The sequence below is a fragment of the Staphylococcus sp. FSL W8-1207 genome (genome assembly GCF_038003745.1).
Classification (GTDB): Bacteria; Bacillota; Bacilli; order Staphylococcales; family Staphylococcaceae; genus Staphylococcus; species Staphylococcus equorum.
In genome coordinates this window covers 634,385-692,055 of sequence record NZ_JBBOPU010000001.1, presented here as the reverse complement: position 1 = coordinate 692,055, position 57,671 = coordinate 634,385, and the positions used below count along the sequence as shown (strand labels likewise).

Annotated in this window: 52 protein-coding genes, 29 tRNA genes and 3 rRNA genes (2 of these 84 running past the window's edge); 11 read left to right on the top strand and 73 right to left on the bottom strand. The window is 33.7% G+C overall.

The features are described 5' to 3' along the window. Positions 1 to 664, top strand: the 3' portion of a protein-coding gene (gene prsA / locus NSR03_RS03540) for a peptidylprolyl isomerase PrsA (RefSeq protein ID WP_069820917.1). Its footprint begins 329 nt before the window's first position; 664 of the gene's 993 nt are visible here — the last part of the coding sequence; its start codon lies off the left edge, out of view; it ends in the stop codon at positions 662 to 664. Positions 665 to 812: 148 nt separating this feature from the next. On the opposite strand, the gene yhaM is transcribed toward prsA, so the two are convergent. The 6 genes from yhaM to xdrA all read right to left on the bottom strand — a co-directional run bounded on the left by yhaM (position 813) and on the right by xdrA (position 8,423). Beyond that, positions 813 to 1,754: a 3'-5' exoribonuclease YhaM gene (yhaM, locus tag NSR03_RS03535; protein WP_002507250.1), complete on the bottom strand. Its 942-nt coding sequence runs from the start codon at positions 1,752 to 1,754 to the stop codon at positions 813 to 815. Next, positions 1,754 to 4,687, bottom strand: coding sequence for an ATP-binding protein (locus tag NSR03_RS03530; RefSeq protein WP_002507249.1), 2,934 nt, complete (start codon positions 4,685 to 4,687; stop codon positions 1,754 to 1,756). Before NSR03_RS03530 ends, yhaM begins: the two co-directional genes overlap by 1 nt. 1 nt (position 4,688) lies before the next feature. Further along, a complete protein-coding gene (locus NSR03_RS03525) occupies positions 4,689 to 5,873 on the bottom strand; it encodes a metallophosphoesterase family protein (RefSeq protein WP_002512515.1) in 1,185 nt (394 codons plus the stop codon). Between the two features lie 220 nt (positions 5,874 to 6,093). Next, positions 6,094 to 6,438, bottom strand: a complete 345-nt coding sequence (locus tag NSR03_RS03520) for a YlbF/YmcA family competence regulator (protein ID WP_002507247.1) — start codon at positions 6,436 to 6,438, stop codon at positions 6,094 to 6,096. 68 nt (positions 6,439 to 6,506) lie between these two features. Further along, entirely contained in the window at positions 6,507 to 7,637 is a 1,131-nt protein-coding gene (locus tag NSR03_RS03515; RefSeq protein ID WP_002507246.1) for a DUF445 domain-containing protein, read from the bottom strand. Between the two features lie 321 nt (positions 7,638 to 7,958). Beyond that, positions 7,959 to 8,423: an XRE family transcriptional regulator XdrA gene (gene xdrA / locus NSR03_RS03510; RefSeq protein ID WP_002507245.1), complete on the bottom strand. Its 465-nt coding sequence runs from the start codon at positions 8,421 to 8,423 to the stop codon at positions 7,959 to 7,961. A gap of 430 nt (positions 8,424 to 8,853) precedes the next feature. On the opposite strand from xdrA, the gene purU reads away from it, so the two are divergent. After that, complete coding sequence (gene purU / locus NSR03_RS03505; RefSeq protein ID WP_002507244.1) at positions 8,854 to 9,705, top strand: formyltetrahydrofolate deformylase; 852 nt, start codon at positions 8,854 to 8,856, stop codon at positions 9,703 to 9,705. Positions 9,706 to 9,882: 177 nt separating this feature from the next. Here the strand turns inward: purU and NSR03_RS03500 are convergent, their stop codons facing one another. Beyond that, positions 9,883 to 10,242: a hypothetical protein gene (locus NSR03_RS03500; protein ID WP_002507243.1), complete on the bottom strand. Its 360-nt coding sequence runs from the start codon at positions 10,240 to 10,242 to the stop codon at positions 9,883 to 9,885. A gap of 233 nt (positions 10,243 to 10,475) precedes the next feature. Here NSR03_RS03500 and NSR03_RS03495 point away from each other — a divergent pair, with 233 nt between their 5' ends. Then, positions 10,476 to 10,790 carry a hypothetical protein gene (locus tag NSR03_RS03495; protein WP_002507242.1) on the top strand — a complete coding sequence of 105 codons (315 nt, stop codon included), beginning with the start codon at positions 10,476 to 10,478 and terminating at the stop codon, positions 10,788 to 10,790. 146 nt (positions 10,791 to 10,936) lie between these two features. Here NSR03_RS03495 and NSR03_RS03490 read toward each other — a convergent pair whose 3' ends face one another. The 3 genes from NSR03_RS03490 to NSR03_RS03480 form a co-directional block, all read right to left on the bottom strand. Beyond that, positions 10,937 to 12,220 carry a dicarboxylate/amino acid:cation symporter gene (locus tag NSR03_RS03490; protein WP_002507241.1) on the bottom strand — a complete coding sequence of 428 codons (1,284 nt, stop codon included), beginning with the start codon at positions 12,218 to 12,220 and terminating at the stop codon, positions 10,937 to 10,939. A 121-nt stretch (positions 12,221 to 12,341) separates the two neighbouring features. Then, positions 12,342 to 12,965 (bottom strand): response regulator, encoded by a 624-nt coding sequence (locus NSR03_RS03485; protein WP_069820918.1) that lies wholly within the window; start codon positions 12,963 to 12,965, stop codon positions 12,342 to 12,344. Positions 12,966 to 12,987: 22 nt separating this feature from the next. Continuing rightward, the gene (locus NSR03_RS03480; protein WP_002507239.1) at positions 12,988 to 14,097 is read right to left on the bottom strand and encodes a GAF domain-containing sensor histidine kinase; all 1,110 of its coding nucleotides are present in this window, start codon (positions 14,095 to 14,097) and stop codon (positions 12,988 to 12,990) included. 196 nt (positions 14,098 to 14,293) lie between these two features. Here NSR03_RS03480 and NSR03_RS03475 point away from each other — a divergent pair, with 196 nt between their 5' ends. Then, positions 14,294 to 15,121 (top strand): RluA family pseudouridine synthase, encoded by an 828-nt coding sequence (locus tag NSR03_RS03475; RefSeq protein WP_002507238.1) that lies wholly within the window; start codon positions 14,294 to 14,296, stop codon positions 15,119 to 15,121. Between the two features lie 71 nt (positions 15,122 to 15,192). Here NSR03_RS03475 and fumC read toward each other — a convergent pair whose 3' ends face one another. The 44 genes from fumC to NSR03_RS03255 all read right to left on the bottom strand — a co-directional run bounded on the left by fumC (position 15,193) and on the right by NSR03_RS03255 (position 34,180). Beyond that, complete coding sequence (fumC, locus tag NSR03_RS03470; RefSeq protein ID WP_002507237.1) at positions 15,193 to 16,578, bottom strand: class II fumarate hydratase; 1,386 nt, start codon at positions 16,576 to 16,578, stop codon at positions 15,193 to 15,195. Between the two features lie 227 nt (positions 16,579 to 16,805). After that, positions 16,806 to 17,222: a hypothetical protein gene (locus NSR03_RS03465; protein ID WP_002507236.1), complete on the bottom strand. Its 417-nt coding sequence runs from the start codon at positions 17,220 to 17,222 to the stop codon at positions 16,806 to 16,808. 207 nt (positions 17,223 to 17,429) lie between these two features. After that, positions 17,430 to 17,615, bottom strand: a complete 186-nt coding sequence (locus tag NSR03_RS03460) for an SAS053 family DNA gyrase inhibitor (protein ID WP_069820919.1) — start codon at positions 17,613 to 17,615, stop codon at positions 17,430 to 17,432. Positions 17,616 to 17,638: 23 nt separating this feature from the next. After that, a complete protein-coding gene (locus NSR03_RS03455) occupies positions 17,639 to 18,238 on the bottom strand; it encodes a 6-phosphogluconolactonase (RefSeq protein WP_002507234.1) in 600 nt (199 codons plus the stop codon). 184 nt (positions 18,239 to 18,422) lie between these two features. Continuing rightward, entirely contained in the window at positions 18,423 to 18,893 is a 471-nt protein-coding gene (trmL, locus tag NSR03_RS03450) for a tRNA (uridine(34)/cytosine(34)/5-carboxymethylaminomethyluridine(34)-2'-O)-methyltransferase TrmL (protein ID WP_002507233.1), read from the bottom strand. Position 18,894: 1 nt separating this feature from the next. Next, positions 18,895 to 20,025 carry a tRNA epoxyqueuosine(34) reductase QueG gene (queG, locus tag NSR03_RS03445; RefSeq protein ID WP_002512517.1) on the bottom strand — a complete coding sequence of 377 codons (1,131 nt, stop codon included), beginning with the start codon at positions 20,023 to 20,025 and terminating at the stop codon, positions 18,895 to 18,897. A 180-nt stretch (positions 20,026 to 20,205) separates the two neighbouring features. After that, a complete protein-coding gene (locus NSR03_RS03440; RefSeq protein WP_002507231.1) occupies positions 20,206 to 20,928 on the bottom strand; it encodes an amino acid ABC transporter ATP-binding protein in 723 nt (240 codons plus the stop codon). Further along, a complete protein-coding gene (locus NSR03_RS03435) occupies positions 20,921 to 22,384 on the bottom strand; it encodes an ABC transporter substrate-binding protein/permease (protein ID WP_002507230.1) in 1,464 nt (487 codons plus the stop codon). The genes NSR03_RS03440 and NSR03_RS03435 overlap by 8 nt, the downstream gene beginning before the upstream one ends. Before the next feature lie 168 nt (positions 22,385 to 22,552). Beyond that, positions 22,553 to 23,635: a PTS transporter subunit IIC gene (locus NSR03_RS03430; RefSeq protein ID WP_069820920.1), complete on the bottom strand. Its 1,083-nt coding sequence runs from the start codon at positions 23,633 to 23,635 to the stop codon at positions 22,553 to 22,555. Between the two features lie 223 nt (positions 23,636 to 23,858). Beyond that, positions 23,859 to 23,944, bottom strand: a tRNA-Leu gene (locus tag NSR03_RS03425). 41 nt (positions 23,945 to 23,985) lie between these two features. Beyond that, a tRNA-Gly gene (locus tag NSR03_RS03420) sits at positions 23,986 to 24,060 on the bottom strand. A 19-nt stretch (positions 24,061 to 24,079) separates the two neighbouring features. Further along, positions 24,080 to 24,154: transfer RNA gene (locus tag NSR03_RS03415), tRNA-Gly, on the bottom strand. A gap of 18 nt (positions 24,155 to 24,172) precedes the next feature. Next, a tRNA-Gly gene (locus NSR03_RS03410) sits at positions 24,173 to 24,247 on the bottom strand. 18 nt (positions 24,248 to 24,265) lie between these two features. After that, positions 24,266 to 24,340, bottom strand: a tRNA-Gly gene (locus tag NSR03_RS03405). Positions 24,341 to 24,347: 7 nt separating this feature from the next. Continuing rightward, positions 24,348 to 24,421 (bottom strand) — tRNA-Cys (locus NSR03_RS03400). An 8-nt stretch (positions 24,422 to 24,429) separates the two neighbouring features. Then, positions 24,430 to 24,501 (bottom strand) — tRNA-Gln (locus NSR03_RS03395). Between the two features lie 11 nt (positions 24,502 to 24,512). Further along, positions 24,513 to 24,585: transfer RNA gene (locus NSR03_RS03390), tRNA-His, on the bottom strand. 2 nt (positions 24,586 to 24,587) lie between these two features. Beyond that, a tRNA-Trp gene (locus NSR03_RS03385) sits at positions 24,588 to 24,661 on the bottom strand. A gap of 17 nt (positions 24,662 to 24,678) precedes the next feature. Continuing rightward, positions 24,679 to 24,762: transfer RNA gene (locus NSR03_RS03380), tRNA-Tyr, on the bottom strand. Between the two features lie 7 nt (positions 24,763 to 24,769). Beyond that, positions 24,770 to 24,845, bottom strand: a tRNA-Thr gene (locus NSR03_RS03375). 11 nt (positions 24,846 to 24,856) lie between these two features. Then, a tRNA-Phe gene (locus tag NSR03_RS03370) sits at positions 24,857 to 24,929 on the bottom strand. A gap of 10 nt (positions 24,930 to 24,939) precedes the next feature. Continuing rightward, positions 24,940 to 25,015, bottom strand: a tRNA-Asp gene (locus tag NSR03_RS03365). A 12-nt stretch (positions 25,016 to 25,027) separates the two neighbouring features. Then, a tRNA-Met gene (locus NSR03_RS03360) sits at positions 25,028 to 25,099 on the bottom strand. 13 nt (positions 25,100 to 25,112) lie between these two features. Next, positions 25,113 to 25,205: transfer RNA gene (locus NSR03_RS03355), tRNA-Ser, on the bottom strand. Between the two features lie 42 nt (positions 25,206 to 25,247). After that, positions 25,248 to 25,340, bottom strand: a tRNA-Ser gene (locus tag NSR03_RS03350). Positions 25,341 to 25,352: 12 nt separating this feature from the next. Beyond that, positions 25,353 to 25,426: transfer RNA gene (locus tag NSR03_RS03345), tRNA-Ile, on the bottom strand. A gap of 27 nt (positions 25,427 to 25,453) precedes the next feature. Next, a tRNA-Met gene (locus NSR03_RS03340) sits at positions 25,454 to 25,527 on the bottom strand. Between the two features lie 28 nt (positions 25,528 to 25,555). Next, positions 25,556 to 25,631: transfer RNA gene (locus tag NSR03_RS03335), tRNA-Ala, on the bottom strand. 17 nt (positions 25,632 to 25,648) lie between these two features. Continuing rightward, positions 25,649 to 25,722: transfer RNA gene (locus NSR03_RS03330), tRNA-Pro, on the bottom strand. An 8-nt stretch (positions 25,723 to 25,730) separates the two neighbouring features. After that, positions 25,731 to 25,804: transfer RNA gene (locus tag NSR03_RS03325), tRNA-Arg, on the bottom strand. Between the two features lie 23 nt (positions 25,805 to 25,827). Then, positions 25,828 to 25,913, bottom strand: a tRNA-Leu gene (locus tag NSR03_RS03320). Positions 25,914 to 25,920: 7 nt separating this feature from the next. Further along, positions 25,921 to 25,995: transfer RNA gene (locus tag NSR03_RS03315), tRNA-Gly, on the bottom strand. Between the two features lie 3 nt (positions 25,996 to 25,998). Then, positions 25,999 to 26,080: transfer RNA gene (locus tag NSR03_RS03310), tRNA-Leu, on the bottom strand. A 13-nt stretch (positions 26,081 to 26,093) separates the two neighbouring features. Beyond that, positions 26,094 to 26,169, bottom strand: a tRNA-Lys gene (locus NSR03_RS03305). 6 nt (positions 26,170 to 26,175) lie between these two features. After that, a tRNA-Thr gene (locus NSR03_RS03300) sits at positions 26,176 to 26,251 on the bottom strand. Between the two features lie 13 nt (positions 26,252 to 26,264). Beyond that, positions 26,265 to 26,340, bottom strand: a tRNA-Val gene (locus tag NSR03_RS03295). Positions 26,341 to 26,350: 10 nt separating this feature from the next. Further along, positions 26,351 to 26,465, bottom strand: a 5S ribosomal RNA gene (gene rrf / locus NSR03_RS03290). Between the two features lie 81 nt (positions 26,466 to 26,546). Then, positions 26,547 to 29,470 (bottom strand): 23S ribosomal RNA (locus NSR03_RS03285). A gap of 197 nt (positions 29,471 to 29,667) precedes the next feature. Further along, positions 29,668 to 29,743: transfer RNA gene (locus tag NSR03_RS03280), tRNA-Ala, on the bottom strand. Between the two features lie 22 nt (positions 29,744 to 29,765). After that, positions 29,766 to 29,842: transfer RNA gene (locus NSR03_RS03275), tRNA-Ile, on the bottom strand. 104 nt (positions 29,843 to 29,946) lie between these two features. Beyond that, positions 29,947 to 31,499 (bottom strand): 16S ribosomal RNA (locus tag NSR03_RS03270). Together the 16S, 23S and 5S rRNA genes with 29 tRNA genes alongside form the textbook arrangement of a ribosomal RNA operon. Before the next feature lie 714 nt (positions 31,500 to 32,213). Further along, complete coding sequence (gene perR / locus NSR03_RS03265; protein ID WP_002512518.1) at positions 32,214 to 32,672, bottom strand: peroxide-responsive transcriptional repressor PerR; 459 nt, start codon at positions 32,670 to 32,672, stop codon at positions 32,214 to 32,216. 95 nt (positions 32,673 to 32,767) lie between these two features. Further along, entirely contained in the window at positions 32,768 to 33,718 is a 951-nt protein-coding gene (locus tag NSR03_RS03260; RefSeq protein WP_002507227.1) for a phosphoglycerate dehydrogenase, read from the bottom strand. Positions 33,719 to 33,724: 6 nt separating this feature from the next. Next, positions 33,725 to 34,180: a peroxiredoxin gene (locus NSR03_RS03255; RefSeq protein WP_002507226.1), complete on the bottom strand. Its 456-nt coding sequence runs from the start codon at positions 34,178 to 34,180 to the stop codon at positions 33,725 to 33,727. Positions 34,181 to 34,262: 82 nt separating this feature from the next. On the opposite strand from NSR03_RS03255, the gene NSR03_RS03250 reads away from it, so the two are divergent. Continuing rightward, positions 34,263 to 35,552: a glutamate-1-semialdehyde 2,1-aminomutase gene (locus NSR03_RS03250; RefSeq protein WP_002507225.1), complete on the top strand. Its 1,290-nt coding sequence runs from the start codon at positions 34,263 to 34,265 to the stop codon at positions 35,550 to 35,552. Positions 35,553 to 35,627: 75 nt separating this feature from the next. Beyond that, on the top strand, positions 35,628 to 36,722 hold the full coding sequence (locus tag NSR03_RS03245) for an FUSC family protein (protein WP_002512520.1): 1,095 nt from the start codon (positions 35,628 to 35,630) through the stop codon (positions 36,720 to 36,722). 115 nt (positions 36,723 to 36,837) lie between these two features. On the opposite strand, the gene NSR03_RS03240 is transcribed toward NSR03_RS03245, so the two are convergent. From NSR03_RS03240 to mutY, 3 genes are all read right to left on the bottom strand, one after another. Continuing rightward, positions 36,838 to 38,574: an ABC transporter ATP-binding protein gene (locus NSR03_RS03240; protein ID WP_002507223.1), complete on the bottom strand. Its 1,737-nt coding sequence runs from the start codon at positions 38,572 to 38,574 to the stop codon at positions 36,838 to 36,840. 208 nt (positions 38,575 to 38,782) lie between these two features. Further along, positions 38,783 to 39,325, bottom strand: a complete 543-nt coding sequence (ntdP, locus tag NSR03_RS03235; protein ID WP_002507222.1) for a nucleoside tri-diphosphate phosphatase — start codon at positions 39,323 to 39,325, stop codon at positions 38,783 to 38,785. 67 nt (positions 39,326 to 39,392) lie between these two features. Then, positions 39,393 to 40,439: an A/G-specific adenine glycosylase gene (mutY, locus tag NSR03_RS03230; protein WP_002507221.1), complete on the bottom strand. Its 1,047-nt coding sequence runs from the start codon at positions 40,437 to 40,439 to the stop codon at positions 39,393 to 39,395. A 127-nt stretch (positions 40,440 to 40,566) separates the two neighbouring features. On the opposite strand from mutY, the gene NSR03_RS03225 reads away from it, so the two are divergent. Continuing rightward, positions 40,567 to 41,544: a metal-dependent hydrolase gene (locus tag NSR03_RS03225; protein WP_021339813.1), complete on the top strand. Its 978-nt coding sequence runs from the start codon at positions 40,567 to 40,569 to the stop codon at positions 41,542 to 41,544. Positions 41,545 to 41,658: 114 nt separating this feature from the next. On the opposite strand, the gene NSR03_RS03220 is transcribed toward NSR03_RS03225, so the two are convergent. From NSR03_RS03220 to NSR03_RS03175, 10 genes are all read right to left on the bottom strand, one after another. Beyond that, complete coding sequence (locus NSR03_RS03220) at positions 41,659 to 42,468, bottom strand: sugar ABC transporter permease (RefSeq protein WP_285322302.1); 810 nt, start codon at positions 42,466 to 42,468, stop codon at positions 41,659 to 41,661. A gap of 42 nt (positions 42,469 to 42,510) precedes the next feature. Next, on the bottom strand, positions 42,511 to 44,043 hold the full coding sequence (locus NSR03_RS03215; RefSeq protein ID WP_069821042.1) for an ATP-binding cassette domain-containing protein: 1,533 nt from the start codon (positions 44,041 to 44,043) through the stop codon (positions 42,511 to 42,513). 15 nt (positions 44,044 to 44,058) lie between these two features. Further along, positions 44,059 to 44,373: a YfhH family protein gene (locus NSR03_RS03210; protein ID WP_002507217.1), complete on the bottom strand. Its 315-nt coding sequence runs from the start codon at positions 44,371 to 44,373 to the stop codon at positions 44,059 to 44,061. After that, positions 44,351 to 45,169, bottom strand: coding sequence for a recombination regulator RecX (recX, locus tag NSR03_RS03205; RefSeq protein WP_021339814.1), 819 nt, complete (start codon positions 45,167 to 45,169; stop codon positions 44,351 to 44,353). Before recX ends, NSR03_RS03210 begins: the two co-directional genes overlap by 23 nt. 360 nt (positions 45,170 to 45,529) lie before the next feature. Continuing rightward, positions 45,530 to 46,342 (bottom strand): monofunctional peptidoglycan glycosyltransferase SgtB, encoded by an 813-nt coding sequence (sgtB, locus tag NSR03_RS03200; protein ID WP_002511388.1) that lies wholly within the window; start codon positions 46,340 to 46,342, stop codon positions 45,530 to 45,532. 402 nt (positions 46,343 to 46,744) lie between these two features. Beyond that, complete coding sequence (locus tag NSR03_RS03195) at positions 46,745 to 47,263, bottom strand: type 1 glutamine amidotransferase domain-containing protein (protein ID WP_002507214.1); 519 nt, start codon at positions 47,261 to 47,263, stop codon at positions 46,745 to 46,747. Between the two features lie 100 nt (positions 47,264 to 47,363). Next, positions 47,364 to 47,534, bottom strand: coding sequence for an SE1561 family protein (locus NSR03_RS03190; RefSeq protein ID WP_002507213.1), 171 nt, complete (start codon positions 47,532 to 47,534; stop codon positions 47,364 to 47,366). 308 nt (positions 47,535 to 47,842) lie between these two features. Beyond that, entirely contained in the window at positions 47,843 to 48,364 is a 522-nt protein-coding gene (locus NSR03_RS03185) for an acyl-CoA thioesterase (protein WP_002511389.1), read from the bottom strand. A 94-nt stretch (positions 48,365 to 48,458) separates the two neighbouring features. Then, positions 48,459 to 49,697, bottom strand: coding sequence for an aminopeptidase (locus NSR03_RS03180; RefSeq protein ID WP_056935763.1), 1,239 nt, complete (start codon positions 49,695 to 49,697; stop codon positions 48,459 to 48,461). A 15-nt stretch (positions 49,698 to 49,712) separates the two neighbouring features. Beyond that, positions 49,713 to 49,895, bottom strand: a complete 183-nt coding sequence (locus NSR03_RS03175) for a DUF1128 family protein (RefSeq protein WP_226956897.1) — start codon at positions 49,893 to 49,895, stop codon at positions 49,713 to 49,715. A 155-nt stretch (positions 49,896 to 50,050) separates the two neighbouring features. On the opposite strand from NSR03_RS03175, the gene NSR03_RS03170 reads away from it, so the two are divergent. The 3 genes from NSR03_RS03170 (at position 50,051) to NSR03_RS03160 (ending at position 52,203) form a co-directional block, all read left to right on the top strand. After that, positions 50,051 to 50,515, top strand: a complete 465-nt coding sequence (locus tag NSR03_RS03170; RefSeq protein WP_002507209.1) for a low molecular weight protein-tyrosine-phosphatase — start codon at positions 50,051 to 50,053, stop codon at positions 50,513 to 50,515. 6 nt (positions 50,516 to 50,521) lie between these two features. After that, entirely contained in the window at positions 50,522 to 50,806 is a 285-nt protein-coding gene (locus NSR03_RS03165; protein ID WP_002507208.1) for a hypothetical protein, read from the top strand. Between the two features lie 230 nt (positions 50,807 to 51,036). Then, positions 51,037 to 52,203 (top strand): YihY/virulence factor BrkB family protein, encoded by a 1,167-nt coding sequence (locus NSR03_RS03160; RefSeq protein ID WP_069821043.1) that lies wholly within the window; start codon positions 51,037 to 51,039, stop codon positions 52,201 to 52,203. Positions 52,204 to 52,398: 195 nt separating this feature from the next. On the opposite strand, the gene vraR is transcribed toward NSR03_RS03160, so the two are convergent. The 5 genes from vraR to map all read right to left on the bottom strand — a co-directional run bounded on the left by vraR (position 52,399) and on the right by map (position 56,019). Continuing rightward, the gene (gene vraR, locus NSR03_RS03155; protein WP_002507206.1) at positions 52,399 to 53,028 is read right to left on the bottom strand and encodes a response regulator transcription factor VraR; all 630 of its coding nucleotides are present in this window, start codon (positions 53,026 to 53,028) and stop codon (positions 52,399 to 52,401) included. After that, complete coding sequence (vraS, locus tag NSR03_RS03150) at positions 53,018 to 54,061, bottom strand: sensor histidine kinase VraS (RefSeq protein ID WP_002511392.1); 1,044 nt, start codon at positions 54,059 to 54,061, stop codon at positions 53,018 to 53,020. Before vraS ends, vraR begins: the two co-directional genes overlap by 11 nt. Beyond that, positions 54,058 to 54,759: a cell wall-active antibiotics response protein VraT gene (gene vraT / locus NSR03_RS03145; protein WP_002507204.1), complete on the bottom strand. Its 702-nt coding sequence runs from the start codon at positions 54,757 to 54,759 to the stop codon at positions 54,058 to 54,060. The genes vraS and vraT overlap by 4 nt, the downstream gene beginning before the upstream one ends. Positions 54,760 to 54,775: 16 nt before the next feature. Further along, positions 54,776 to 55,162 (bottom strand): hypothetical protein, encoded by a 387-nt coding sequence (locus NSR03_RS03140; protein ID WP_002507203.1) that lies wholly within the window; start codon positions 55,160 to 55,162, stop codon positions 54,776 to 54,778. A gap of 104 nt (positions 55,163 to 55,266) precedes the next feature. Continuing rightward, the gene (gene map, locus NSR03_RS03135; RefSeq protein ID WP_002507202.1) at positions 55,267 to 56,019 is read right to left on the bottom strand and encodes a type I methionyl aminopeptidase; all 753 of its coding nucleotides are present in this window, start codon (positions 56,017 to 56,019) and stop codon (positions 55,267 to 55,269) included. A 180-nt stretch (positions 56,020 to 56,199) separates the two neighbouring features. On the opposite strand from map, the gene NSR03_RS03130 reads away from it, so the two are divergent. Further along, positions 56,200 to 57,186 (top strand): FUSC family protein, encoded by a 987-nt coding sequence (locus NSR03_RS03130; protein WP_002507201.1) that lies wholly within the window; start codon positions 56,200 to 56,202, stop codon positions 57,184 to 57,186. 98 nt (positions 57,187 to 57,284) lie between these two features. Here NSR03_RS03130 and NSR03_RS03125 read toward each other — a convergent pair whose 3' ends face one another. Then, a protein-coding gene (locus NSR03_RS03125) for a type 1 glutamine amidotransferase (RefSeq protein WP_002507200.1) crosses the window boundary here: on the bottom strand, positions 57,285 to 57,671 show its 3' portion. It continues 333 nt past the right edge of the window; only the last 387 of its 720 coding nucleotides appear in the window; its start codon lies beyond the right edge, outside the window; its stop codon occupies positions 57,285 to 57,287.

Here is a 57,671-nt window from a genome sequence, read left to right as displayed (position 1 = left end):
TGATTATAAAGAACAGAAGAAAACACAAGCTTATCAAAAAGAATTACTTAATGATAAAGTCGAAGTATCAGATAAAGAAATCAAAGAAAACACTAAAAAAGGTTCTCATATCTTAATTAAAGTGAAAGAAAACGAAGATGATAAAGAAGGTTTATCAGATAAAGATGCAAAAGCAAAAGCAGAAAAAATCAAAAAACAAGTCGATAAAGATCCAGACAAATTCGGAGAAATCGCAAAAGAAGAATCAGAAGATAAATCATCAGCTAAAAAAGACGGTAGCTTAGGCTATGTTATGAAAGGCCAAATGGAAGATGAATTTGAAAAAGCACTCTTTAAACTTAAAGAAGGAGAAATTTCAAAAGTAGTGAAAACAGATTATGGTTATCATATTATTAAGGCAAACAAAGAAGACGACTTTGATAAACAAAAAGATAAACTTAAATCTCAATTATTACAATCTAAAGTACAAAAAGAGCCTAAATTATTAACAGATGCATACAAAGAGTTATTAGATGAATATAATGTAGACTATAAAGATAGAGATATCAAAAAAGCTATTGAAGATTCAATCTTAGACCCAGAAAAAATAAAACAACAGCAACAACAACAACAGCAACAACAAGCTATGCAACAAGGTGGCGCTGGAATATCTACAGGACAATAATAGTCCATCACAGAGCCCCTGAAATAGCTAACACAAATTCAAAAAGGCTGATAGATCCCAAAAGAGATTCTATCAGCCTTTTTTATATTTTGTTTGAGGATGAGCTATTGATGCTCCAAACTACCCTCTTATATAAACAATAACGAGATTAGTCTAGTGACGTTGGATTATAAAACTGTCTGCCTTCTAGACCAAAAATACGTTCAGTAAATTGACCTTTATCCGTTTTCTTATATGCTTTTTCAAACATATTCATTTTTGCATCGATATTATCAATAAAGAATAATATTTCTGCTTCTTTCATATGCGGTAACTTAGGAGAACCATATTCCATCTTACCATGATGTGCTAAAATCATATGGCGCAATAAAAGTACTTCTTCTCCATCAAGATTCAACTCTCTTGCCGCTTCTGCAACTTCATCACTTGCTATGGAGATGTGACCAAGTAAATTACCTTCTACTGTGTACGATGTAGCAACTGGTCCGCTTAATTCTCTTACTTTGCCTAGATCATGTAAAATAATTGAGCTATATAATAAACTACGGTTAAGTAAAGGATAAATATCACATATAGATTTTGCAACACGCAACATCGTTAATACATGATAGCTTAAACCACTAGAGAAGTTATGGTGATGTGTACTTGCAGCTGGGAATGTGAAAAATGCTTCCTGATGCTTACGTATCAAATGACGAGTAATACGTTGTAATGTAGCATTTTCAATATCTAGCATATAATGTGAAACTTCTTCTTGAATTTCATCTGGTGTTAATGGTGCACCATCAACAAAATCTTGAGTTTTCATATTATCTTCTGGTTTTGCTAACTTTATTTTATTGATTTTCATCTGTTTTCTACCACGATAATTGATAACATCACCAGTAACATGGACGATTTGTTCCGGCTCTAATATTTTCATGTCTTCTTTTGAAACCGTCCATAATTTAGATTCTATATCTCCACTTTTATCTTGCAAATGTAGTGTCATATAATCTTTACCTTGAGCTGTCACACCTTGTATTGCTTTGTGAATTAGAAAAAAGTTATCTACAGAATCTCCAGGCTTTAAATTTTCTACGTTTCTCATTATTTACCGCCTTCCTCGAATTTATTCAAAGTAATGATTTGTTTTGAAGGCACACTTGTATCTTTCACACATGTAAAGAATAAAATTTGATAGTCTTTCGGCATTTGTCTTAAATAATTCATCATTATTTCTTTGCGTTGCTTATCAAAATGTACAAATGCATCATCAATAATAATAGGAAATGGATAGTATGGTTTTAACGTTTTGATTAAACTCAAACGTAATGAAATATAAAGTATTTCTTTAGTAGACTGACTAAGTTCTACTGGTTCATACATTTGACCATTTTGCTGTTTCACCATTAATTCATCGTTTGCATAAGTCACTTGTACGTAATGACCATTTGTTAAATGCGTAAATATATCAGTTGCTTCGCTTATCACTTCTGGTAAACGTTTATCTTTAATTTGTGCAATGTGACCTTCTACTAAAGATTGTAAGTAACTCAGACTTGCCCAATCTTTTGCTTCGTCATTTACTTTATTTTTAAGAATATGGAATCTATGTCTTAAATCAGCTAATGTCTTGTCTGTCTCCATATCAGTTATTTTTGCGTTTAAGTCACTAACTTCTGACTGCATTTCTAAATATTGATCATTATATTCGTCTACTTGTCGTGCTAAGACTTCATCTTCGTGCGTTAATTGCGCATAAGTCTTTTCACTTAACCTTGAACTTAAATCATAATTATAATTTTGATTCTCTAGGTATTTCGATAAATCGTTAAACCTAGTCATTTGTTGTTGGTAATTTTGATATTGTACATGGTGTTGGTAATAAGTTTCTTCATCAGAAGCATTAACATAGCCAAATAACTGTGTGATCACATTATTATTTTCATTTAATCGATTGCGTAGTTGCGATACTTCACTCTCAATTAATTTGATTTGCTCATCGTTTCTATTCCATTTTTCAAGATTAGTTGTTTCTTCTTTGAGCCACTGTCTAATGTCATGGAATAATGATAAATCATTAAAATAAGTAAATTGGTTATTTGTAATTTCTTTAGCATGCGCATAAAAGGCTTCTAATGACTCACGTAATTGACGAGCTTGTTCTTTAAGTTCATCGATGTGTTTATCATGGTCTTTAATCTTATTCATTGTGCCAATACTATCAATGATCAGTTCATCTGACATTTTATCAGATAAATGTAAATCTGATTTAACTTTGTGAATACTGTCTTGGGCTTCTTGGTACTGTTTTTGAGCTTGTTCTAAACTCGTTGCTAAATATTCAGCTTTTTTATCAAGTGCTTCTTTTGTCTTAACTGTACTATTCAACTGTTCTCGCACTCGGTACTGATCATCCAAATCAAAGTCGAGATCATAATTATCTTCTAAATGCGTAATTTGTCGTTGCAAATCATCTATTTCTTTTGAGAAAGTTTCACTATGACCTATTTCTTTAGATTTTACAAAGAAAACGCCTATGATAAATATGACTGACAATATCGCAAATACAACGCCAAAGAGTATGTTCGCAGATATGAATGAGAAAATCGTTAGTCCTATACTTATTACTGCTAAGATAATTAAGCTTATGCGTAATAGATTCTGTTTTTTCTCATTTTCTTGTTGATCTTTATCAAAAGCCTCTTTCATTTTTTGGTAAAGGTTATTCTTTTCTTGAAGCTCGAATACTTGTTTATTATATTGTTTTTTCTTTTCAAAATTTTCTTCAGGTACAATATCTGCTTCTAAAGCATCTATTTCCGTAGCATTGGTCTCTTGATCAATTTTATTCTCTTCGATATTACGTTCTAATTGTTGTACAAATGCAGTTTGTTCTTGTTTGTTTTTAATTTGATTACTTACAAAACTTTTCATTGCTTCTGAACTGTCAGCTTGATGATGCACATCATGCCAACCAATATTGGACTTCAGACCTGTCTTTTCGCGTTCTTTATCTTGGATGTCTTTTTCAATAGCTTTAAGTTCGTATTCTTTTTGTTTAATTTCATTCTCTTGTTGGTGTAAGTGATTGAAAGCATCTATATCACTTTGTTTCGGAACATTAATTTTTTCATTTTCTGATTTAAGATGTGCTAACTTTTCTTCTCTCAAGCCTAAATCTCTTTTAAGGTTTTGGGTTTGAATTTTTGCAGATTCATAGCGATCAATACCTTGTTCAGGGAAAAGTACTGGTTCAATATTAAGTTGAGATTCTAGCGTTTTCCACTCTTGTGTTTGTTCGTGCAAAGTGAGTTCTTTTTGTTTCTCGTTATGCATTTTTGATAACTGTGCTAGATTTTGCTTTATATTATCTAACCTGCGTTCTGATTTATCTTTATCATCTACAAGTCTTTTATAAGTAGTTAACTTCGACTCTTCTACTCTAATTTGACCCTCTAATTCTTTCAACTGTTCTAATTGCTGATTAATAATTGGATTACGTCCATTTTTCTTATATAACATTTCTTTTTTCTCATTTAAAATGCCACGCATACTAGTGAATTCTGTAGAACCTAATGCACCCGCTTGTAATAAATAATTTTGTAATTGAGTCTCATCCATATTTTTATGAATATCTTGTAGCCCAAGTACATCAAAAGAAAAAATACCTTGGTATGTACGTTTAGAAATAAAATTCAATTCTTTTTTCAACCAATTTTCATCTTTAATCGTGCCATTAGGTAAATAAACTTTCACATCACCCACTGCACTACCTTTTATACGCTCAACATCAACTAATGTACCATCGTCTTGAATTAAAGTTAATTTACCGCCATATTGATTACCTAATCGTGGTTCTAATCGAGGCTCATTTTCTTTCTTTGTTGGAAAACCAAATAGAATGGAGTGAATAAAAGCTTGTATCGTAGACTTTCCAGTTTCGTTTTCACCATATATTTCAGTGAAAGTCTCATCAAACTCGATTGTTCTTTGTATAAATCTGCCATAACCATATATCTCTAACGATTTAATTTTCATATTATTCCTCCCTCATATCTGACTTTAATAATTCTTCGGCATGTTCAATCAAACCACGTCGATCAAAATCACTATAATTTTCAAGATATTTAGAAGCTTTTGGATTTAAATACAAATCGTTCATAGCTTTATCATACACAGTGTTGTCATCGATTAATTCTGGCGAAAATTCTTTTACTAATGTATTTTGATCTTCATATTTATTATTGATTGTTAAATTTTCAATAAATACAAAGTTATGCTCATTTTCTTCATAATCACTAATCATTTCATGAACTTGTAATGCGTCTTGTTCAGGTATTGTTTGATCGGAATTAACAATAACCTTTAATTGATAAATCGATTTACCTTTTTTTCTCACTTGTGTTTTAAAAGTTTGAATTGCTTCAAAAAGACCTTGTTTAGATGTTTTATCTGTTTCAAGCGTTGCTTTTTCAAAACGAATAAATTGTGTAGGTACGAATTTAGCCTCAAGATTTAGATCGTCACCTTCTACTAACAAACAACCTTTTTCGCCTAATTCTTTAAAGTGTCGGCCTTGTATATTCCCTGGATAGTGAATTTGAGGCATATCACTTAATTGTTGACGCTCATGAATATGACCTAATGCCCAATAATGATACAGCTTATTGTTTAAATCTTCTAATCTGAATTCTGTATAACGGTCTTTAGTGCTAGATTTACTATATGTACCATGAAGTATGCCAATATGGATTCCCTTTTGTCCTTGGCTTGATGGATAAGCATCTAATTTATTTTCGTAACTTGCATCATTTTGATAACTAAACCCGTGAAGGTAGATTTCTTCACCATTTTTAGTAATTGTTTGATAAGTTTCTACATTTTCTGAGAACACTGAAACGTTATCTGGCCATTCTGTACCAATACTTGAAGATAATGGATCATGATTGCCGTGACAAATGTATACGAATATTTGTTCTTTAGATAAGCGCTCAAATTGCTCTTTCAAAAACACTTCTGCACGTAATGTCCGGTTCTGTTGGTCAAATAAATCACCAGAAACAATCATAAAATCTATTTCTTCATTCAATGCTAAATCTACTATTTTTTTAAAGCTTTCGTACGCACTTTTTTGCATATCTTCAAAAATCGACTGACTTAAATAGCTTCTTGACTTAAATGGGCTATCTAAATGTAAGTCAGCACAATGAATAAATTTCACCATACAGTACAGTTCTCCTTTATCTAAAGGTTTATTTAAGATGATACATGCAAGACAATCTATAAATGAATTGGTTACTTATTCAAATTTTAAGATGTGTGCATGCGAATACCTTGTATCTCTATATTTTACCACATTGTCTAAGATTCAGTCGATAAAACAAAAAAAGCTACAATACATAAAATGTATTGTAGCTGGAAATCAAAATTCTGATTAATTGATATTAGTCAGCGTAGATTTCGTCTAAAGGTTTAACAATGATTTGGTTGATTTCTTGGAATATTTGGCTCATGTTTTGTTCAGCAGCCATTAATTCTGAAATGTTTGAATCATTTTCGATTTTTTGAGCTTGTTCTTGTGCTTTTTGTAACTCTTCTTCACCGATTTCTTCACCTTGCATTTGTTTTTGTTGGAATTCTAATTGAGTTTCGCGGAATTCGTCAAATAATTCTTTTGACTCTTTATTTTCTTTAACATTTGCATAAGCTTTTTGAATAGCTTGGTATTCATCACTTTCTCTTAAAGCTTGTTCTAATTGATTTGCATGATCGTGTAAATTTACTGCCACTATGCTTCACTCCTTTTTTGTATATGTGTGAAAACCACATCGGTATTACAATAACATAATTTAATATGTTATACAAAAATTGCAATTATGCCTTGTAATAGCCCTATTATGCCCCCTAATAAAAAACCTAAAAGCATAATTAATTTCAGTTCTTTATTTGCGATATCAATAATTAATTTTTCTATATAAGCTAAATCAAATGTATTAATTTGTTCTTCAATCATTTGTCTTAAATTAATCTTTTTCATGATTGGAGATATATGTTTAGATATATTCTCTATAATAACATCTGTTAGTTTTTGAGAAACTTTGCTTTCTAAGAAATGAATAAAGCTTGGCATTAAAGTATTAAACGATTGTTTTGATACTTTATCTACATCTAAATAACCAACGGCTAATTCAGTTACAGAAGTTTTAAATGAATTGTACTGACTTTCACTAACAAGTTCATTTAAATTTTTAGCTTTCATAGTCTCATATTCATTATCAATGACCTGTTTTGCAATTGCCTTAGCTTTAGGATGTTTAGTTAAACGAATAAGTTCATGTTGAATACGATCAGCTATACTCTCTTTAGTCATAAACATTTGTAATAATCCAACTATTTTACCTTTCTCGTTGAAGAAAGTCTCCAACATAGATGCAATATCAGCCGCACCTTTTTCTGAATTGAGGTACACACTTGCTCTTTCAAATAATAAATCAGGAACTAAATCTATTTTACTATCAATGCTAGCTTCTATCTTTTCAGGAATAATCTGTTTGATAGGTGTAGTTTGATTATCTTGGTAAAATTCATCTAATTTATTTGAAATCATTAAGTCTAATTTTTCATTTGCTAACTGCGTAACATCTAAATCTAACTTATCAGCAAAATATTGCAATGTCATATGTTCTTGCTTTAATTTTCGAATTTGATTGAGTAATACTTCTTCAATTGCTTGTCTTGAAGATGGTGCATTTAATTTTGATTGGATTAAACTTTCCGTTAATAAGTGTTCTTCAACAACTTGACCAATCTTATCAGCGACTTCTTTTCTACGTTTTGGTATTAATCCAGGTGTAAAGGGCACACGTTTATTAAAAATATAATAGGTTTTAAATGGATGAAATAGCATTCTAACTGCTAAAATATTTGTTACTCCACCTATCAATGACCCAATCACCATCATAAATACAATTATTAAAAAAGTTTGCATAGATGATTTCTCCTTTGAATTCTATACTTTATTTCTGTTTTATTGAAAGACTATTTTAAATTACAATCATTTTTACATTGTATAATACTTACTATAAAAATGTGTAATAAAAATACCTTGTTTTTCAAATTTAGTTACTTAATTTATCTTAAATATCACAAGTAACTATAACAAAGTTACAAAACAACCAAATAAAAAAAAGACCTAAATCTTTGTTTAGGTCAAGTAGAGTAAAGTGACTAAATCATTCATATACAATTTAAAGTCCCATGTCACCCAATTATATAAATAATGATTCTCCTATCACAAAATGAATTAATATTATACGTGCATTAATTCTTCTTTTGATATTCTGCCGAAGTATGTTTCAGCTTCTCTTAATTTAGACGTTCCAAATATTGGTTGCGTTTCATTATTAAGCACACGATAGATATCACTTACTTTATTACTTTGTAAGATAAATCCGTTGCGGCTATCAATCGTATTCCAGTATATGTCACTTGTTGTTGAATGGTTAGGGTATGCACAATGATTACGAGAAATCGTTTGTACCATTTCTAAAGGATCACAACCAAAAGTACTATTTAAAACATCTGAATCTCTGAATAATGCACAAATTGACACACACGTAGTCCAGTTAGGTAATACTCTCTCTTTTTCTATTTGTACTAATGTCTTTTTTGAAAGACCAATAGTTTGGGCCATCGTATCTTGCGTATAACCTGCTTCAATACGTACCATTTTAAATTTTGTTTGAATTAAATCTGTGAATTGCTGTCTATCCATTACTTTAATCTACCTTTCATAAAAGAATATTTTATCCGGACACAAGAAATTGCAATAATACACGCTTCTTGAAACACAAATTACATCTTAATACAATTTTCAAGAAAATAAAAGAGTGAAATGAAATTTTCATCGTTTTTTATCATTGGCGCAATTATCAAAATAATCAATCTTATATCTTATAAATAAGTTACAAACAAAAACATTTTGATTGTAAGCGTATTATTTTTGTGAAAAGTGTCATTTTCCTAAATTACTTATTACTCTTTTAAGATAAAAACACTATTTATCATTATAGCCTACTTTACCTATTTACGCATAGAAAAAGATTAAAAAATTTTAAAAGTTATCAAATTGAGCTATAATCGTTTACTTTTTTCTGAATTTTCATTATACTCTGAGTTACTTTTCAAAATTAGAGGTGCTTAAAATGGAAGATAAATACATATTACTAGCTACATGTTCAGACAAAGTTGGAATTACATCATTAATCACAAATATCATTTCACAATATGATTCTAATATTTTACATTTAGATCATTTTACTGAATATGGTCATGCACAAGATGCGGATGGAAAATTATATTTAAGATTTGAATTTAATAAAGTACCCTTAGTAAAAGAAGCTTTAGAAAAAACACTAAGTGAAAATGATATCGAATTTAATTTATTCGATAATAGTCATAAAACTAAAATCGCATTATTTGTTTCAAAAGAAGACCATGCGTTTAATGAAGTTTTACTGAGAGTGAAACGTGGAGAAATACCTGCGGAAATTGTATGTGTTGTCAGTAATCACGAAAATAATAGACATTTTGCAGAAACGTTTAATATTCCTTTTTATTACGTACCTAGTAATAATGCAAAAGATTTAGTTGAAAAAGACATTTTAGATATTTGTGCTAAACACGAAATTGAACTCATTGTATTAGCAAAATATATGCAAATTCTAAGTGATCATTTCGTGAGCCAATACCCAAATCAAATCATCAATATTCATCATTCCTTCTTACCTTCATTTATTGGAGCAAATCCTTATAAACAAGCTTGGGAACGTGGGGTGAAACTTGTAGGAGCTACGAGTCACTATGTAACTTCTGACTTAGATGAAGGCCCTATCATTGATCAAGATGTGACGCGCATTACTCATCGTTATAATGTCCAGGACTTAAGAAAAATTGGTCGTCATGTTGAATCAAGTGTATTAGCACAAGCTGTGGAATACCATGTACAACACAAAGTAATTGTTACAAAAGGAAATAAAACAATCGTATTTAATTAATAGTACAAACAGTAATAGCAATATAAAACTAGAGAGTATCAATAAAATTAATAAACTAAAAAAGAGCCTATAAAGGCTCTTTTTTAGTTTAAATGATTTACTTCATCATGATTACTTATGTTCTAATCTCTTAAAATTTATATTTAGAGAGTTAATCCATTTTAAAACAAAAACTTGTTAAATTGAAGCTGCTTGCGTACTAGTAGTCTCTTTACTTAAAACTTCCATATCATATCCATCGTCAGTTTCTGTATATTTTATCTTAACTGTTTCTCCGTCTTTTTCTACTTCCGTAGGTAATTCTTTAGATTCTCCATCTTCATCAGTAAGCGTAACCGCCCCATCTTCAGCTTGAGTACCCTTGATACCCTCTTTTAATTTAAGATGTACTGTACTATCATCCTTCTTGCTCACTTCTACAGGATTATCTATACTTGCAGCACTTGCACTATTGAAGACACCTACTAACGAAATAATCAAAGCAGCAACCATTAAACTTACTAACCCCTTACTTTTCACAAAATTTAATGTATCCATATAGAAAATTCCTCCTTAATATGTTGTAATTTATTTTGATTACCTTGCAACATGGTTATAACACTAACAAAATATTCAGAATTTTTAAAGTTTTTATATAAATATATTCTAAAAAACTTTCTGTTTCGATTTGAATTTGTAATTTTAATTTATATTAAGTAAATTCCTTATTTGTTGCATACATTTAAAAATGATATACTAGAAAAAATTTCACTAAAGACGGAGGGTTTATTATGACATTAAAAGCTCACCATCCAGAGTTTTCGCTATACGCTGCTATGAAAGTTTTTACAGCTCAAGCAATTCCAGGTACTTTAACACTTCTAAATGATAAAATTTGCTTTAAAGCAAGTGGTGTACTGAAAGGAACAGAAATTAAAGATACTTTTCACTTTAAAGATATTAAAAATATTAAATTTGGTTTTTCATTTTCTCCATTCCGCATTGTTATAATAGATAACGATGGCGAATCGTGGATTTTCGATCAAGTGAATCGTAAAGATGCCAAACAATTTATAGAAATTTACAACTCCGTTAATAAAAATTAAAGTCTGAAGTCATTCTTACTTAGAAATCAAAGTATTTTGTTCTCATCTAAATTAATAACTATACATATTTTTAAATTGGCATTTAAAGAAGCCTCTCATTCAATTGTTTGAATGGGAGGCTTCTTTATTAAAATACCATTAACTAATTATGCTTGAGCTTTTTTAGCATCTTTTCTGTCTGCTTGATTTGAAATAATCATAGCACAAGCTGCATCACCTGTAATATTTACAGATGTTCTTGTCATATCTAACAATCTATCTATACCTAAAATAATACCGATTGCTGCTGGATCTAGTCCCACTGCATTTAATACCATTGCTAACATAATTAAACCAACACCTGGCACACCTGCAGTTCCAATTGATGCTACAACTGCAATCACTACTACAGTAATAATTTGACCAATTGAAAGATCCACGCCTGAAATTTGAGCAATAAAGATAGTTGCTACCCCTTGCATAATTGCTGTACCATCCATATTAATTGTCGCACCTAAAGGTTGAACAAAGGATGCAATTTCAGGTCTCACTCCCATTTTCTTCGTACATCTTAGTGATACTGGTAACGTTGCTGTTGAACTAGAAGCACTAAATCCAAGCGAAATCGCTGGAATAAATGCTTTGAAGAATTTCAATGGACTTGTTTTCCCTATAAATTTAACTGCCGATCCATAAACTACAAAGAAATGAATTGCGAGTGCTAACAATACGATAAAGAAGTACATACCTAATTGTTTAATAGCACCAAAACCTGCTCCTGTAAAGGCATGTGCAACTAAACCAAACGTACCAATTGGTGCAAAGACACTCATAATCATTGTCACGATGTACATGAGTACTTCGTTGGTTTGTTCAAAAAATTTATGTACCATTTGTGCTTTGGAACCAACCATAATAAGACCGACCCCAATAAAAATAGCAAATGTGATAATTTGAAGCATATTTTCATCAGTCATTGATTGTAATGGATTCTTTGGAAATAAATTAATTAAAGTTTGATCGAACGATTGACTGGCTGCAGCACTTTGTGAGCCCTCTTCTTTATCTAAAGTTTTTTGATAACTAGAAACATCTTCACTATTTAATAAATCAGATTTACCTTCTCCTGGATTAAATATCAATGCCAAAGACATAGCAATTGTAATTGCTAAAGCTGTAGTTGCTAAAAAGAATGTAATTGTTTTTAAACCTATACCACCAAGTAGTTTCGGGTCCCCAACCCCTACCACTCCTAAAACGATTGATACAAATACTACTGGCACTACTAACATAAATATTAAATTCAAGAAAATTTGTCCAATAACATTAAACACATATTTATCAACATTAATTACGAATGCAGATTGTGCAAACATATTAAAAATTGAACCAACGGCAATACCTAATATTAATGCTATGACAATCTTCATTGAAAGGTTTTTTGTTTTCATTGCATTATCCCCCCTATTGTTTATTACTCTGTATTATATAGTAATTTTATATAAATAAAAGCAAAATTTGAAAATAATTACAAAAAAATGAATCCGCTTCCAATACTGTAGATTCGCTATATTAAATGAGATTGTTTTGCATCGCATATATCGCTGCTTGTGTGCGATCAGTTACTTGAAGTTTGTTAAAAATATGGCTCACATGTGTTTTTATAGTTTTCTCAGAAACAAATAATGATTCTGCAATTTCTTTATTTGTTTTACCTTTAGTCATCTCTGCTAGCACTTCAGATTCACGCTTTGATAATTTATTAGTAAAATGTGGCTTTTTACTCACCGCTTCGATGACACTTTGCGCTTGAGGGTGTATCGTTTTCTCGCCTGAAAGTACTTTCTTAATTGTTTTTATTAATTGGTCTGGCTCTACATCTTTCATCTCGTATCCATCTGCACCCTTATCAATTGCGGAAATGACATGTTCATCGTCCACATAACTTGTAAGGACTAAAATTTTCACTTCTGGATACGACTTTTTCATCATTTCTGTGATTTCAATACCATTCATTTCTGGCATAACTAAATCTAATAATACAATATCAGGTAATTCATTTGTTTCTAAATATTCAAAGAAAGATTTACCGTCTGAAAACCCTCCTATAACATCTATATCATCAACAGTAGATAATAGGAATTCTAATCCTTGTCTTACGATATGATGATCATCCACGAGTATAATTCGATACATGTTAAACTTCCTTTCAAAAAAACTATAATGGAACTGCTATATGAATTGTAGTGCCTTTATTTTGAGTTGAATCTATTTCTAATTTACCATTAATCAATTTTGTACGTTGTCTCATATTACTTAAACCATGAGAGTCTGGTGGGTTGGATTTATTAATATTAAATCCTTTGCCCTGATCTACTATATCAATAGTTAAATAACTATCTTTTTGAATCAACGATAAATCTATTTGTTTGGTACCACCATGTTTTTTTGTATTATTCATTGCTTCTTGTATAATACGATAAATATTTTCTTCAATTATACTTGGCAGATTGATCAGACCATCTACTTTAACAGTTAATTCAAGTTGTAAAAGCGTGCTGTATTTTTTCAGTGCGTTAACTAAACCTTGTTCTAATCCAACTGGCTTTAATTGCCAAATCAAAGCTCGCATCTCGTTAACAGCTTGTTGACTTGTTTGTTCTATCACTTGAAAAGCCTTGCGTGATACTTCTTCATTGGTAATTCCTTCAGCTGCATGGGCTGTTAATTTTACAGAAAAAAGCATTTGATTCACTGAATCATGTAAATCCCTTGCTAAGCGATTTCGTTCACTTATGCGAGCTGCTTCTTTTTCTTGATCCGTTAGCCAAATACGTTTGATTGCAGAGCCAATTTGAAATGCTACAGACTCAAGCATTTCTAAATCTTCTTCACTATAATGCGTTGTATGTGGTGTAGCAACATTTAATAGTCCGAATTGTTCTTCCCCCGACCTTAGCGGTACAGTTGCATGATGCGTGACACCATCTGTTTCATCATGATATGCACGGTTTGCAAGGTTGATACGCGAACAATTAATGATATTAGAAGCTTTGGTCAATTTCTTATTTTGATAAGCTTGAACACACCAGCACGTGCCTTCACACATATATTTACAATTTTGTTTGGCTAATGCGCCTGGTAAATCTATATGAGATACAAGCTCATGTTGACCTGAATCATCAATAAAGAAAATCCAGCCTGTTGTAAACTCGCTTCCTTGAATTAAAGACTTCAATGCACCTTGCATCATACTATATGTTTCTGTTTCTACATTTAAAAATTCTGCAATTTCTTTTAATAAAGCAAGTCTAGTCGGTTTTTCCATTTAACCAGTCCATTCTTTTATACAATATTACTTTACATATATTATACAGACTCATAAACTAATTGAAAAATATAGTTACGATTAACCTACAAAATGATTTAATTAACAATAAAATAAATTTCATAGAATTACTATGTCTAATATTTTTAACACGTTGTTTATGGTATGATTATATATGATAATCAAGGAGGATACTATGAAATTTGAAATCCCTATTAAATATAATCAATTAACATTGAGAGAAATTTTTCAACAATTGCACTTACCTAAAAAAGACTTACATAATTTAAATATGTCTAAGTTAATTACAATTAATGATGAACCAGCAACATTAATGTCTAAAGTAAACACTGGTGACATAGCTTATATTCCTACACCAGAAGAAGTAAGCAATTATTTACCAAGTTATCGATACGCTCAGATTTATTACGAAGATGACGATATCGCTGTTGTTATGAAACCAAAAGGTGTTAAAACACACCCGAATGATTTAAAAGAGAGTAATACACTCATGAATCACGTTATCTATACAGTCAAGAGTGATTACGTTGAGCCAATACACCGCTTAGACCAAGAAACAGTTGGTTTATTGATTGTTGCTAAAAATCCATTAATGAAGAAAATTTTAGACCGTATGTTGGAAGAAAATGAAATTGATCGTATTTATAAAGCAAATGTGCACAGTTTATTACCTATCAAACCACAAACGATTGATATGCCAATTGGCAAAGATAAATTCCACTCAAATAAACGTAGAGTGTCACCTACTGGACAAACTGCAATTACACATATTATTAATTCTAAAATGATTAAAGAAGATGTAAGCGAAGTAGATTTAAAATTAGATACAGGTAGGACCCATCAAATTCGTGTTCACTTAGCTGAAATTGGCCATCCAGTAATTGGTGATCCATTATACGGTAATTCAACACTAAGACAACTTCAACTAAATAGTTATAAAATTGAATTTATCCACCCACTTACGCAAGAAACAATTTCAGTAAGTATGGACGATGAAATTTAAATCATATTAATATATTACAAAAAAAGCCAACGCCTTCTATTTAAAGAAGCGTTGGCTTTTTAAAGTATTTTTTATTTTGGTTCAACCATGTCTTCAGGTTTGATCCACTGTTCAAATTGTTCTTCGGTCACATGACCTGATTGTATCGCAGATTCTTTTAATGTAAGACCTTCACGGTGTGCTTTTTTAGCAATACTTGCAGCATTTTCATATCCAATATGTGGATTTAGAGCAGTCACTAGCATTAATGATTGGTTTAAATAATTATCTATATTTTCATGAATTGGCTCAATACCAACTGCACAATTTTCATTAAATGTTTGCATACCATCTGCTAATAAATAAATTGATTGTAATGTATTATGCAAAATGACAGGTTTGTATACGTTAAGCTCAAAATTACCTTGAGAACTTCCAATGCCTACTGCAGTATCGTTACCCATAACTTGTACTGCTACCATTGTTAACATTTCACATTGTGTCGGATTTACTTTTCCTGGCATAATAGATGAACCTGGTTCATTTTCAGGAATAGATAATTCAGCAAGCCCTGCACGCGGGCCTGATGCTAGCCATCTTATATCATTAGCAATTTTCATCAAGTCAGTTGCTAATGCTTTTAAAGTACCATGTAATTGAACCACTTCGTCGTGTGCTGTTAAAGCATGGAATTTATTTTCAGATGATACAAATGCATAACCTGTATTTTTTGAAATGAATTTAGCTACTTTATCGCCAAATTCTGGATGTGCATTAATACCTGTACCTACAGCTGTACCGCCAATCGCTAAATTTAAAATGTGTGCTTTTGATTCGCCTAATAAAGTTTCACATTTATCAAGCATGAAACGCCATCCACTAATTTCTTGTCCTAAACGAATAGGCGTTGCATCTTGTAAATGCGTACGTCCAATTTTTATAACATCGTTAAATTGTTCTTCTTTTTCTTTAAAAGTATCACGCAACGCTTTTAAAGTTGGTTCAAGTTTTGTTTCTACTTCATTATATAATGCAACATGCATTGCTGTTGGGAATGTATCATTTGAACTTTGTGATTTATTAACGTCATCATTCGGATGAATCGTTTCATCACTGCCTTGTGATTTTAAATATTCATTAGCTACATAACTCACAACTTCGTTTACGTTCATATTACTTTGTGTGCCACTACCTGTTTGCCAAACCACTAATGGAAAATGTTCATCTAGCTCTTTATTAATGACACGGTCACAAGCATAAACAATGGCATCTTTTTTAGCATCTGATAGTTTTCCTAATTCATTGTTAGCTAAAGCTGCCCCTCTTTTTAACTGAGCAAATCCGTAAACAACTTCAATTGGCATTTGTTCCTTACCTACTGGAAAATTGCGTTTACTTCTTTCTGTTTGAGCACCCCAATATTTATCTGCAGGTACTTCAATTTCACCGAATGTATCATGTTCAATTCTAACTGACATTTCAAATTCTCCCCTTCATTATTCGTTATTCAGCTTTAGTATAGCATTAATTATTTTAAAGGGGCAATCGTATTATAGAGCGTTTACATATTATTTTATTTTAAACTGTATTTATGAGTTATTATTTTACTTTATTAACTATAACATTTCACTTTTCCATAAAAAAATACCGTCAAAATCAATAAGATTTTACGGTATTTTTTATAAATCATCTAACACTATGAAATTTAACTTTCTTTAGTAATGTTTATTTTGTTGAATTGTACTTTTGCTGCTTGTATTACGCCTACTGCTGTTAATATGAGTAGAATCGCACCGATAACCATAGTAACAGGACTAATCGTAACTAATGTACCTAAGAACCCAGTTAAACCATTATAAAAATCTCCTAATGGTTTAAATAGCAATACAGTTATTACAATACAACATATCACACTTATAATAATTCCTGTTTGATTACCTTTAACAAACGTAGAAGCATTAACTTGATCAACAAGTCCACGCGATAAATTTATCTGCAATTTTATAACTTTAAATAACACGGGTAAGTAGAGTGCACCAATTGCCATAGGAAAGCCTTTAATAGAAATTAAATTAACAATGACAGCACTAATCATAATGTATTTCCAATACTTACTTAACATATGTATAAGTCTCCTTAAATCCAATAATGATATAATAATAACACATTCACTTTTAACTTGGCATTTCTTTTTAAATTGAAAATAATTTATCGTGTTATTTGAAAATCAAAAAGTTAAATTTTCATCTTCTTAAAGTCTCGATTGCTATAAAAAGACATAGAAATAGCCCTTTGTGAATAACAAATTCAACAAAGAGCTAAATTAAAACTAATCTTTTAAATCTGAACGAACTTCTGGATCATGTGATTTATCTAACTTAACTTCATCATTTTCCTCGGAAATTTGTTCCATTTCCTTACCAAGTTCTACTACATCTTCGTAGTCACTGACCATTTCATTTTCAGGTTCAAATGCATCATTTTGTAAATGCTTATTATCTTTTTCGTTTGCCATACCTATCACCTCACATTTTTATATTAAGCAAAACGTGCTGTGAAATAATGTCTTACATCTTCAGGTAATCCTTCTGCTGCCGCTTCATCTAAAACCACATTTACCATGCGATGTGCTTTTAAATCTGACGGTTCAAAGTTTGTTTTACCATTTTCTTCATATAATTTGTGAACAACTTCTTTTTTGTCAGCGCCAGTGATAATTAATATAACTTCACGTGCTGAAAATAGACCTTGTTTTACACTTACGTTCAATTTTCCATTAGTATCAATTGATAGTACTTGTGTAATCAATTTACCTTTATTTTCTTTTGTTTTAATTTTATCACTGATAAATGATTCAGTGTCTTCATTAAATGAAACATTATAAATTTGACCTTCAGGTACACCTAAAGCTTCAAAATAAGATTTATTATCGTCATAATCTAAAATGTTGATTTGACTAAAGTCTACAGGATGATTATCTACATTTTTCTTTAATTCATCTAATACTGGTGAATTATCATTAGAAAGGTGTAGACCTGCAATAGTCGTCGGATTGTTGTTAAATTGTTTTCTTAATATATCTGCAGCATATTCAGCTACAATTTTTTCGTTTTCTAAAACTTTAAAGTTCATTGCCATAGTAATTACACTCCTCTTTTTTATTAAGACGCGTTCTAGCATTATTTTTATTAATACCCTTGATGTAATGGAGATAAACCACAACATCACTAATGTATCAATTTAATTAACTAAATGCTAAGTTATAAGACTTATCTCTATTATACAAATCTACCACATTATTTTCATTCATTTAGCGCATTTATTAATGTAATTCTGGAAAACTTTGTTGTCGTAATGCTTCGTAAATAAGTAATGATGCTGTATTAGATAAGTTTAATGATCTAATATTATCATTCATAGGAATACGTAATGCCGTTTCTTGATACGTTTCTTTCACCCAGTCAGGTAATCCTGTCGTTTCACGTCCGAAAATAAAGAAATGATCATGAGCAGTATCAGTAAAATCAAAATCTGAATATGTTTTCTTTCCAAATTTAGTTAATAAATAATAAGTGCCCTCTGTTGCTTCAAAAAAGTCTTCGATACTTTCATGATAAGTAATATTAACAGTTTCCCAATAATCTAATCCAGCACGCTTTAACATCTTGTCATCTGTACTGAAACCAAGTGGCTTAATCAAGTGTAAATGTGTATATGTGCCTGCACATGTTCTTGCTATACTGCCTGTATTACCTGGTATCTGTGGTTGATATAATACTATGTGATTTGTCATTCTATTTTTCGCTCCTCGTTTCAAGTCCTTTTAACATTTCAATTTGAACCTCTTCTAGTTCATTATCATAATGTTGTTCAACAAATGGTCTAGCAGCCTCGCCTTGAATTTGTCCTATCGCCCAATATGCTGTAGCTCTGATCATAGGTCTTGGATCATCTAACGCAACATCTTGTAATTCTGGTATTGCTGTTTCTTCTTTGAAATGTGCTAAAGCAATAATTGCATTACGTTGAATCGGTTTCTTACCTCTCCATGCTCCTGCTAAATGACCATAAGTATTTTTAAATTCTTTATTACTCATTTTTAATAAAGGCACGAGTCTTGGTTTTAAAATTTCAGGTTCTAATACTATATCGTCATGTTGTGTGTTAATCCCTTTATTTTTCGGGCACACTTGTTGACATGTATCACATCCATAAAGTCTATTACCAATTTTATAACGATATTCATCTTCGAGATAGCCTTTCGTCTGAGTTAAAAAACTAATACATTTCTGACTATTTAACTGTCCATCTCCAACGAGTGCTCCTGTTGGACAACGATCGACACAAATCGTACAATCGCCACAGCTATCGATTAACGGGTCATCAGGAGCAAAAGGTATACTAACTAGCATCTCGCCTAAATACGTCCATGTGCCAAGGTCAGGATTGATGACAAAGCCATTTCTTCCTACAAACCCAAGCCCTGCACGTTCTGCTACAGCACGATCAGATAATGCTCCCGTATCTACCATTGATTTAATTTCAACGTCTTCTACTCTAGATTGTAAATACTCACCTAATTTGTCTAACCGTTTTCTCATAATAGTATGATAATCTTGCCCCCAAGAAGCTCTGGCAAACATACCTCTTCTGTCTCCACGGACACTTTTAGGCGCACCTTTTAATTTATTTGGATAGCCAACGCCGATTGCTATAATAGATCTCGCTGTTGGCAAGTTTAATTTCGGTTCTGTTCTTAACTCTATATCAGATTCTTCAAAACCAGATGCATAACCTTTTGCATGATAATCCACTAACTTTTGCTTCATTTCATCGAAAGGATCAGCTGTCGTAAAACCAATACTATCAATACCAATTGAATGGGCATAGTCTATAACATCTTGTTTTAATTGGTTTAAATCCATTTTCATACACCCCACCTTAAAAACATACATTCTACAGTTTAACACATTCGTATGGCTTTAGAGTATTAGCTATAATACTTTTATTATAATTTAAATATAAAAAATTAAAAGACCAAATCAATAACATAAGATTGATTTTAAACAATCCTATGTTACCAATTCAGTCTTATTATTAAATAATTACAAAACTCTTGATAAGAAGTTTTTCGTTCTTTCATGTTGTTGGTGGTCAAAGACTTCTTCTGGTGTCCCAGACTCAACGATGACACCATCAGCCATAAATACCACTTTATCACTTACATCTCTAGCAAAATGCATTTCATGGGTTACAACTACCATTGTCATACCCTCTTTAGCTAGATCTTTCATAACTTTCAATACGTCTCCTACAACCTCTGGATCAAGCGCTGATGTCGGCTCATCAAACAATAGAACTTCAGGGTTCATCGCTAATGCTCTAGCAATTGCTACCCTTTGCTTTTGACCACCAGATAATTGTGCTGGATATGCATCAGATTTATCCTCTAGACCCACTTTTTCTAATAACAACTGGGCCTCTTTTTTCAAGTCATTTTGATTCCCTTTTTTTAATAAACTAGGCGCTAAAATAACATTATCTATTACTTTTTTATGCGGAAATAAATTGAAATTTTGAAATACCATCCCCATTTGTTGACGCAATTTTTCTAATTCTGTATCTTTACTCGTTAAATTATTGTCTTTAAATATAACTTCACCACTTGTTGGCGTCTCTAGTAGATTCATGCAACGCAGTAAGGTACTTTTCCCACTACCTGAAGGACCTATGATTGCTACTACTTCGCCTTGATTTACAGTAAAATCAATACCTTTTAGAACTTCATTTTTACCAAATGACTTGTATAAGTTTTTAATATTAATCACTAACTTTCAATCTCCCTTCAAAGAAATACATAATTCTAGATAATGTAAATGTGAGAATAAAATACAGTATAGCTGCTATGATCAATGGTGTGAACGGATCAAATGAGGCACCTTGAACAACTTGTGCATTAAACATAATTTCACTAACACCGATTACAGATACTATAGAAGATTCTTTAATTACTGTTACAAACTCATTACCTAAGGCAGGTAAAATATTTTTAATAGCTTGTGGTAATATAACTGATTTCATAGTTTGGCCATAAGATAATCCTAAACTACGTGCAGCTTCAGTTTGTCCTTTATCTACTGCATTTATACCGGCTCTAATAATTTCAGCAATATATGCAGAACAGTTAATTACAAGCGCGATCATACCACAAATTAATGCAGAAATATTTAAACCTAATACTGCTGTTGTACCAAAATAAACTAAAAATACTTGCACGAGCAATGGTGTGCCTCTTAAGAATTCAATGTAGGCGGAAGCTAACCATCTTAAAACTCTAACTTTACTTAGTTTTAATAACGCAATAAATGCACCAAACACTGCACCTAGCACTACTCCCACAATTGAAATGAGTATCGTATTTTGAATACCTTTTATAAAGAAGTTTCCATATTTAGTAAAGAAATTTCCTTCGTCCTTTTTCATTGCTTCTGCAGCTGATGCTTTATAATCTGCTAGTAAACCTTTATCTTCAACATCTTTAATAGTAGCATTAAGTCTTTGCATTAATTCAGGGGAATTTTTAGGTACTGCAATTGCTGTTTGTTTCGTACCTTCATTAAATTTCACGTCATCTGCAAATGCTAAATCTTCATTTTGTTTCAAGTAAGCTTCTGCAACTGGTCCTTCAATAACCATCCCGTTTATTTTGCCACTCTTTAATGACATGATTACTTCAGGTACTCTCGTTAAAGATTGTATCTGTGCATTTTCAATTTCTGTTTGAGCAATTTTTTCTTGTTGTGTTTGTTTTTGTACACCAATTTTTTGATTAGCAAAATCATCTATATTTTGAAATCTATCTGCCTCAGACTTTTTAACAATCATTTTTTGTTCAACCGTCATATATGGATTTGAGAAATCTACCTCTTTTTCACGTTCAGGTGTTGGTGTCATTCCAGAAATGATTAAATCGATTTTCCCAGTTTTAATTGCTCCTAACAAACTATCAAATTGCATATTAACAATTTTTAGCTTTACATCATTGTCCTTTGCAATTTTCTTTGCCAAATCAATATCAATACCGGCATATTCAGATTTACCATTCACATTATGTTCAAATTCATAAGGTGCATAATCTGCAGATAAACCTACTCTCAATTCTCCACGTTCTTTAATTTTATCCCATTGATCTTCTTCTGCTGCTTGAGCATCAGGATTTATGTATGTAATTATGGTACTAATAAATATAATAAAGACCATAAATAGTTTAATAGTGTGTTTCATCTTGGTTAACCCCTCTCTATATAATTAATTATTATACATAATAACGTAATATTATTCAATAACTTTTTATACAAAAGCTATCTATAATAGTGATTTTTTTATAAAAAAGACAAAATATGCATTATTTATGTATAAAAAAAGACCTAATATACATTAGGTCAATTAAAATTACTGTTTAGGAATTTCAAAACTGTATATGTCATCAGTATATTTACCAATGAATTTTTTACATAACTCATGAACAAAAAATGCTGCAACAAAAGGAATAATGAAATAACCAAATATTAATAATATGATATTCATTGTTGGATCTCCAGACATACGGTTAAAGGCGTTAATTGGCCCTACAAGTCCGGTATAACCAAAACCAGCTGACATCGGTGTACCTTCAATACCAATAAAGTAAGCAATCAAGCCACCTATAATACCATTAATTGTTAAAGGTATCGCGATAATTAAATGTCTGAAATAGACAGGTATCATCATCTTAGCTGCGCCAATAATTAATACTAGATTCACACCAGCACCATTAACTCTTATTGATCCAAATAGGAATGTAACACAGGCTGCAACAATTCCCATATTAGCTGCACCACTACCTAGTCCAGATAGACTAATTGCTGTTGCAATAGCTACAACCGATATTGGCGTTACCATCAGCAATGAATAAGTCACACATATTAACACTGACATCAATAATGGATTGAGTTCAGTGAATGAATGCACTATATGGCCTAAACCTTTTGTAACATTAGATACATAGCCTAATGTATATAGACCAATAATTCCGCTTACTACAGGAATAATGACTGGTAACAAGATCATTTCTAATGAACCCAATTTATTCTGTAATATTAAGTATAAAAAGCAAGCAATAATTACAACCAAAATAGTATTAATAATATCACCAATACCATTTAGTATAAATCCATCAGGAGTAATTTTAACAGCTCCACTACCTAACATAGCAGAAACACCTATCATCGTAGCCCCTGCACCATTAAATTTAAATTGATGTGCAGCTAACACACCTATAATAAAAGCCATAAATGATTGAATCAAAACTACTAATTGATATATTGTTTCTAATAATTCATTACCTTCTTTAAAGAACTTTAACAGTTCACCTAATAATGCATTAGGTATTAACGCAATAACTACCCCTGCACCAACAGCTTGTAAGATATTAGCAAAAAATTGCCTTCCATTTAGTTTAGTTGTTTTAATTTTGGTTGATTTAGTTTTAACCATTGAATTTTCCTCCAAATATAACATTAGACTAATAATATTATACTTTACCAAAAACTACAATATTTACTTTAATTATATTAATATTGCATAGCTTGTGTTATAAAGTGATATTAAGCAATTGAGTAAAATAATTAAAGGCATTAGCATTTAACAAACTTTAAACATAAAAAAGCAACCCCATCTTATGAGATTGCTTAACATGTACATCTAAGTACGTTATATATACCGGCGGTCGGGATCGAACCGACACTCCAAATCAATGGAACGGGATTTTGAGTCCCGCGCGTCTGCCAATTCCGCCACGCCGGCCCAATTAAATAAATAAAAAACTCCCTATGTGGAAGTATCAATGGAGCGGAAGATAGGACTTACACCTATACCCCATTCCGGGAAGGAACGTGTTCTAAAAGTTGAACTACTCCCGCATGAAAATAATATTAAATTTGGAGCGGAAGATAGGACTTACACCTATACCTCGTTCCGGGAAGGAACGTGTTCTAAGAATTGAACTACTCCCGCATGGGATATAATTAAATTTGGAGCGGAAGATAGGACTTACACCTATACCTCGTTCCGGGAAGGAACGTGTTCTAAGAATTGAACTACTCCCGCATGGGATATAATTAAATTTGGAGCGGAAGATAGGACTTACACCTATACCTCGTTCCGGGAAGGAACGTGTTCTAAGAATTGAACTACTCCCGCATATTGATGGAGGCGGCAACCGGATTTGAACCGGTGATAGAGGTTTTGCAGACCTCTGCCTTACCACTTGGCTATGCCGCCAATAAAAACTGGGCTAGCTGGATTCGAACCAACGAGTGACGGAGTCAAAGTCCGTTGCCTTACCGCTTGGCTATAGCCCAAAAATACAAAGGGCGGATGGTGGGGATCGAACCCACGAGTGTCGGAACCACAATCCGATGTGTTAACCACTTCACCACAACCGCCATGGCAGGGGCAGTAGGAATCGAACCCACATCAAAGGTTTTGGAGACCTGTATTCTACCGTTGAAATATGCCCCTATTAAATTAAAGTTATATGGTGGAGGGGGGCAGATTCGAACTGCCGAACCCGAAGGAGCGGATTTACAGTCCGCCGCGTTTAGCCACTTCGCTACCCCTCCAAAAAGATGGTGCCGGCCAGAGGACTTGAACCCCCAACCTACTGATTACAAGTCAGTTGCTCTACCAGTTGAGCTAGGCCGGCTTGCATTAAAATGATTCAGGACAGAGTCGAACTGCCGACACATGGAGCTTCAATCCATTGCTCTACCAACTGAGCTACTGAACCATAACAATAATGGCGGTCCCGATGGGATTCGAACCCACGATCTCCTGCGTGACAGGCAGGCGTGTTAACCGCTACACTACGGGACCTAAAATATAAAATTGCGGGAGGCGGATTTGAACCACCGACCTTCGGGTTATGAGCCCGACGAGCTACCGCTGCTCCATCCCGCGGTAATAATATTAATGGCGGAGGAAGAGGGATTCGAACCCCCGCGGGCCGTTAAGCCCCTGTCGGTTTTCAAGACCGATCCCTTCAGCCGGGCTTGGGTATTCCTCCAAAAATATTAGGTAAATAAATTATATTCAATTATTATAAAAATGGCGGAGGAAGAGGGATTCGAACCCCCGCGAGCCGTTAAGCTCCTGTCGGTTTTCAAGACCGATCCCTTCAGCCGAACTTGGGTATTCCTCCAAAAAAATTATATGGACCTTGCAGGATTCGAACCTGCGACCGAACGGTTATGAGCCGTTAGCTCTAACCAACTGAGCTAAAGGTCCTAAATATAATTTACAACTAATAATTAGTGGCGGTGGAGGGGATCGAACCCCCGACCTCACGGGTATGAACCGTACGCTCTAGCCAGCTGAGCTACGCCGCCGTTGTAATTTAGATTGCATTTAAATATATGGTGGAGACTAGCGGGATCGAACCGCTGACCTCCTGCGTGCAAAGCAGGCGCTCTCCCATCTGAGCTAAGCCCCCATATTATTTTAAGGATATCGGGAAGACAGGATTCGAACCTGCGACCCCTTGGTCCCAAACCAAGTGCTCTACCAAGCTGAGCTACTTCCCGTAAAATAGTGCGCCCGACAGGGGTCGAACCTGTAACCTCTTGATTCGTAGTCAAGTACTCTATCCAGTTGAGCTACGGGCGCATAATTCTATTTTTATGGGATAATGCCGAGAACCGGAATCGAACCGGTACGGTGATCTCTCACCGCAGGATTTTAAGTCCTGTGCGTCTGCCAGTTCCGCCACCCCGGCAAAATAATGGAGCAGAAGACGGGATTCGAACCCGCGACCCCGACCTTGGCAAGGTCGTATTCTACCGCTGAACTACTTCTGCATATGCGGGTGAAGGGAGTCGAACCCCCACGCCGTGAGGCGCTAGATCCTAAGTCTAGTGCGTCTGCCAGTTCCGCCACACCCGCGATATTAAAATAATGGTGAGCCATAGTGGGCTCGAACCACTGACCCTCTGATTAAAAGTCAGATGCTCTACCAACTGAGCTAATGGCTCAAAACATGGTGCCGGCCAGAGGACTTGAACCCCCAACCTACTGATTACAAGTCAGTTGCTCTACCAGTTGAGCTAGGCCGGCTATTAAAAATAAATGGTGGAGGATGACGGGTTCGAACCGCCGACCCTCTGCTTGTAAGGCAGATGCTCTCCCAGCTGAGCTAATCCTCCGTATAAAATTGCCTGGCAACGTCCTACTCTTGCGGAACGTAAGTCCGACTACCATCGGCGCTAAGGAGCTTAACTACTGTGTTCGGCATGGGAACAGGTGTGACCTCCTTGCCATTGTCACCAGACAATGAACTGTATAAAAAATTATACATTCAAAACTAGATAGTAAGTAAAATTTGATAATGCCAAACAAAACACTTTTAAATTTGATTAAGTCTTCGATCGATTAGTATTCGTCAGCTCCACATATCGCTATGCTTCCACCTCGAACCTATTAACCTCATCATCTTTGAGGGATCTTATAACCGAAGTTGGGAAATCTCATCTTGAGGGGGGCTTCATGCTTAGATGCTTTCAGCACTTATCCCGTCCATACATAGCTACCCAGCGATGCCGTTGGCACGACAACTGGTACACCAGAGGTATGTCCATCCCGGTCCTCTCGTACTAAGGACAGCTCCTCTCAAATTTCCTGCGCCCACGACGGATAGGGACCGAACTGTCTCACGACGTTCTGAACCCAGCTCGCGTACCGCTTTAATGGGCGAACAGCCCAACCCTTGGGACCGACTACAGCCCCAGGATGCGATGAGCCGACATCGAGGTGCCAAACCTCCCCGTCGATGTGAACTCTTGGGGGAGATAAGCCTGTTATCCCCGGGGTAGCTTTTATCCGTTGAGCGATGGCCCTTCCATGCGGAACCACCGGATCACTAAGTCCGTCTTTCGACCCTGCTCGACTTGTAAGTCTCGCAGTCAAGCTTCCTTATGCCTTTACACTCTATGAATGATTTCCAACCATTCTGAGGAAACCTTTGAGCGCCTCCGTTACTCTTTAGGAGGCGACCGCCCCAGTCAAACTGTCCATCTGACACTGTCTCCCACCATGATAAATGGTGCGGGTTAGAAATCCAACACAGCAAGGGTAGTATCCCACCAACGCCTCGACGTAAGCTGGCGCTCACGTTTCAAAGGCTCCTACCTATCCTGTACAAGTTGTACCGAATTTCAATATCAGACTACAGTAAAGCTCCACGGGGTCTTTCCGTCCTGTCGCGGGTAACCTGCATCTTCACAGGTACTATGATTTCACCGAGTCTCTCGTTGAGACAGTGCCCAAATCGTTACGCCTTTCGTGCGGGTCGGAACTTACCCGACAAGGAATTTCGCTACCTTAGGACCGTTATAGTTACGGCCGCCGTTTACTGGGGCTTCGATTCGTAGCTTCGCCGAAGCTAACCACTCCTCTTAACCTTCCAGCACCGGGCAGGCGTCAGCCCCTATACATCACCTTACGGTTTAGCAGAGACCTGTGTTTTTGATAAACAGTCGCTTGGGCCTATTCACTGCGGCTCTCCTGGGCGTTAACCCTAAAGAGCACCCCTTCTCCCGAAGTTACGGGGTCATTTTGCCGAGTTCCTTAACGAGAGTTCGCTCGCTCACCTTAGAATTCTCATCTTGACTACCTGTGTCGGTTTGCGGTACGGGCACCAAAATTCTAGCTAGAGGCTTTTCTTGGCAGTGTGAAATCAACGACTCGAGGAAACAATTTCCTCTCCCCATCACAACTTGACCTTAAGAGTGCCGGATTTGCCTAACACTCAGTCTCATTGCTTGGACGTACAATCCAATAGTACGCTTCGCCTATCCTACTGCGTCCCCCCATCGCTTAAAACGAAATTTGGTGGTACAGGAATATCAACCTGTTATCCATCGCCTACGCCTATCGGCCTCAGCTTAGGACCCGACTAACCCAGAGCGGACGAGCCTTCCTCTGGAAACCTTAGTCAATCGGTGGACGGGATTCTCACCCGTCTTTCGCTACTCACACCGGCATTCTCACTTCTAAGCGCTCCACATGTCCTTGCGATCATGCTTCAACGCCCTTAGAACGCTCTCCTACCACTGTCCTTACGGACAATCCACAGCTTCGGTAATATGTTTAGCCCCGGTACATTTTCGGCGCAGTGTCACTCGACTAGTGAGCTATTACGCACTCTTTAAATGATGGCTGCTTCTAAGCCAACATACTAGTTGTCTGGGCAACGCCACATCCTTTTCCACTTAACATATATTTTGGGACCTTAGCTGGTGGTCTGGGCTGTTTCCCTTTCGAACACGGACCTTATCACCCGCGTTCTAACTCCTAAGATAAAATTGATTGGCATTCGGAGTTTGTCTGAATTCGGTAACCCGATAAGGGCCCCTCGTCCAAACAGTGCTCTACCTCCAATAATCATTACTTAAGGCTAGCCCTAAAGCTATTTCGGAGAGAACCAGCTATCTCCAGGTTCGATTGGAATTTCTCCGCTACCCACAACTCATCCGCTCACTTTTCAACGTAAGTCGGTTCGGCCCTCCATTCAGTGTTACCTGAACTTCAGCCTGGTCATGGGTAGATCACCTGGTTTCGGGTCTACGACCAAATACTCAACGCCCTATTCAGACTCGCTTTCGCTACGGCTCCACATTAACTGCTTAACCTTGCATCAAATCGTAACTCGCCGGTTCATTCTACAAAAGGCACGCCATCACCCATTAACGGGCTCTGACTACTTGTAAGCACACGGTTTCAAGTTCTATTTCACTCCCCTTCCGGGGTACTTTTCACCTTTCCCTCACGGTACTGGTTCACTATCGGTCACTAGAGAGTATTTAGCCTTGGGAGATGGTCCTCCCGGATTCCGACGGAATTTCTCGTGTTCCGTCGTACTCAGGATCCACTCAAGAGTGAACAAACTTTCGACTACAGGATTATTACCTTCTTTGATTCATCTTTCCAGATGATTCGTCTAATTTGTTCTTTTGTAACTCCGTATAGAGTGTCCTACAACCCCAACAAGCAAGCTCGTTGGTTTGGGCTCTTCCCGTTTCGCTCGCCGCTACTCAGGGAATCGATTTTTCTTTCTCTTCCTGCGGGTACTAAGATGTTTCAGTTCCCCGCGTCTGCCTTCAGATATGCTATGTATTCACATATCGATAACACGACATAACTCGTGTTGGGTTTCCCCATTCGGAAATCTCTGGATCAAAGCTTACTTACAGCTCCCCAAAGCATATCGTCGTTAGTAACGTCCTTCGTAGGCTTCTAGTGCCAAGGCATCCACCGTGCGCCCTTAATAACTTAATCTTTTCGACCTTCAACACGATAAAATCGGTTGAAAACCTAAAATGTTATTAATCTGTGAGTGTTCTTTCGAACACTAGCGATTATTTCTATTTTTTTGAATTCAAGCTTTTTAAAACTCTAATTCACTCGGTTTTGCTTGGTAAAATCATAAATTTTACTTACATATCTAGTTTTCAATGTACAAATTAAATTCTTTATGGTGGAGACTAGCGGGATCGAACCGCTGACCTCCTGCGTGCAAAGCAGGCGCTCTCCCATCTGAGCTAAGCCCCCATAGTGCTTATAAAATTCTAAATGGTGGGCCTAAGTGGACTCGAACCACCGACCTCACGCTTATCAGGCGTGCGCTCTAACCAGCTGAGCTATAGGCCCATTTCGATGTTGAATACTCGTAATGAGCATTCAAAACTGAATGCAATATGTCAATGTCATTCCTCTTCATCTTCTCAAGGAAGATGTTCCGAATATATCCTTAGAAAGGAGGTGATCCAGCCGCACCTTCCGATACGGCTACCTTGTTACGACTTCACCCCAATCATTTGTCCCACCTTCGACGGCTAGCTCCATAAATGGTTACTCCACCGGCTTCGGGTGTTACAAACTCTCGTGGTGTGACGGGCGGTGTGTACAAGACCCGGGAACGTATTCACCGTAGCATGCTGATCTACGATTACTAGCGATTCCAGCTTCATGTAGTCGAGTTGCAGACTACAATCCGAACTGAGAACAACTTTATGGGATTTGCATGACCTCGCGGTTTAGCTGCCCTTTGTATTGTCCATTGTAGCACGTGTGTAGCCCAAATCATAAGGGGCATGATGATTTGACGTCATCCCCACCTTCCTCCGGTTTGTCACCGGCAGTCAACCTAGAGTGCCCAACTAAATGCTGGCAACTAAGTTTAAGGGTTGCGCTCGTTGCGGGACTTAACCCAACATCTCACGACACGAGCTGACGACAACCATGCACCACCTGTCACTTTGTCCCCCGAAGGGGAAGGCTCTATCTCTAGAGTTTTCAAAGGATGTCAAGATTTGGTAAGGTTCTTCGCGTTGCTTCGAATTAAACCACATGCTCCACCGCTTGTGCGGGTCCCCGTCAATTCCTTTGAGTTTCAACCTTGCGGTCGTACTCCCCAGGCGGAGTGCTTAATGCGTTAGCTGCAGCACTAAGGGGCGGAAACCCCCTAACACTTAGCACTCATCGTTTACGGCGTGGACTACCAGGGTATCTAATCCTGTTTGATCCCCACGCTTTCGCACATCAGCGTCAGTTACAGACCAGAAAGTCGCCTTCGCCACTGGTGTTCCTCCATATCTCTGCGCATTTCACCGCTACACATGGAATTCCACTTTCCTCTTCTGTACTCAAGTTTCCCAGTTTCCAATGACCCTCCACGGTTGAGCCGTGGGCTTTCACATCAGACTTAAGAAACCGCCTACGCGCGCTTTACGCCCAATAATTCCGGATAACGCTTGCCACCTACGTATTACCGCGGCTGCTGGCACGTAGTTAGCCGTGGCTTTCTGATTAGGTACCGTCAAGATGTGCACAGTTACTTACACATTTGTTCTTCCCTAATAACAGAGTTTTACGATCCGAAAACCTTCATCACTCACGCGGCGTTGCTCCGTCAGACTTTCGTCCATTGCGGAAGATTCCCTACTGCTGCCTCCCGTAGGAGTCTGGACCGTGTCTCAGTTCCAGTGTGGCCGATCACCCTCTCAGGTCGGCTACGTATCGTTGCCTTGGTAAGCCGTTACCTTACCAACTAGCTAATACGGCGCGGGTCCATCTATAAGTGATAGCAAAACCATCTTTTACTTTAGAACCATGCGGTTCCAAATGTTATCCGGCATTAGCTCCGGTTTCCCGAAGTTATTCCAGTCTTATAGGTAGGTTACCCACGTGTTACTCACCCGTCCGCCGCTAACTTCAAAGGAGCAAGCTCCTTATCCGTTCGCTCGACTTGCATGTATTAGGCACGCCGCCAGCGTTCATCCTGAGCCAGGATCAAACTCTCCATAAATGAATTATGATGTTTGATTAGCTCATAAAATACTAATTTGTGTGTTATCTCTAACACGTTTGAACCAACAATTTAATGTTGCGTTCGGAATTAACGTTGACATATTGCAATTCAGTTTTCAATGTTCATTACTGCGTTAATGCGTTACAAGAAATAATTATAACATTAAGTTTTTGTTAAGTCAATAATAAATTTCTTTTTTTATTTATTAAGTTTGTTGCGTTTTTAACTCAACATTTAATATTGTATATCCTTTTAACTGATTTAACAAGTGTCAAATTTACACTTTGTAAAAACTTCGTTGACTCGGTTGTTTTGCTATTGTGTCTTGTTTCGACGACTTTTTTATAATATCAAGTTTATTCACAACCGTCAATAATTTTCAGCAATCTTTTTAGTTAAATTTTACCTTTGTGATGTCTATTTATTGTTTTTATGTATTAAAAGTTTATTTAGTGTAAATATATCGGCATATTTCTTAACTTAATGAAGTTGTTTTACCTTCTGTTATCTATAGAAGGAACTAGAATGCATACCAATAAGAAACGGCACCACTACCGTATGTACTCAACTTTTCTAGTTTAGCATCATTCAACATATTCAATATAAAGAAGTAAGAACAAAGAAAAAGGAAAACTCATTTGTTTTAAAAATGAGTTTTCCCTTTTCTTATATCATTAGTATAACTAGATACTAGATAATGTTTTCTTTCTTCTATTGGCTGTTTCTTTTATCTTGGCAGTCTTTGCATAACCCATATATTTCCATACGGTGATGCGTTACATTAAAGTCTGTTACGTGCTGCGCTAATTGTTCTACTTCATCAAGTTGTGGATAATGGAAATCCACTATTTTTCCACAATTATCACAGATAACGTGATAATGATTATGTGTACTGAAGTCAAAACGGCTTGAAGAATCTCCGTATGGTAATTCTTTTACTATACCAATATCTTTAAAAACACGTAAATTATTATATATTGTAGCAACACTTATATTTGGAAAATCAGGTGAAAGTGCTTGATAAATCTCATCGGCTGTAGGATGTGTCTCTGAAGCAATTAAAAATTTCAATATTGCTTGTCGTTGAGGTGTTATTCTAATACCGTTATTTCTTAAAGACGCAATTGAATGTTCTAGTTGATGTTCAACTGTTTCCATCTCTGCACTCATTTCACTCACCATCTTTCTATTTAAGAATAATTATTACTTAATATAAATATAACTGTTTGATGTGTGAAATGTCAATCTTCATTGCTTAAAAGTCTTTAATAGCCTTGTTTAGGATCCACTTCATTCTCAATTAAAAACCCCTTATTGAGAAAATGGTTTAGATTTTTAATGAATATATCCGTAACCTCACTCATATTTTCTTTGCCGTTACCTGTGATATGGGCAGTAATAGTAATATTATCTAATGAATATAATTCATTACTTGGATTTAAAGGCTCATTTTCGAACACGTCTATATATGCGTGTCTAATTTGTTTTTCTTTTAAAGCTTCAATTAATACACTTTCATCAACAATTGTCCCTCTGCCTACATTTATAAATAATGTTGTTTCATTCATTAATTCGAAATGCGCTTTTGTTATGAGGTGTATAGTCTGCTCAGTTTCAGGTAGCGTGTTAACAATTATGTCCGCTTCGGTTAAAGCATTAGAAAGTTCATTTAATGCGAAGGTTTTACTAAATCCCTCTACTGAATGACCATTTGTATTGATACCAATGACTTTCATATTCATTGCGTTTGCAATATTTGTCGTATATTGAGCGATACTTCCTGTACCTAGAAATAAAATTGTTTCTCCACTCACTCTTGAGCCCGTAAGTTTTGAATCATAATATCTATTTTGTTGATTAATATAGGAAGTCCTCATTTTTTTATAGTCATCTAGTATATAAGCTATAATAAATTCTGACATTTGCTTGGCATGTATACCTTTACCATTAGTAAGTAATATATTATGTTTATCAATATAATCTAAAGGTAAACTATTCACACCTGTTGAATACCATGCCATCCATTTAAGGTTTGGACAATTTTCTAAAAATGATTGATTAAGTTTACCATCATAGCCGAATATTATATCTAAATCTTTCTTATCTTGTTCTTCTATTTCAGAAACACCCTTTGTAAATACAAATTCGACAGCTGGATATGCTTCTATTAATTTAGATTCTAAATCTCCCATTCGTTTCAAACTGACAGCTTTCATCTATGTTCACCCCAAGATTTCTTTTAGTTCATCCATTTGTGTTTTAACTTTAACTTTTTCAATTACATCTATTATAATACCATCTTCATCAATAACAAATGTAGTTCTTACAATCCCCATCGATTCTTTACCAAATGATTTCTTCAATTGATAGACACCCACTTCTTCTGACAGTTCATAATTTTCGTCCACTAATAAATCAAAGTTTAGATCTAGTTTTTGGCTGAAATTTTCGTGTTTCTTTTTACTATCTCCACTAATACCATACACTTTGGCATTTAAATCATTAAAGATTGCTAAATTATCTCTAAAATCACATGCTTCAGTAGTACATGTAGGTGTATTATCTCTTGGATAAAAGTAAAGTACAGCTTTACTTCCTTTTATAGATTCATTAGAAATAAACTCTCCCTTTTGATTTTCTAGTTTAAATGATGGAAATTGATCGCCTTTTCTTAACATATAACTCACCCTATTCCTTTTTATTCTTAATTTTATGATACGATAATAGACGAAATTATTAAATTAAAAGAGGTTGATATGTATGAAATTTACTGAAAGTGAAAAACTTCAAAAATTATCTAATGAGTATATTCTAGGAGGAGTCAATTCACCCTCTCGCTCATATAAGGCAGTTGGCGGTGGCGCACCAGTTATGATGCGCTCTGGTCAAGGTGCATATTTGTTTGATGTAGATGGAAATAAGTACATTGATTATTTACAAGCTTATGGCCCTATTATTACTGGTCATGCACATCCACATATTACTAAAGCTATTCAAGAACAGGCTGCACAAGGTGTATTATATGGTACGCCTACAGAACTAGAAATTGAATTTGCTAAAAAATTACGTGATGCTATGCCTTCATTAGAAAAGATTAGATTTGTTAATTCAGGTACAGAATCAGTTATGACTACAATCCGTGTCGCCCGTGCTTATACTAAAAGAACTAAAATTATCAAATTTGCTGGTCAGTATCACGGTCACTCTGATTTAGTTTTAGTTGCTGCGGGTAGTGGGCCTTCTCAACTAGGTTCACCTGATTCTGCTGGTGTTCCTGAAAGTGTCGCTCAAGAAGTAATCACAGTTCCTTTCAATGATATTGATGCTTATAAGGAAGCTATTGACTATTGGGGTGAAGATATTGCTGCCGTATTGGTTGAACCTATTGTTGGTAATTTTGGCATGGTTAAACCTAAACCTGGTTTCTTAGAACAAGTAAATGAACTTACTCATAATAATGGAAGCTTAGTTATATATGATGAAGTCATTACAGCATTCCGTTTCCATTACGGTGGCGCACAAGATCTTTATAATGTATATCCTGATTTAACAGCCTTCGGTAAAATTGTTGGTGGCGGTTTACCTATAGGTGGATATGGAGGAAAGCAAGATATTATGGAACAAGTAGCACCTTTAGGTCCAGCATACCAAGCTGGTACCATGGCAGGAAACCCACTATCCATGAAAGCTGGTATTGCACTTCTAGAAGTATTAGAGCAAGATGGCGTTTATGAAAAATTAGATGCATTAGGTAAACGTTTAGAGGATGGTTTGCTTTCATTAATTAAAAAACATAATATTACTGCTACAGTAAATAGAGTGTATGGTGCCCTAACATTATATTTTACAGATGAAACAGTAGAAAATTATACTCAGGCTGAAAATACTGATGGAGACGCATTTGCTAAATTCTTTAAATTAATGCTAAACCAAGGTATTAATCTTGCTCCTTCTAAATTTGAAGCTTGGTTTTTAACTACTGAACATACGGATGAAGACATTGATTCAACATTAAAAGCGGTAGATTATGCATTTAGTCAAATGGTATAAACTTGAATTTTACACCCAATCGTTGTATAACAAGTATAAACATTATTTTATTAAATATATTAAGGAGCGGTACATTTGAAATTAGGAGCCCGTATTCTCAAAACAGGTATCGCAATTATACTTGCTTTGTTTATCGCTTCTCTATTACCTGATGAAGCTGGTTTAAAAGCCATTGCTGCAGTCAGTGCTGTCATTGCAATGCAACCAAGTGTTTTTCGTTCAATAAAAACAATTGGGGAACGAGCAATAGGTAACCTTGTTGGTGCTGTTTTAGCAGTAGTGATGGTTACGATATTTGGTAATAATATTGTAATCATGGGTGTTACAGTAATTTTATTAATTGCAATCCTGTTTCGTTTCAAATTGGAACATGTTGCTACGCTAGCAAGTATAACTGCTTTAATTATTATGGGACAACATACTGGTAACTTTTATGTTTCTGCCTTTTATAGATTTGTACTTGTTATGGTTGGTGTGCTTAGTTCTTCAGCAGTAAACCTTTTATTTCTACCACCTAAATTTGAATCTAAAATTTACTATAATTCATTGAATATCTGTTCTGATATTTTTGTATGGTTTAAATTGGTTTTAAATGACACCTCTGAGTATCATCATATTAAAGAAGATAGAGGGTTAATTGTTACTCGTATTGATAAACTCGAAGAAACTTTAGGTTATTATTCAGAAGAAAAACCATGGACTAAAAAGCAACTGTATGCACAAAATAGGAAAAAAATTCTTTTTAAAGAATTAGTCCGTAGCACTCGGAGAGCGTATGAAGTGTTGAGAAAAATGAATCGTTATCAAAATGACCTTCATAATTTAAATAATGAATTACTTTTGCAGATTAAATTAGAAATCGACACATTGATTGCATATCACGAACAAATCTTCATCAGTCTTTCAAAAAAGGCACGGTATGATGTAGATCAACTTGATAGTCAGATTTCAAATCCACAGAAGAAAGATTTGATGGATGCATTTCAAAAAGAAATCATTCAAAATCCTTATCAATCAATGTACTCATATACTAATATTATGCAAATTATTTCAGCAATTGAAGAATATCGTTATATTTTAGAACATTTAGATAGACTACGTATTAGTTTCTTCACGTACCATCGAAATGATAATGAAATTGATATACTAGAAGAAGACTTCGATTTATAAATAAAATACCCTTTGAGCTTAATTTCCATCTGCTCAGAGGGTATTTTTATCGTTTAACACAAAAGCGCACTCAGTATACATTAAAATACCGAGTGCGCTTTTAAATATTTACTGACTATAAATTTTGAATACTATATAGATGTTCGTATGCACCTTTTTTAGCTAATAATGCTGAATGTGAACCACTTTCAACAATTTCACCATTTTCTACAACAACAATTTTATCAGCATGTGTGATTGTAGATAATCTATGTGCAACAATAAGTGTTGTACGATTTGCACTTAATACACTCAAGGCATCTTGAATAATAGACTCACTTTCTAAATCAAGTGCGCTCGTCGCTTCATCTAAAATAATAATTGGCGGATTATTTAGGAAAATACGGGCAATAGAAACACGTTGTTTTTGTCCACCAGAGAGTTTAACCCCTCTTTCGCCTACTTCTGTATCGTAACCTTGAGATAATTCCATGATAAAATCATGCGCATTGGCCATTTTAGCAGCATTAATAACTTCTTCATCTGAAGCATCTGGTTTACCTAATAATATATTTTCTTTAATTGTATCCGAGAATAATATATTATCTTGTTGAACTAAGCCAATTTGTCTTCTCAAGCTACCTGTTAAATATGACTTGATATTGGTACCATCAATTTTTATTTCGCCTTCGGTAACATCATAGAACCTAGGTATTAAATTGATTAAAGTAGATTTTCCTCCACCACTCATACCAACAAATGCCACAGTTTCACCTTGATTAATTTCTAAATTAATATCTTTAAGGATATTTGCTTCATTTTGATCATATTTAAACTTAACATTAGTTAATTCGATGTGTCCCTGTTTTATTTCTATTGGCAGTGCACCTTTTTTATTTTTAATGTCGTAATCTTCATCTAAAAGTTGGAATACACGGTCCATTGACGCAAAACTTTGTGTCAATGTTGTAAATGAAGAAACTAATCTACGAAGAGGACCAAATAGTTGTTCAAGATAGCCCACGAAAGCAGCTAAAGTACCTACTGTTATTGATCCATTGATTGCTAAGAACCCTCCTGTACCAATAACGATTAAAGGTCCAATGTCTGTAACCGTATTAATTGCTGAGAATGAATAAGCATTCCAACGCGTATGATTAAACGCTCTTTGTAAGAAATTTTGGTTATGTTTATCAAAGTTTCCTGCTTCATTATCTTCAATCGCAAAACTTTTTATAACTGACATCCCTTGTACACGTTCATGTAAGAATCCTTGTACTTCTGCCAATGCTTGTGATCTCTTTCTTGTTAAACTTCTCAAACGACCAAAGAAGAAATACACAGTTAAAATATATACAGGGAATATAATAAGTGCGGCTAAAGTTAACTGGACATCTAAGAAGAACATAATAGTTAATGCAATAATAATAGTTATGCAGTCAAGCCATATATTCATTAAACCAGTTAATATAAAGTCTTTAGTTTGCTCAACATCATTAATAACCCTTGAAATAACTTGACCTGCTTGGTTATTCGCATAAAATCTTGAACTCAAAGCTTGCAAATGATGATAAAGCTTTTTACGTATATCATATAAAATTTTGTTACTTGTCCACTGTGCTAGATATTGTCTTAAAAACTCAATTGGTGGTCTTACTATCACAAAGATAAACGCTGCTATACCCATTGCAACTAATAATTTTGTGATTTTTTCTTCTACTGTTATCGCACCATTATTGATAATATCGTCAATGACATATTTAATTAATAATGGAATCAGCATCGGAATACCAAATTTTAGAATACCTACAAGTATAGTGGCAATGATTCGCCATTTATATGGTCGAACAAATTGTAAATATCTGCGAATCATAAAACGATTCCTCCCCACACTATATTTGCAAATGAAACAGCCTATGTTGATGGTCCAACTAGGCTGCTAATTTATGCACTATCTAAAGTTGTTTGACAATTTCATTTGCGAATACGAATATTTTATAGCAAACTTAATTTTTTCTTGTTTGTATTGTTCACATTCATATCACTATAAATGATAATTAAATTAAAAACATTAAATCTGCTTAATAATTTCTAACTTTTTTGTATCGTTCTCGCCAAACTTTAATAAAGTCTGGAGCAAACGGACCTTTCTTCTGTTCAATCCATTGCTGTAAAATATCTACATTTCTTCTTAAAATCACGTCGATATCAGATGAATAATTCATTTGTTTCATATGCTGCTCGTATTCATCTTCATCTAGTAAATGATATTTACCGTTTGGATATACTTTAATATCTAAATCGTAATCGATATATTTTAAAGCTTCTTCATCACAAACAAATGGTGAAGATAAATTACAATAATAATAAACGCCATCTTCTCTAAACATACATATCACGTTAAACCAATATTCAGAATGAAAATATACAATTGCAGGCTCTCTCGTAATCCATGTACGACTATCACTTTCTGTGACGAGCGTATGATCATTCCCACCGATAACAACATCTTCCGTACCTTTTAATATAGTAGTTTCAGACCAAACACGATGAATATTACCATCATGTTTATAACTTTGAATCTTAATTGTCTGACCTTCTTTAGGTATGGATTCTTTTACCATGCTCCACACCACCTTTTCTTAATTTCACATATAGAATTATAACATACCTCAAGATACAACACCGAATCTAACAATGTTTAGTTATGAAATTATATATTTTTGTCATACTTACAGGAAAATTAAAGTCTTCTTTTTCTGTTAACTGCATCCACACCATATTCTCTGGTAAAATAATGTCATCTTTATGCACATTTTCTTGAGATATAAACACTTCAATATCCCATGTGATATGTGTAAATTGATGTTTTAATTTAAATGCAGGTGTTTGATCAAATATCACTTGTGTCCCTAATACTGTGTTGATATGCTTATCTTCCTCTGCTTCGTACATTGGAAATTCCCACATATTATTCAATAATTTTTGTGTACGTTTTTCAATTAAATAAGCATTATCTTCATTTTGAAGAAGATAAACATGCTGTTTTATATGTTTCTTCTTAACTTTTGTTGTTTTTACAGGCAATGATTGAACAGTCCCTTGTTCAAATGCTTCACAATGATCTTGAACCGGACAGAATAAACATAATGGAGCTTTCGGTGTACATACCAATGCACCTAATTCCATCATTGCTTGGTTAAATGTACCGGCATCTTGCTCAACGTATGGTTGTAATTCATTCTCAAATGCTTTACGTGTTGATTGCAATTTCGTATCTCTCTCATCATTGTTTAGTCGTGACCATACTCTAAAGACGTTTCCATCCACAGTTGCTAAAGGTTTGTCGAAAGCAATACTCATAACTGCTGCTTGTGTATAAGGGCCTACACCTTTTAACTTTCCAAATGTCACCGGTTCGTCTGGTACGACACCGTTGTAACTTTCATGTACTTCTTTTATTGCCGTGTGAAAATTACGTGCTCTACTATAATAGCCTAAGCCTTCCCAATATTTGAGCACTTCATCTTCATGTGCTTGACTTAACTCAGTAATAGTTGGGAAGCGATGAATGAATCTATGATAGTAATCTATAACCGTTTTAACTTGGGTTTGTTGTAACATTACTTCACTCAACCATATATAATATGGATTAGAGGTTTCTCTCCAGGGCATTTCACGTTGATGTTCGTCAAACCATGTAACGAGATTATTCTTGAATTTTGACTCATTAAACATTTTACACATCTCTTTCTATTAGTAATTCTTAAAAATTTCAAAATAAATTTTAGTATGTTATTTTTATTATTTATGATATTAGATTATAATGAATATATATTATTGACATGAAACGAGTTGAATACTTATGGATACAGGCACACATATTGTCATGGGTATCGGTTTAACAGCTTTAGCTACTCAAGACCCGGCAATGGCAGGATCATTTGTAGCCACAGCTACCACATTAGTAGTTGGCTCTTTAATACCTGATGGCGACACTGTTTTTAAATTAAAAGATAACGCTACCTATATATCAAATCATAGAGGTATTACACATTCAATACCCTTTACGATATTATGGCCTTTATTAATTACTTTATTAATTTTTACATTTTTCAAAAACGTTGATATAACACATGTTTGGCTATGGGCTCAGCTTGCAGTATTTCTACATGTGTTTGTAGATATTTTCAATTCTTATGGTACACAAGCGCTAAGGCCTATTACTAACAAATGGATACAACTCAGTGTAATTAATACGTTTGATCCAATTATATTTATCTTGTGGTGTATCGGAATACTGCTTTGGTTAGTTGGGATTCATCCATATCTTGTGTTTTTCCCAATTATCGCTATTCTTGTAGTATATTATATCATTCGCTTTAGAATGCAAGCTGTGATTAAACAACAAGCTCTAAAACAAATTCAACAAGAACATAATCCAGTAAAAGTATTTGTAGCTCCGACAATTCGCTTCATGCAATGGCGTGTTGCAATACAAACTGAAGAACATGATTATGTGGGACGTAGTTTTGGTAGAAACATTGTATTTAGTGACAAATCAAAACGTCACCCATTTCCAAGTGATGATTTAATGCAATATGTTGAAGGTGATAAAAATATTAAAACATTCCTTAACTTCTCAACTATTTATCGTTGGGAAGCTAGAAAATTAGATGATGAAACAACCGAAATCAGATTAATTGATTTACGTTATTTAAAAAATGGACATTATTCTTTTGTAGCTATTGCCCATTTAGACGATGAAATGACTATCGATCATTCTTATATCGGCTGGGTCTTTAGCGAAGATAAATTACAGAAAAAATTATTTGCAAAGTAACACGTTAAAGAATTTAATACCTCTAAATACAATAAGAACTGGAAAGATTCGTTGATTGATAACGAATCTTTCCAGTTCTTTTCTTATTTTAGTTTAATTAATAATCCATAATCTTTAATCTTTTTCGTTTAAGTCATCCGCTTCAATCATATTTTCATCTGTATCTGAATGCGAAACAATGGTTTCATCAGGAATTGCGTACAAATATTTTCTGTGTGCCATTATTCGATATTTAGCAAAAATAACTACACAAAGTATTGCTAAAAATAATATATAATATAAATGATAAGGTATATTATTCAAGCTTAACGCACCAAGTACGACCGACTGTGAAACACCTTCAATAAGGTAATATAGTGGATTCAACATTAATATGTGCGAGATCAGTGTCGTATTACTTGTTGGTATAAAGAGTATTGGAACAATAAAAAACATCACTAATGAAATCACATAAAACATGACATTGATTTTGCGACGAACAATAGCTGAAAGACCTAATATTGTCGATACAAGTATCATGAATAGCATCGACATTACAACGTAATAAAACGTAGAGGGTATAGAACTTTCAATATTAACAGGTGTTGCATATATCATAATAATTAAAGTTATAAACATTGTTATACTCGTAATGATTGCTATAACAACATTTTGAAATATTGGATTCAAGTTAAATAGCTTACCAGTAAAGTAATCAATTTTGTAAGTGTTATAGCTTCGATATACAGCAATCCAAATATAAGCAAAAGTTGTTAACCCAGCCAATCTAAAATAGGCACGAGCTTGAATTAGTTCTTCAGTGCCTTTTATTTTAAATATTAACATTAATAAAAATAGCAATGCCAAGCTTGATAAAAATGGTATGACAAGCCATACCCACTGTGATTTTAATCGGTGATATGCTTGTGTGCTAAGATATGGCACGTTTTTAAAAAAACTAATTATACTATCAATCATTCTTTACACCTACAATTCAATATATATCCATTTATTATTTTTTAAATCAGCCATAAAATAGCCTTCTCCAGATTTAGTAATCCAGAAATTATTTTCAATATCGAACTTTTCTTTTAATTCTTCCTTCTTCTTAATAGGGAATGTAAAGCCTTTAAGTTTATTTTCGTCATTAAAAATCATAGAAATAGGTTGTTGTACTATAGGTACTACAAAGCGATTGTCCTTATTATTTTCTGGAACAAGCCCTTCTGTTACTGTACTATGTTTTTTATGCAAATGACTGTTGAAAAATTCATAAAAATTAATATAGTTATTATGCATGTATGGTGCTAATGATTTAGAACTATGTTCTTCATATAAAGCTGCTGGTTCAAAGAATCGCACTTTATTTTTAGCAACCTTATAATGTTTATTGTCTACATCAATTCTATAATTCTCATTATTTTCAGCAGTAATTGTTACAAAACCATACTGATTTATTTTTTGTTTATTTCCATTTTCCATATCTTCCACAGTAATAGATTCATCTAATACGATAGCGTAACCTAGCATTTCTTCATATGGATCTTTATTTTGGTTTTGTATTGAGGCTTGATCAATATTTTGTCCAATCTGTAACTTCCCAACATTATTAAACATTAAAACTGCCATAAATAATAAGCCAACTACAAATACTGAAAGCCACGTCCAAAATCTAACGAATGCAACAGGTGGTTTCACATGATTATATCTTTCTATACGTTTGAAATTGTATGTTAATTCCGGCGTTCTTGTTCTACTTTTTTTCCAATCAACATCAAAGTTCGCCTTCTCTTGTTCATCTTCCAATGACAATCTATCTTTCTCATGGTCTTTAAATACTGGTAATATTTGATTTAAAGAGCCTTCCATTCTAAGTTGACCATGAGAGACCCAGGCAATGTAATTACTCGTCTGAGCTATACGTTGAACATCATCATCGATCATCACAATTGTTGAATTTTGATTTATGTATTCTTCTGTAAGTCCAATTGCTTTTTCGATAAAAGATTCATCTAAAAATTGTAATATATGATTAAAAATAATAATACTTGCTTTTGAAGTTCTTGCTAATGCAAATAATAATTGTGCATATTGTGAATCAGTTAATCGGTTAACTTTAACATCCGCTTTATCTTCAAGGTGTGCATACCTTATAATTTGCTCTACTTTATGATCCGAAGTTTTATATTGAAACAATATGACTGCATTAGCCACAAACTCATTTACAGAAGTATGTTGCAATAATTTATCTTCAATATCAGCAAAAAACAAGTCTCTTTTTATAACGACTTTTCCCTTATCGGGTTGTATTTCACCACTTAATAAACGCCCTATTAATGATTTAGAAGAACCCGGTTCACCTATTATCCCTAAAGCTTCACCTTGATAGATATGGAGGTTAAAATTATTCAATTCTATATCTTCTTCATCATAACCAAATGGTAAATACCATTTGGAGGATTTTTTATTTCTATAATAATGAGTTACATTTAGTAACTTTAATATAATTGAACTACCCATCCTATCTTCATCCTTCTACAATTTTAATAATGCGAGTGGTAAACCTTCTTCAGGTTCTGAACTTTTAATTCTAAAGCCCCACGCAAAAACGCCTTTTAACCGTTCAACTTTGAAATAGCTTTCTGTGCCATCATTTAATTTGTATATTTTACCTAATTCTACTTTGTTTCTATCTACTAGATAGCTTTCTGCAATAATTACTTTACTTGCATATACGTCATATTCATTAAAAATGCCATTCATTTCTGCTTTACGCATTTTCTCTTTATAACCTTGTATCTCATGACGTAATTCAATTTCACTCATTTCACTCAATTTCTTCTGTTCCATCTACTATTCCACTCTCTTCTAATTTAGCTTTAATTTTATCATATTTATAGCCTTTTCTCATAAGTGCTTCTATTGTTTTATTAATTAATTTTCTACCTGAAAATTTTCTTGAATATTTATTATATGCTTTTTCTAATTCGTTTTGTAATAACTCATCTAATTGTTCTTCAGGTTGTGAAAAATCCATTTCATCCATTACTTCTTTAATTTTCTCAAAAGAATAACCTTTTTGCATTAATGATTGTGTTAATTTCTCTTTTCTTTTTACTAATGGCCCTTTTTTCTGTTTCAAAATTTTATTTGCAACTTTTAATATATCTTCCATAGATTGCTCCTGTTCATAAATCTGGCTATATTCATCAATAATTAATTGTTCAATACCAGCTTCTCGTAATTTTTGTTTATATATTCCAGGACCTTTATCTGTCGTTAAGATCATGGTGTTTTTTAAACTATTCGCATAATCATTATGATCTATGAGCTTTTGCTCATGACAGTAATCTATGACTTTAGCAATAACTGACTCTGAAATTTCTTTCTTTGTAAGATGTTTTATTACTTCATGGTCAGTTCTTTTTCTATATGAAATATATTGAATAGCTGCGTTAACTGCTTGCCTGTATTGTTCATAGCTTTGGATTTCTTCCATATCTTTAGCTTCAACAATTTGACCTTTGTTTAAATTAAAATAGACAAAGGTATCAATATCGATTCCCATTTCAAATTCATCATCTAAATATAGATTAAAACGTTCTTTATTCTTTTTTTGCACTTCTATCTTTGTTATTTTAGGCATATTATTCACTCCACTTATAAGAATAACTTATATTGATTATGAATGGAATTATAGTGTATAGCATATTTGAAATTGCTATTAATCCCTGTATGTATATTTAAATTATAACATCAAAAAAGGAGTAGGATAGAAATCAAAATTTGATTTCGTATTCCCACTCCCACAAAACTGATTAGAAAAAGCTAAAACACTTACATAAGAACTACTTGTCTTCATAAACGAAGTAGTAGTTCTTTAATAGCTTGATATAAGCGCATTTTCAATTCTGTCAACTACTGACAATTTAATAATTGAGGCTGAAACATGTATAAATCATGCACCTACTGAATTTAGACTGTAGTATTCTATTCTCTTAGTTTATTACACGCCGAGTTCTTGGATTGCATTTTCATACTGCTCATCAGTAATATAATCCTGTTGTTTCATTTTCTCTAAATCTATTTTTACACGATTGATAAAATTATCCGACATGTTATTCACATTGTATACACTTGGTGCATTAATCTTACTAGCTAAAATTGCACTTTGTAATACAGATATTTGAGGTAAATTAGGATTATTTTTATCTGTTGTTACCCCAAAAAAGTGATTTGCTGCTGACTCAACAGTGTATTGATCACTTCCAAAATAAATGTTGTTTACATAAAAACTTAAAATTTCATTTTTATCATACGTTTTTTCTGCGCGATGTGCTACAAATAATTCTTTGATTTTTCTTGTTAGTGATTGTTCATTATCATAATAATAGTTTTTCACTACTTGTTGCGTAATGGTACTTCCACCTTGCACGCTATTCTCACTTATTGTTGAAAATAGTGCGCGTGACGTACCTTTGAAATCAAATCCATTATGTTTATAATATCTTTCGTCTTCCATTGCTATAAATGCACCCTTAGTATAGTCTGGCATATTTGAAACTGAGACGAATGTTTCTTTATCTTCAATACTTCTCAATTCATCAACATCTGCTCGTAAAGAAAATGCATACATTGTAGCTATAAAGGCAGCGATTAAAATGATGATAGGTATTAATATCTTTATCAACAAACCTTTTCCTTTTTTCTTTTTTGGTGGTTTATTTACTGGTTGGAAATAGGTATTATGCTGCGGTATATTTGAATTTTTTTGACTGGTTTGTTTTTTAGTTTGCTTATAACGATCGCTTCTTTTCATGCGCTAGCTCCTTTATGTTGCTCTCATATCATTATAAGTGAGTTTATCAATAGTTTAAATGTTTATCTACACCAAATTGAAAATATCAGTCCAAGGGTGTATGTCACGCTACGCATAGAGTTTCATTGTAAGCATATTTCATATATGTTTGGGTTTATTAAGCATTATACAACCATAAGATATGAGGATGGGATATCTATTTATGTCCCATCCTCACCATATATACTATCGCGATAATTATCATTGTAAAATATAAAAACTGGAAAAACCCATAGCGTCAGAATATATCTAAAAGATTGAACTTTAAATTCAACCTATAAAATATAATCATTACCATACGTTTTTCCAGTTATATATTATGGACAATCACGTCCAAAGTTTACGTTAATTAATAAATTTCAATTAATCTGTTAATTGATTTGCAATTTCTCTATTAAAATCATCTAAGTCATCAGGTGTACGACTCGTAACTATATTTTTATCTACAACTACAGATTCGTCTACAACTTGTGCGCCTGCGTTAGATAAATCTTTACGGACATTTAACACTGCTGTTAAAGTACGTCCATTCAAATCATCAGTATCTATTAAAATTTGAGGTCCGTGGCAAATTGCAAATGTTGGAACATCATTTTTTGTGAAATACTTAGCAAATGTACCATATCTACCTTCTGAGTCACCACGTAGATGATCTGGAGAAAATCCACCTGGAATTAATAATCCATCGTAATCTTCTGGCTTAGCATCTGCAATACTAACTTCTACTGTAGCTTTTGCACCATGTTTACCAACAACTTCACTATTCGCTGTATCGCCAATAATTACTGTTTCATGCCCCGCTTCTTCAATTGCTTCTTGAGGGCTTGTTAATTCAACATCTTCAAATTCATTTGTTACTATGATTGCTACTTTTTTAGCCATGTATAATCACCTTTCCTATTTGCGTTCTACATTATGTATAGACGAAATTAAGAAAAGTTAAACATACAGTAGCTCAATCTCACTTATGGACAGACTGAACTTATTCAGATGTGTTTGATACAGTTTTTACTTTTTCTTCTAACTGATCTAATAAACCAATCCACTCATCAATGTCTTCCACTTTTACTTCGTTTGGATTAACTTGGTCTATATCGTCAATAAACTTTTCTAATCTTTCTTTTATTTGATCAATTGTTTGATTTTCATTCATTATCTAATGAGACTCCTTTTTATAAGATATTATTATCCTAACATGGAATTAACAACTTTTGATAGTAGCAGAATAATATTATAACGAAATACTAAGTGTAGTGTTTCAGAGTGTCAACGCGTCTCTGACTTTGTTGACACTCTTTTTGTGCTCGTTGTGCTCAGGCACAATCTTATCTTGTAGTTTTTAGCTAGTGCTTTATTAACTACTCAGTAATCGGCATAAATCACTGCCATTTTAAAAAAATATATAAAGTGATAAAGGTGCATATCGGCTTGTATTAATCCGATATGCACCCTCGATTTGTATTATCCTAATTGTTGCACGCTTGATAAGAACTCAATCGTGCTTTTACTTTCTTCTCTACGTTCTTTCCTTCTCTTGACTCGAGCAGGTGCCGTATCATAAAACCACTTTTCTGTCTGTGATTCTGGATATACTTGAGGTACTTCTATTGGCTTACCATCTTCACCGAGTGCTACAAATGTTAAAAAACTTAATGCTGCTAAATGTCTTTCATTTTTAAGCACATCTTCTATAATAATTTGAACACAGACTTCCATCGAAGATTTTCCCGCATATGAGACCATAGCTTCATAAGAAACTACAGCACCTGTTTTAATTGGTTTTAAAAAGTCTACCGAATCAGTTGAAGCTGTGACCACCTGTGAATTACTATGTTTCGTTGCTGTTATAGCAGAAATTTCGTCAATGTTCGCCATCAACATACCGCCAAACATTGTCTTTAAATGATTCGTTTCCTGTGGGAATACTTGTCTCTCTTTAATACTTCGTGCTTCAGACATCGATTTACGTTTTGGTCTTTCCATAATTTAATCAATCCCTTTTCTTTTATCAGACAAAAAGTGAGTGCTCTGAATATAGTAGACTATTTCAGAACACTGACAACTCATCCCTCTCTCTCTATTTTGACCAGTTACCATTTTCGAAGACGAGTTCTTTTTCATCCTCTTGTGTCACGCCATAAATCGTTAAATCTTTACTACCAATCATAAAGTCCACATGAATAAGTGAATCATTTAATCCTTGTGCTAACTTTTCCTCTGTAGTCATTTCTGTACCACCCTCTATATTAAAACCATAAGCTGAGCCTAATGCAATGTGACAAGATGCATTTTCATCGAACAATGTATTATAAAAAATGGTATTGCGGTTAGAAATCGGTGAATCATCAGGTACTAGTGCAACTTCACCTAATCGCTTAGCACCTTCGTCTGTATTTAATAAATCACGTAAAACCTCTTCGCCTTGCTTAGCTTTATAATCAATTACTTCTCCATCTTTAAAAGTTAATGTAAAACCATCTATAATATTACCATTATGACTTAATGGCAATTTATTCGTCACATAGCCATTTACTTTTAATCTATGAGGTGCAGTGAACACTTCTTCAGTTGGAATATTAGCTACAAAGGCTTGACCACCACTCGCATAACTTGTTGCATCTTCCCATATATGACCTTCTGGTAAACCAATTTCTAAATCTGTACCTTCAGAAATATAGTGAAGTGCTTTATAATTTTTACTTTGTAATTTATCTGCATGTTTACTTAGATTAGCAACATGGTCTTTCCAATTAGCCACTGGATCATTTCCATCTACGCGAACGATATCTAATACTTCATCAATGAACGTGTTGTAAGCTGCTTCTTCTGATAGTTCTGGATAAACACGACTTGCCCAAGCTTTTGATGGATAGGCTGCCACACACCATGGAAATTGGTTTTTCTGACTTGCTTCCATATATCCTTTATATGCAGTAGCATACTGTTTTTGGAAAGTTGATAATTTATCACGGTCAATGCCATTTAATAAATCAGGATCTTGTGTTATGAGTGCTAAATTTGCAGCGCCTCTATCTACATAATCCATGCGCTTAGCCACTTCATAATCTTTCACTTCATTACTTTCAAAATGTTCTACTGGTTCATATTCGAATTTTAGGCGAGAAAGTCGATCATCACTATAGTCAACTTTAACATCAGATGCACCTCGTTTATATGCAGCTTCTACTATGTAATGTGTTAATTCAATAGCATCAACACTTGAGCGAATAAATACTGGTTGACCTTCTTGTACATTCATTCCTACACCAACTAAAAGTTCGGCGTATTGTTTTAATTTTTCTTGTAATTGAGTCATATTTATACACTCCTTTTATTTGCGTATTTGACCAAGTGCGTCTGCAATTGCAGCTGCTTCACTTGGTGTAAATGACGCTTTTGATGTTACATATTCATGAATTTCAGCTATTTCTTGCTTATCTGCTTCTTCATATTTATCTGGATCAATCAAGCTTTGATTCACAAGATTTAAACGTTCTCTTATTTCTACTATCATTTGTTCATTAGTATTTGTCACTTCGTTCACCCCTTTTATCAACTTATTTTATCAAATTTACGTTTCTTGTAAAACTTTTATCACAATAATGCTTTAGAAATGATTAAAAAAGCTTTAAAATGGGAATTAGCAATATATAATTTGGAGGTAGTCACATGATTTCAGTAGCATTCGTTTGTTTAGGCAATATTTGTCGCTCACCAATGGCAGAAGCTATTATGCGACAAAGATTACTAGATCGAAAGATAACAGGTTTAAACGTAACCTCTAGAGGTACAGGTGAATGGAACTTAGGTCAGCCACCTCATGAGGGTACGCAAGATATTCTCACTAAAAATGATATACCCTTTGATAACATGATCAGTGAACTATTTAAAGCTGATGATGACTTTGATTATATCATTGCAATGGATCAAAGTAATGTAGAGAATATTAAACAGATCAATTCAAACATTAATGGACAATTGTATAAACTATTAGACTTTAGTGATATGAATGAGACTGACGTACCTGATCCTTATTATACAAATAATTTCGAAGGTGTTTATAAAATGGTACAATCATCTTGTGATAACTTAATTGATTTTATAGTTAAAGATGCAAATCTAAGAGAGGGGTAAAACATCATGCAAAATAAATTAATTCCAGGAATTCTATTAGGTGCCGTAATTGGAGGCGCAGCAACATTGGCTGACAAATCAACTCGCCAATCATTAAAACAATCAATTAAAGATAGAAAAGAAGGCAATCGTTCTCAAAAACCTTCAGCGATCAACAACGTAAAAGACGAGATAGTATATTGGAAAGATGTGGTAGAAGAAATTCGCCGTAATAATCCAGAATTAGAACGTTCTTTAAAAGATGCGAAAAATACATTCGTTGAGCGTAAAAACAATCGCTTAAACAATTAATTTGTTTATAGTATAGTATTTTTGATTCCACATGTTTAAATAATTAAATTAAGGCAATACCTAATATTACATGTTTAGGTATTGTCTTTTGTATATAACTTGTAATGTGCGATATTTTAAAAATCTAAAAACAATTTTTAAAAAAGAATATAAACAGTTATTTACCTTCTTTAACTTTTAAAGTATATTAAACAATATACTGAAAATATCAATACATAAGGAGATTTGATATGTCTAAAAAAGAGAAAACAACTTCAAAGTTTCTAAACTCAACTAAAAAGGATGAAGATAAGAAGTCTAAGAAATCAAAAGATGAACAAATCGGGCGTGATCGTACGTATATCACGCCTAATGAATTCAAATCAAAATCACCTAAGAAAGACAATCAAGAATTCTTTGTATCACGTATCAATAAACCAGCAAAATATACAAAAAACCCTAATTTTTTCTCTTATCTTATTTATAGAATAGGTAAAGATGATGCATCCGGTTTATCTGCACAATTATCCTATTACTTCATGTTGTCACTGTTCCCTATGCTCCTATTCTTATTATCAATAGTACCTGTAATAGGTGTTGAACAATCAACGATTAGAGATATGATTAAAGAGCACGTCCCACCAGATTATGCAGGACAAGTATCATCAATCATTGGTGATATTATGAGTAATGCTAGTGGCAGTATATTATCTGTAGGTTTGATTTTAGCACTTTGGTCTGCTTCAAACGGTATGACAGCAATTATGAACTCTTTCAACGTCGCATATGACGTTGAAGATAGTAGAAACTTTATTGTTTCTAAATTATTTAGTGTGTTATTTACACTTGCTATGATTATCGTCTTACCTATCGCGCTGATATTACCTACCTTTGGAGAACAAATCGGTTCGCTTTTATTTGGCCCACTTGGTTTAGGTGATCAAATTAAATGGATTTTTAATTTAGTACGTGTGGTATTACCATTAATCATTATTTTCATAGCGTTTATGGTTTTATATACGTTATCGCCAAATGTTAAAATTAAAATGAAATCTGTAATACCAGGTGCAATATTCGCTACGATTGTATTTTTAGGTGGCTCATTCTTATTTGGTATATATATATCAAATTTTGCTAACTATTCTAAAACATACGGTAGTATCGCTGGTATCATTATTTTAATGTTATGGTTATACATTACAGGCTTTATTATTATTATCGGCGCTGAAATCAACGCGATTATCCACCAACGTAAAGTAGTCGCTGGTAAAACACCAGAGGAACATACAATGGCTGAGATAGAAGAGAACGAAACAACTCACGTTGGTAGCGAAGCTGATATCAATGCTGAAAATGAATCCACACATGCTACTGATTCCAATCATAATATTTCAGACTCAAACAACAAAAAATTATAATTTAATATAAACTTTGCTAAATAGCTGATAGGTATCTAAATCATGATGTCTATCAGCTATTTTTGCTTTCTAATTTATATCAGTCCTGTTTAGTATAGAGCCCTTAAAGCACGTAAAAAGACTAAAACCGAAACGTAAATGTCTATCATCTACGTTTCGATTTTAGCCTTTTGGAAATACTTAAAATAGAATTCATTACTGTATTAAATTATGCTGGAATGCATAAATAACTGCTTGTGTTCTATCTTGTACTTCTAATTTACTTAATATATTACTTACATGTGTTTTTACTGTTTTAATCGTTATGTGTGATGCACTCGCAATTTCTTGGTTTGAGTAACCTTTTGCGATAAGTAATAGAATTTCCATTTCTCGTTCCGTTAACATTTCATATAATTCGGCACGTTGTTTCATTCTATTTCTCATCTTCACAAGCACTTCAGCTTCAAATACAGACTCATTTTTATACGTTTTACGAATAGCCTCGGCTATATCACTAGCACTAGTCGTTTTCAAAATATAGCTGTCTACGCCAGAATCTAAAGCACGATATACTTCATTATCTTCAATGTAACTTGTTAACATTACAACTTTAATATGGGGTAAGTCTTTTTTAATTTGCTCGGTAGCATCGACACCATCCATATCGTCCATAAGCAAGTCCATTAAGATTAAATCTGGATTTAGTTGATGAGCCTTTTCAATCGCATCTTTTCCTGACTGACCTTCCCCTACAATATCAATATCTGGCTGTGTAGATAAGTAACTAGAAATTCCAATTCGAACCATTTCATGATCATCAACAAACAAAACTTTAATCGTCATGTGAATCCTCCTTATTTAATGGTGCCTTTACTTCAATTCTTGTACCTGAATCTGGTAAAGAAACAATATGAAACGTTGCACCAATTTCAAGCGCACGTTCTCTCATGTTTTTTAAACCATAACTTTGTTCTACCTTATCATCAACATTGAACCCTTTACCATTGTCTTGAATGCGTAATAATAAGTAATCTGCCATATTAAACAATTCTACTGTTACTTTGGTACCTTTTGAATGTCTCAAAGTATTAGATAAAGCTTCTTGCGTAATTCTGAACAAATGATCTTCAATACCTTTAGGTACTTCAAATTCTTCAATATCATGTACAACTTTCATAGGTACTTTTTTCTTTAAATCAACGACTAAATCTTTAATACCTTCACCTAATGATTTGTCTTTTAATCCAATAGGTCTTAAATGTAATAGTAAAGCTCTCATCTCTAACTGAGAATCTTGTACCATTTTTTCTAATATCGGAATTTGTTGATCTAAAGGTGCTTCTAACTGTGTTTCTTTAATAGCTGAAAGCATCATACTCGCTGCAAATAATTGCTGACTTACTGAATCGTGTAATTCACGTGCAAGCCTTTGTCGTTCATCTTCTATAATCTTTTTAACTTTCACATCATTTATATTATATGATTCATTTGTTAAGTTTTGCGTTTTCATACGTAATTTGTGAACTTCTTGATTTAATGGAACTAACGTTTGATACAATTCAATTGTTTCATTATATAATTCAATGTTTTGATCATTAATACCTACTGTTTGACCTTCAATAGAACGTTCTATTTGGTCTTGTAACCAGTGATTTTGTTGATTTATTTTATATGCTAATACCGATCCTACAATAATACAAAGAAAAATAACTAATAAGTTTAAAAATAGTAAAACTGGTATTCCAAAAATTTGTGTATAAAACATACCTTGAAAATATACTATGTTTACAAATACTTTATCGATAAAAAACAGAGCAAAAAATGTGCTATAAACTAATATCAACATGGATCCTATTGCTCTTATGTAGTGATTCATTTATAAATCACCTCAATATCGCCAATTAGCGTCGAAACATAAATGTTTACAGCATAGTTTTCTTCTTTCGTTTCTTCCACGATTTTAATGTTATTATTTTCTACTTTATAAGAAGTTTCATTAACATAAGCATTCCCATACAAGGCAGTGAAGTTTAAAATAATATTATAATTTAAAGGTACAATAATTTGTACTTTACCTATAATATGTCGTATCACTACAGTATTATTTTCTTTAATATTAGCAGCTTTAGACATATCTATATGAATATCACCTATGCCATGTTGCACTTGTAAGTCTTCCCATTTATATACATATACTGGTGTGCGTTGCTCTCCAAACCATTTTTGTTTAATGAAGTTTGGGGACTCAACTGCTTCATCTGTAGCGACTACTTTAAATGGTTTAAACCTATAAATAATATATCTTATGATTAGCATTATTAAAAAGATAAATAAAATGATAATTGTGTATTTGTTGGATAATAAAGTGAATGCAATCAACAAAGCACCAATCCAAAATGATAAAAGTCCCCGTATTTTATGGAAATACAAATAACCGACATAGGCTAAGATACAGCCAAGTAATAACACGAGTAGGAAACCAATTTTTTCAAAGAATATATAATAAAAATTGGCAATAATCAATAATGTTGTAAAAACAATTAACATCTCAGTCGATATATATTTATGAGTCATGTTTCGCCACCTTTCTTCAAGCGACTAAACTAATGCGTTCGATTAGATCACACTCAGTTTCAATATTAGCTCTCTCTGTTGCTTGTTGTGATAAATCGGCTTCAATACGAGCGTAGTCTGCTTCCATTTCATTTAATTCACATTTTATTTGCTCAATATCTTTATGTTCTATCTCTTCAGCACAATCAATGTACTCTTTATCCAACATATCAATATATTTATTTTCTAATGATAATGTCAGTCTATCAATTAAACTGCCTACATTACCTTTTCTTTCAATTAAGTATTTAATATACATTTCAACACTTCTCAATTTTTTATCAAGAAATCGTTGGTACTCCACTATGCTTGTGCGAAATGTGTGTTTTGTCATTTTTTCTAAATAAGACGTAATATAATTCATAGAATCACCTCATGATCGATTAGACTCTATTATAAAAAATATCCGGAACCATTGGTATAGGCTCCGGAACCATCTTATATTAGGACTTTAGACCGAAACACTATCTAATCTATTTTAGTAGTTAACACTGGTCCATCTTTGGTAACGATGACAGTATGCTCAATTTGAGCAACAAAACTTTTATCTTTTGTTTCAAATGCCCATTCATTTTTGCCTTCTGTCACAAATGTTGCTTTTGAAGAAATAAACGGTTCAACTGCAATCACTGTGCCCTCTTTAAGTAAAGTTTTATCCTTGGGATCATAATAGTTCATCACGTGGCTTGGTGCTTCATGAAGTGATTGTCCTACGCCGTGACCTGTTAAATTTTTAATAACTGTTAAATCATTTTTTCGTGCAGTAGCATGGACTGCTTTACCGATTTGACTTAACTTCCCACCTACTTTAACTCTTGTCATAGCCGCATCAAATGCTTCTAACGCTACGTCACAGACTTTTTGTTTCAATGGATTGTCTGCTTCGCCAACGACAAATGAAATGCCTGTATCGGCGTAATAGCCGTTCTTCAATGCTGAAACATCGATATTCACTAAATCACCTTCGCGTATTTTACGTTTGCCTGGAATACCATGCGCTACTTCTTCATTAATACTAATACATGTTTGTCCAGGAAATTTTTCATCATGGATTGGAGCAGAAAGTGCGCCATGTTTTTCAAATAACTCTTTTGCAATATCGTCTAACTCTTTTGTTGTGATACCTGGCTTCGTTTCTGCTTGCATAGTATCTCTAATTAATGCACAAATATAACCAATTTCTTTTAAAGCTGTTAATTCTTCTTCTGTTTTTACGATCATATTATCCCGTTCCTTTTTGTAAATTATATTCTTCCTTATTATAGCAGACTTTTTTTGATATAATAAATTAGAATATTTGAACACGTATAGTTTAACATTTTGATTATATGAATAACATGGCTACTTTCTGTAATTCGTGTTAATTCTCTTTTGATACATAACATGACTAGGAGTTTTTTTATGAGCAACAATTGGTATAAAGGACTTATAGGTGCACGAACGATTAAAACGGGGTTGGCTACTTTTTTAACTGCCTTTTTTTGTTTAGCATTAGATTTAAATCCTATTTTCGCAATTTTAACTGCTATTGTCACAATTGAACCCACTGCAAAGGCATCATTAAAAAAAGGATATCGTAGACTGCCAGCTACAGTAATTGGAGCACTCTTTGCAGTTATTTTCACATTTGTTTTTGGTGACGAATCTGCTTTTGCATATGCTTTTAGTGCTACATTTACAATAATATTTTGTACTAAGTTAAAACTTCAAGCTGGAACAACTGTTGCAACATTAACAGCAATGGCTATGATACCCGGTATACATGATGCTTATTTCTTTAACTTTTTCTCAAGATTATTAACTGCAATTATTGGTCTGGTTACTGCAGGTTTAGTCAACTTTGTTGTGTTCCCACCAAAATATTATGACCAACTTGAATCTTCAATAAATGACGTAGAGTCTAAAATGTACGGGCTTTTTCATCACCGTATGCGTCAGTTACTGTTAGGCAAATTTACTAAAGGCGCACCCTACCAACAATTAAATGTATTGTTAGATTTAAATCAAAAAGTTGAGACATTACTGTCTTATCAAAAGGATGAACTGAGCTATCACAAACATCATGATTCAGAATGGATACGTTTAAAATCATTAACAACACGTACACATACAAACAGATTGTTCATCACCCATTTATCAAACTTAGTCTATTTACCTAAAGGCACGCATATCCAATTTACGAATGAAGAAAAAATCTCTATCTTAAGTATTGCTCAAAGTATTAATGACATATACACAACTGGATCTTTTGAACGACAACAACAATCTGCTTCATTATTGAAAACTTCTGTTAAGGGCTTAGATGAATTTGATGATAATCAATTAAAAAGTCACCTTATTTATGAAATTCTATTAATCTATCGTATATTAGACCATCGCTTTGCATAACACTTAGCGTATATAAGTCTTATTCAGTAAAATTTAAAAAGTGGCTGTCAGATTTCCAATTGGATTTCTAACAGCCACTTTATTTTATTAAGCTTATTCTATTTTTGTGTTACACGATTAACGATTACTTGTTTGGCAGCTTCTTCTTCAGTGTTATTTACCTGCTTAGGTGTAAATGGTATACCTTTACGTTCACATGCTTTTTCTAGTAAGTAATCAGTCACTTCATGGTTCTTAGGTAGAATTGGTCCATGTAGATAAGTTCCCAATAGGTTTTTATAATGTATACCTTCTTTAGCATCTTCATCATTATTACCATAACCATGTGTGACATTACCTAATGTGCCATATGGATGGTATGTGCGGCCACCATGATTTTCAAAACCAACAATTGTACCGAATGTGTCGCTCTCAATTACAATATCGCCAGTGAGACGGTCTTTCTGTGACTCAGTATAAAAATCTAAAATATTAAGTCCTTCAAG

Coding starts and splice junctions, on each gene's coding strand:
- yhaM (WP_002507250.1), bottom strand. CDS start 1,754: ATGAGAAACGTAGAAAATTTAAAGCCTGGAGATTCTGTAGATAACTTT.
- NSR03_RS03530 (WP_002507249.1), bottom strand. CDS start 4,687: ATGAAAATTAAATCGTTAGAGATATATGGTTATGGCAGATTTATACAA.
- NSR03_RS03525 (WP_002512515.1), bottom strand. CDS start 5,873: ATGGTGAAATTTATTCATTGTGCTGACTTACATTTAGATAGCCCATTT.
- NSR03_RS03515 (WP_002507246.1), bottom strand. CDS start 7,637: ATGCAAACTTTTTTAATAATTGTATTTATGATGGTGATTGGGTCATTG.
- xdrA (WP_002507245.1), bottom strand. CDS start 8,423: ATGGATAGACAGCAATTCACAGATTTAATTCAAACAAAATTTAAAATG.
- purU (WP_002507244.1), top strand. CDS start 8,854: ATGGAAGATAAATACATATTACTAGCTACATGTTCAGACAAAGTTGGA.
- NSR03_RS03500 (WP_002507243.1), bottom strand. CDS start 10,242: ATGGATACATTAAATTTTGTGAAAAGTAAGGGGTTAGTAAGTTTAATG.
- NSR03_RS03495 (WP_002507242.1), top strand. CDS start 10,476: ATGACATTAAAAGCTCACCATCCAGAGTTTTCGCTATACGCTGCTATG.
- NSR03_RS03490 (WP_002507241.1), bottom strand. CDS start 12,220: ATGAAAACAAAAAACCTTTCAATGAAGATTGTCATAGCATTAATATTA.
- NSR03_RS03485 (WP_069820918.1), bottom strand. CDS start 12,965: ATGTATCGAATTATACTCGTGGATGATCATCATATCGTAAGACAAGGA.
- NSR03_RS03480 (WP_002507239.1), bottom strand. CDS start 14,097: ATGGAAAAACCGACTAGACTTGCTTTATTAAAAGAAATTGCAGAATTT.
- NSR03_RS03475 (WP_002507238.1), top strand. CDS start 14,294: ATGAAATTTGAAATCCCTATTAAATATAATCAATTAACATTGAGAGAA.
- fumC (WP_002507237.1), bottom strand. CDS start 16,578: ATGTCAGTTAGAATTGAACATGATACATTCGGTGAAATTGAAGTACCT.
- NSR03_RS03465 (WP_002507236.1), bottom strand. CDS start 17,222: ATGTTAAGTAAGTATTGGAAATACATTATGATTAGTGCTGTCATTGTT.
- NSR03_RS03460 (WP_069820919.1), bottom strand. CDS start 17,615: ATGGCAAACGAAAAAGATAATAAGCATTTACAAAATGATGCATTTGAA.
- NSR03_RS03455 (WP_002507234.1), bottom strand. CDS start 18,238: ATGGCAATGAACTTTAAAGTTTTAGAAAACGAAAAAATTGTAGCTGAA.
- trmL (WP_002507233.1), bottom strand. CDS start 18,893: ATGACAAATCACATAGTATTATATCAACCACAGATACCAGGTAATACA.
- queG (WP_002512517.1), bottom strand. CDS start 20,025: ATGGATTTAAACCAATTAAAACAAGATGTTATAGACTATGCCCATTCA.
- NSR03_RS03435 (WP_002507230.1), bottom strand. CDS start 22,384: ATGAAACACACTATTAAACTATTTATGGTCTTTATTATATTTATTAGT.
- NSR03_RS03430 (WP_069820920.1), bottom strand. CDS start 23,635: ATGGTTAAAACTAAATCAACCAAAATTAAAACAACTAAACTAAATGGA.
- perR (WP_002512518.1), bottom strand. CDS start 32,672: ATGAGTGCAGAGATGGAAACAGTTGAACATCAACTAGAACATTCAATT.
- NSR03_RS03260 (WP_002507227.1), bottom strand. CDS start 33,718: ATGAAAGCTGTCAGTTTGAAACGAATGGGAGATTTAGAATCTAAATTA.
- NSR03_RS03255 (WP_002507226.1), bottom strand. CDS start 34,180: ATGTTAAGAAAAGGCGATCAATTTCCATCATTTAAACTAGAAAATCAA.
- NSR03_RS03250 (WP_002507225.1), top strand. CDS start 34,263: ATGAAATTTACTGAAAGTGAAAAACTTCAAAAATTATCTAATGAGTAT.
- NSR03_RS03240 (WP_002507223.1), bottom strand. CDS start 38,574: ATGATTCGCAGATATTTACAATTTGTTCGACCATATAAATGGCGAATC.
- ntdP (WP_002507222.1), bottom strand. CDS start 39,325: ATGGTAAAAGAATCCATACCTAAAGAAGGTCAGACAATTAAGATTCAA.
- mutY (WP_002507221.1), bottom strand. CDS start 40,439: ATGTTTAATGAGTCAAAATTCAAGAATAATCTCGTTACATGGTTTGAC.
- NSR03_RS03225 (WP_021339813.1), top strand. CDS start 40,567: ATGGATACAGGCACACATATTGTCATGGGTATCGGTTTAACAGCTTTA.
- NSR03_RS03215 (WP_069821042.1), bottom strand. CDS start 44,043: ATGGGTAGTTCAATTATATTAAAGTTACTAAATGTAACTCATTATTAT.
- NSR03_RS03210 (WP_002507217.1), bottom strand. CDS start 44,373: ATGGAACAGAAGAAATTGAGTGAAATGAGTGAAATTGAATTACGTCAT.
- recX (WP_021339814.1), bottom strand. CDS start 45,169: ATGCCTAAAATAACAAAGATAGAAGTGCAAAAAAAGAATAAAGAACGT.
- sgtB (WP_002511388.1), bottom strand. CDS start 46,342: ATGAAAAGAAGCGATCGTTATAAGCAAACTAAAAAACAAACCAGTCAA.
- NSR03_RS03195 (WP_002507214.1), bottom strand. CDS start 47,263: ATGGCTAAAAAAGTAGCAATCATAGTAACAAATGAATTTGAAGATGTT.
- NSR03_RS03190 (WP_002507213.1), bottom strand. CDS start 47,534: ATGAATGAAAATCAAACAATTGATCAAATAAAAGAAAGATTAGAAAAG.
- NSR03_RS03185 (WP_002511389.1), bottom strand. CDS start 48,364: ATGGAAAGACCAAAACGTAAATCGATGTCTGAAGCACGAAGTATTAAA.
- NSR03_RS03180 (WP_056935763.1), bottom strand. CDS start 49,697: ATGACTCAATTACAAGAAAAATTAAAACAATACGCCGAACTTTTAGTT.
- NSR03_RS03175 (WP_226956897.1), bottom strand. CDS start 49,895: ATGATAGTAGAAATAAGAGAACGTTTAAATCTTGTGAATCAAAGCTTG.
- NSR03_RS03170 (WP_002507209.1), top strand. CDS start 50,051: ATGATTTCAGTAGCATTCGTTTGTTTAGGCAATATTTGTCGCTCACCA.
- NSR03_RS03165 (WP_002507208.1), top strand. CDS start 50,522: ATGCAAAATAAATTAATTCCAGGAATTCTATTAGGTGCCGTAATTGGA.
- NSR03_RS03160 (WP_069821043.1), top strand. CDS start 51,037: ATGTCTAAAAAAGAGAAAACAACTTCAAAGTTTCTAAACTCAACTAAA.
- vraR (WP_002507206.1), bottom strand. CDS start 53,028: ATGACGATTAAAGTTTTGTTTGTTGATGATCATGAAATGGTTCGAATT.
- vraS (WP_002511392.1), bottom strand. CDS start 54,061: ATGAATCACTACATAAGAGCAATAGGATCCATGTTGATATTAGTTTAT.
- vraT (WP_002507204.1), bottom strand. CDS start 54,759: ATGACTCATAAATATATATCGACTGAGATGTTAATTGTTTTTACAACA.
- NSR03_RS03140 (WP_002507203.1), bottom strand. CDS start 55,162: ATGAATTATATTACGTCTTATTTAGAAAAAATGACAAAACACACATTT.
- map (WP_002507202.1), bottom strand. CDS start 56,019: ATGATCGTAAAAACAGAAGAAGAATTAACAGCTTTAAAAGAAATTGGT.
- NSR03_RS03130 (WP_002507201.1), top strand. CDS start 56,200: ATGAGCAACAATTGGTATAAAGGACTTATAGGTGCACGAACGATTAAA.